Raw genomic sequence first — 56,656 nt, 5'->3', positions numbered from 1 at the left:
CCGTGCTTGCCGGTGAAGGCCTTGATGTCGGCCGAGGAGTTCATGTACGAGACGGGCACGACCTGCTCGGCTATGCCGGCCTCGGTCAGCACGTCCCAGCACTCGGCGACCTGCTCGGCGGTGGCCATGTCGGCCATCGAGCAGCCGGCCGCGAGGTCCGGCAGCACGACCTTCTGGTCGTCCGTGGTGAGGATGTCGGCCGACTCGGCCATGAAGTGCACACCGCAGAAGACGATGTACTCGGCCTCCGGGCGCGCCGCCGCGTCGCGGGCGAGCTTGAACGAGTCGCCCGTGACGTCGGCGAACTGGATGACCTCGTCGCGCTGGTAGTGGTGGCCGAGGACGAAGACCTTCTCCCCGAGCTTCTCCTTGGCGGCGCGGGCGCGCTCGACCAGGTCAGGGTCGGAGGGCGACGGAAGGTCGCCGGGACACTCCACTCCGCGCTCGCTCTTCGGGTCGGCCTCGCGGCCGAGCAGCAGCAGGGCGAGCGGCGTCGGCTGGACGTCCAGGGGCTGGGCGGTGGTCACGTCACGCACCCTTTCTTTCTACGGAAGACCTTTTCGTCTAAATGACGCTATCTATCATAACTGCTTCACGTCAGTTTGACGATGGCCATAGTGTCGATGTGACGAATTCGCGGTCCACGGATCGGCACTTGCCGGTTCCCGGCTCCGTGAGCGCTCGTTCCTGGTCCGCGAGCAGGTGTGCGAGCATGAAAGAGACAAAAGACGGAGCCGAGCCTCACCCGGAATGAATCCCGGGCCCCGCCGGTTGCAACCGTCGGCAAGCAGTCTCCGTACAACCCGGGAGAGAAGCAGATGTCCGTATCGGACGAGAAGACCACTGTCAGCGACGGCATCCTCCTGTCTGACGCCGCCGCGGCCAAGGTCAAGGCCCTGCTCGACCAGGAAGGCCGCGACGACCTCGCGCTGCGCGTCGCCGTACAGCCCGGCGGCTGCTCCGGCCTGCGCTACCAGCTCTTCTTCGACGAGCGTTCGCTCGACGGCGACGTCGTCAAGGACTTCGACGGCGTCAAGGTCGTCACCGACCGCATGAGCGCCCCGTACCTGGGCGGCGCCTCCATCGACTTCGTCGACACCATCGAGAAGCAGGGCTTCACGATCGACAACCCGAACGCCACGGGCTCCTGCGCCTGCGGCGACTCGTTCAGCTAAGCCGTCAGTCGAACGTACGAAGGCGGCCGCCCGGAGATCCGGGCGGCCGCCTTCGTACGTCCCCGCGTACGTTCCTGGAACGGGGTCACTTCCTCGGTACGGGCTCCCCGCTCGCCGTGTCCACGACCGTGCGGCTGCCGAGCGGCTGCTCCAGGGTCACCGTCCGCGTCACCTCCACGGCGATGAGGATGCACGCCTTGTCCGGGTCGATCGGCTTCTCCGTCACCCGCACACGCACCTTGTCGGCGCTCTCCTCGGCCGTCGCCGTGTACGTGCTGCACACCCCGCCCCAGAAGGTCACCGACAGCTTCGTGCCGGTGCCGTCGACGCGGTACGACTCGATCTGCCGCGCCGGCGCCGTGCCCTCGCCCGGATCCGGCGTGGGGGTCGGGGCCGGCTTCGTCGGGGGCGTCAGGTGCTCGGGTGCCACGGCCGTCCGTACGACCGTGTGGGGCTTCGCCCCGGGCTCCGCCTCCACCTGGAACAGCCACGAGGGTACGAGCGCCCGCTCGCCGTCCACGAACTGCGACGCGAGCCCGAAGACCGCGCCGGTGACGGCCAGCTCACGCGGCTCGTTCTTCGGCTCGCACGGGACGGTCGCCGCGCCCGGAGCCGGCGCGCCCGGAGCCGTCGCGTCCGGAGTCGGTGCGTCCGCCGCCGGAGGGGCCTCGGCCGGTGGGGCCGTCGCGCAGCCTCCGATGCCGATCGAGCCCGTGGCGGCCGACTTGTTCAGCTCCTCCAGGGCCTTCCCGGCGCCGATCACCGGATACTCGGCCCCCTTCGCAGGCTCCTTCAACTGCCCGCTGCCCCCGACCAGTTCACCGTCCGGGCCGACGTGGATCCCGGTCGACCAGCCGTACGTCGGCAGCCCGCCCACGACCGGGTCGGCGTTGACCACCCGTACCGACCCCATCAGCTGGCTCGCGTCGACCTTCGCGTCGTCCTGGCCGGCGGCCTTCAGGACCGGAGCGGCCGCCGCCCGCGCGGCTGCCTCGCTCACCGGGCCGCCGCTCGGCGGCTTCGCCTCACCCGGAGGCGGGCATGCCTTGCCCTTGAGGCAGGTGTCGCCGACCGGGCCCCCGTCGTACCGGGCGAACGTCCAGCTGCCCGGCGCCACGGCCGACACGTCGAGCCGCAGCCCCGAGCCGTCCTTCTCCGGCGCGATCTTCCAGACCTCGCCCTCCAGCCTCGGCGTGCCGGAGATGCCCAGCGCCTGCGCCAGCCGCGTCACCTCCGCCGACGTGACCCGGCCCTCAGGCCGGTGGACCGCGGCCGAGGAGGGCCCCTGGGGGAGCGGGCCCTTGGCCTTGTAGACGGCTCCGCCGCCGTTCGGGTCGGGCTCGCCCGGCGCGATCCCGGGACCGCCGTCCCGGTTCGCGCCGTCGCCCGCGGCGTCCAGGCTCAGTGGCGGGGGAGCGACGGCATCGCCGTCCGCCGAGGTGGCCAGGTAGACCCCGCCGCCCCCGGCGAGCAGGACGCCCGCCGCCACCGAGGCCACGAGCAGCGGCCGGTGCCGCATCCGTCGGTTCTCCGTACCGCTCACCGCATCGCTCCTTCGTCCCGAAGACATCAGTGGGACGGAATGGGCGAGCGGGTGGTTCCGTCCCTCAGGCGCCGTATTCGGAGGTGGCGTCGATCAGCCGCGCCGAGGCGGGCGGCACGACGACCCCGTGGATCGACGCGGGGGAGACCGGAGCGGGGGCGGCGTCCGACGGCACCACCCAGTGCGGAGCCATCCGCGCGCTGTCGCCGCGCAGCTGGGCCAGGCTGAACTCGGACTCCTGATGCTCACGAGGAGCGGGGTAGGTGGACATAAGCGCACCGTACGCACGGCGTGACTCCGGAGAAAAGACCTACTCTGGGGTAGTTTCCACTGTTCGGCAGGGCGCCCCCCAGCCGGTAGCGTGAACTGTCAACCGCTTTCCGTCCCGCAGGAGCGCCCAGCCGTGCGTATCGCAGTCACCGGCTCCATCGCCACCGACCACCTCATGACCTTCCCCGGCCGGTTCGCAGACCAGCTCGTCGCGGACCAGCTGCACACGGTCTCCCTCTCCTTCCTCGTCGACAACCTCGACATCCGGCGGGGAGGCGTGGGCCCGAACATCTGCTTCGGCATGGGCCAGCTCGGCGGCAACCCGATCCTCGTGGGTGCGGCCGGTTACGACTTCGACGAGTACCGCGCCTGGCTCGACCGGCACGGCGTCGACACCGGCTCCGTACGGATCTCCGAGGTCCTGCACACCGCCCGCTTCGTCTGCACCACGGACCAGGACCACAACCAGATCGGCTCCTTCTACACGGGTGCGATGAGCGAGGCCCGGCAGATCGAGCTGAAGGCCGTCGCCGACCGCGTGGGCGGCCTCGACCTCGTGCTGATCGGCGCCGACGACCCCGAGGCGATGCTGCGCCACACCGAGGAGTGCAAGACGCGGGGCATCCCCTTCGCGGCGGACTTCTCCCAGCAGATCGCGCGGATGGACGGCGAGGAGATCCGCACGCTCCTCGACGGCGCCACCTACCTCTTCTCCAACGAGTACGAGAAGGGCCTCATCGAGTCCAAGACCGGCTGGACCGACGAGGAGATCCTCGGCCGTGTCGGCCACCGGGTCACCACCCTCGGCTCGCGCGGCGTCCGCATCGAGCGCGCGGGCGAGGCGGGCATCGAGGTCGGCTGCCCGGAGGAGGAGGCCAAGGTCGACCCGACCGGCGTCGGCGACGCGTTCCGGGCCGGCTTCCTGACCGGCCTGTCGTGGGGCGTCAGCCTGGAGCGCGCGGCCCAGGTCGGCTGCATGCTGGCGACGCTGGTGATCGAGACGCTCGGCACCCAGGAGTACACGCTGCGCCGCGCCAACTTCATGGAGCGCTTCACCAAGACCTACGGCGACGAGGCCGCCGCCGAGGTCCAGTCGCACCTGGCCTGACCCGTCGGGGCTCCGCCGCCGCCCACCGGCGCCGGCGGAGCCCCTGCGCCAGGTGCCCCTACGCCACCCGGCGTACCACGTACGCCACCCCTCCCTTGGGGGACGGTTCCTCGCCCACGTACTCCTGGCCGCGCATCTCGCACCAGGCCGGGATGTCCAGGCGGGCCGCCTCGTCGTCGGCGAGGACCGTGACCGTGGAGCCCAGGGGCACGTCGCCGATCACCTTCGCGAGCTCGATCACCGGGATCGGGCACCGCCGGCCCAGGGCGTCCACCACGAGGGAGCCGGCCGGGCCCGGCTCCGGGGCCTGCGCCCCCGGGGCGCCGAGTCGCTCCCGTACCTGCGCGACCACCCCCGGCAGCACGGTCAGGAAGCGGTCCACGTCCTCCTCCGTCGTGCCCGTCGGCAGCGACACCCGTACGTTTCCCTCGCTCAGCACCCCCATGGCGCGCAGCACATGGCTGGGCGTCAGCGTCGAACTCGTACACGACGAACCGGATGAAACGGAGAATCCCTCCCGGTCCAGCTCGTGCAGCAAGGTCTCTCCGTCGACATAGAGACAGGAGAAGGTGACGAGATGGGGGAGCCGGCGTACCGGGTCGCCCACCACCTCCACGTCCGGCACCAGCTCCGCAACCCGCGCCCGGATCCGGTCCACCAGCGCCCGCAGCCGGGCCCCCTCGGCCTCCGCCTCCGCCCGCACCGCCCGCAGCGAGGCGGCCGCGGCCACGATCGCCGGCAGGTTCTCGAATCCGGCCGCCCGCCCCGACTCCCGCTCGTCCCCCGGACCTTGAGGGGCGAAACGGACACCCTTACGGACCGCGAGCAGCCCCACGCCCGCCGGACCGCCCCACTTGTGCGCGCTCGCCGCGAGCAGCGACCACGCCCCCTCCACCGGCCCCCACCCCAGCGACTGCGCCGCGTCCACGAGGAGCGGCACGCCCGCCGCCCCGCACGCCTCGGCGACCTCCGCCACCGGCTGCGCCGTCCCCACCTCGTGGTTGGCGGACTGCAGACAGGCCAGCGCCGTCCCCGGCTCACCGACCGCCACCGCGAAGGCCGCCGCCTCCACCGCCCCGGACCGCCCCACCGGCACCTCGGCCACCGAGCCGCCGGCCGCCGCGTGCGCCTCGCCCGCGTGCAGGACGGAGGAGTGCTCGACCGCCGAGACGACCAGCCGGGTCCCGACACGCCGACGCGCCGCGAGCGCCCCGGAAATTCCGGAATGCACCGCCCGTGTCCCCGAAGGAGTGAACACCAGCTCGTCGGGGCGACAGCCGACGGCCTCCGCCGCGGCCTCCCGGGCCGCGTCGAGCAGCATCCTGGCGCGCCGCCCCTCGCGGTAGAGCCGGGCGGGGTCGGCCCAGCCCTCGTCCAGGGAGGCAAGCAGCGCCTGGCGGGCGACCGGGTGGAGCGGGGCGGAGGAGGCGGCGTCGAAGTAGGGCACCCGTCCACGCTAGCCCCCGCCCGATGATCCCCCGTCAGACGGCCCGCCCGCGCGGCCGATCGCCCCACGTCCGGCGGGTCGCGACCGCCCCGCGGAGGCCCGGAGTCCACCCCTTCGGGGAGTCGGACGGCGCGTTGGGCACCCTCCCCGCGCGACCCCAAATAGCGTCCAGTAGGGTTTGGTCCGCATAAACATCCAAACCCCTGCCCGCGGCCGGGGCGGCGACCGACCAGAGAGACGGACGGCCGTGGCCGACCAGCGCGGGCCGAGACTCTCGGGAAGGCGCTACGTGAGTCCCAACGGCTCCGACCTCCCCCGCAGCCAAGGCGCGGGTGGTACCCCCACGTCTCGGCGCCCGATGCGGCGGAAGCTGCCGCAGGTGCTGACTGCGGGCCTGATCCTGGCGACAGCCACCGGCTGCTCGTACAACTGGGAAGACTTCCCCCGCCTTGGAATGCCCACCCCGGTCACGGAAGAGGCTCCTCGGATCCTCTCCCTGTGGCAGGGCTCGTGGGCGGCCGCGCTCGTCACGGGCGTGCTGGTCTGGGGGCTGATCCTGTGGTCGGTCATCTTCCACCGGCGCAGCCGCACCAAGGTCGAGGTACCCCCGCAGACGCGGTACAACATGCCCATCGAGGCGCTGTACACCGTCACCCCGCTCATCATCGTCTCCGTGCTCTTCTACTTCACGGCGCGCGACGAGTCCGAGCTCCTCAAGCTCACCAGCAAGCCGGCCCACACCGTGAACGTGGTCGGCTACCAGTGGAGCTGGGGCTTCAACTACGTCGAGAACGTGCCCGGAGTGAAGGGCGACGCCAAGACGGACAAGAACCTCGCCGCCATCCCGGACAAGTTCCTGAACGACTTCCCGGAGAACGCCGGCGGTGTCTACGACGCCGGTATCCCGGGTGACCGGAACCCGCAGAACGGCAACCCGGGTCCGACCCTGTGGCTGCCGAAGGGCGAGAAGGTCCGGTTCGTCCTGACCTCCCGTGACGTCATCCACTCCTTCTGGGTGGTCCCCTTCCTGATGAAGCAGGACGTCATCCCGGGTCACACCAACTCCTTCGAGGTGACTCCGACCCAGGAGGGCACCTTCATGGGCAAGTGCGCCGAGCTCTGCGGCGTCGACCACTCCCGGATGCTCTTCAACGTCAAGGTGGTCTCCCCGGAGCGCTACCAGCAGCACCTGAAGGAGCTGGCGGAGAAGGGGCAGACCGGCTACATCCCGTCGGGCATTGAGCAGACGGACCCGGCCAGGAATGCGGAGAAGAACCAACTGTGAGCATCCTCAACGAACCCCAGGGTGCGGCCGCGGCTGAGGACTCGTACGAGAACGAGCTCCCGGTACGCCGCAAGCAGCCCGGCAATGTCGTGGTCAAGTGGCTCACCACCACCGACCACAAGACGATCGGCACCCTCTACCTGGTGACGTCGTTCGTCTTCTTCTGCATCGGCGGACTCATGGCGCTCTTCATGCGCGCCGAGCTGGCCCGTCCGGGTACGCAGATCATGTCGAACGAGCAGTTCAACCAGGCGTTCACGATGCACGGCACGATCATGCTGCTGATGTTCGCGACGCCGCTCTTCGCCGGTTTCGCGAACTGGATCATGCCGCTGCAGATCGGCGCGCCCGACGTGGCGTTCCCGCGGCTGAACATGTTCGCCTACTGGCTGTACCTCTTCGGCTCGATCATCGCGGTGGCCGGCTTCCTCACCCCGCAGGGTGCGGCCGACTTCGGCTGGTTCGCCTACTCCCCGCTGTCGGACGCCGTCCGCTCGCCGGGTGTCGGCGCCGACATGTGGATCATGGGTCTGGCCTTCTCCGGCTTCGGCACGATCCTCGGTTCGGTCAACTTCATCACCACGATCATCTGCATGCGCGCTCCGGGCATGACGATGTTCCGTATGCCGATCTTCACCTGGAACGTGCTGCTGACCGGTGTCCTGGTCCTGCTCGCCTTCCCGGTCCTCGCCGCCGCGCTCTTCGCGCTGGAGGCCGACCGCAAGTTCGGCTCGCACATCTTCGACGCGGCCAACGGCGGTGCCCTGCTCTGGCAGCACCTCTTCTGGTTCTTCGGACACCCCGAGGTGTACATCATCGCGCTGCCGTTCTTCGGCATCGTCTCCGAAGTGATCCCGGTCTTCAGCCGCAAGCCGATGTTCGGTTACATCGGTCTGGTGGCCGCGACCATCGCGATCGCCGGCCTCTCCGTGACCGTGTGGGCCCACCACATGTACGTCACCGGTGGAGTGCTCCTACCGTTCTTCTCCTTCATGACGTTCCTCATCGCCGTACCGACCGGCGTGAAGTTCTTCAACTGGATCGGAACGATGTGGAAGGGCTCGTTGTCCTTCGAGACACCGATGCTCTGGACGATCGGCTTCCTGGTCACCTTCACCTTCGGTGGTCTGACCGGCGTCATCCTGGCCTCGCCGCCGATGGACTTCCACGTCTCCGACTCGTACTTCGTCGTCGCGCACTTCCACTACGTCGTCTTCGGCACCGTGGTCTTCGCGATGTTCGCCGGCTTCCACTTCTGGTGGCCGAAGTTCACCGGCAAGATGCTGGACGAGCGGCTCGGCAAGATCACCTTCTGGACGCTGTTCATCGGCTTCCACGGCACGTTCCTGGTGCAGCACTGGCTCGGTGCCGAGGGCATGCCGCGTCGTTACGCGGACTACCTCGACGCCGACGGCTTCACCGCGCTGAACACGATCTCGACGATCTCCTCGTTCCTGCTGGGCCTGTCGATCCTGCCGTTCCTCTACAACGTGTGGAAGACCGCCAAGTACGGCAAGAAGATCGAGGTCGACGACCCGTGGGGCTACGGCCGTTCGCTGGAGTGGGCCACCTCCTGCCCGCCCCCGCGGCACAACTTCCTCACCCTGCCGCGGATCCGCTCCGAATCCCCGGCGTTCGACCTGCACCACCCTGAGATCGCCGCTCTCGACCAGCTCGAGAACAAGCCGCACGAGGCCGAGGCTCTCGCCGGCAGCAGCAAGGAGGTCGGCAAGTGAAGATCCAGGGCAAGATGTTCATCTGGCTGAGCGTCTTCATCCTCGCCATGGCGGTCCTCTATGGCGTGTGGTCGAAGGAGCCGGTCGGCACCACGGCGCTCTTCCTGGCCTTCGGCCTCTCCATCATGATCGGCTACTACCTGGCCTTCACGGCCCGGCGGGTCGACGCGATGGCGCAGGACGACAAGGAGGCCGACGTCGCGGACGAGGCCGGCGAGGTGGGCTTCTTCGCCCCCCACAGCTGGCAGCCGCTCTCGCTGGCCATCGGTGGCGCGCTCGCCTTCCTCGCCGTCGCGATGGGCTGGTGGCTGCTGTACTTCTCCGCGCCGCTGATCCTGGTCGGTCTGTTCGGCTGGGTGTTCGAGTTCTACCGCGGTGAGAACCAGAACCAGTAGCAGTACCCCGCAACACCCCGAGGGGCCCGGACACTTCACCCCGAAGTGTCCGGGCCCCTCGTTTGCAGCACTCGGCGCGCTGGGCGCGAGGAATGTTCTTACGGTGATGTCATGAACGACACGCCGCGCATTCGGACTGTTCTGAGCTGCCTCCTGCTGGCCCTCACCGTCACCGCGGGCGCCGGCGCCTGCGCGGGCACCGACGGCCATCCGCTCTCGGTGAAGCCGTACGACGCGGCGCAGCAGGTCTCCTTCAGCGCCCCCGTGGACGGCAAGAAGGTCGACCCGGACAAGGCGCTGGAGATCACGGCCAAGGGCTCCGAGGGCCGTATCACCGACGTGACGGCCGTCGACGCGACCGGGCACCACCTGGCCGGCGAACTGACCGCCGACGGCCGCCTCTGGCGCTCCACGGGCTCCCTGACGGCCGGCGCCCGCTACACCGTCAAGGTGTCCGTGGAGGACGAGGACGGCGCCCCCGGCGCCCGTACGTTCACGTTCGAGACCGCCCCGGCCAAGCGGGCCCTGACGGTCGAGTTCGGCCCGGAGGCGGGCAAGTACGGCGTCGGACAGCCCATCACGGCCGCGCTCAGCCTTCCCGTCAAGGACCGCAAGGCCCGCGCGGTCGTGGAACGGGCCCTGAAGGTGCGCTCCACGCCGTCCGTCGAGGGCTCCTGGCACTGGGTGGACGACAAGAAGCTGCACTTCCGTCCGAAGGAGTACTGGCCCACGGGCGCGGCGATCACGGCCAGCGCCAACCTCGCGGGCGTCAAGGTCGGCGACAAGCTCTACGGCGGCGAGTCGAAGCCGCTCAAGCTGACCATCGGCGACCGCATCGAGGCGGTCGCGGACGCCGGCTCGCACTACATGACCGTGCGGCGCAACGGAGAAGTGATCAACACCATTCCGGTGACCACCGGCAAGCCGGGCTTCTCCACCCGAAACGGGATCAAGGTCGTGCTCGGCAAGGAGTACTTCGTACGGATGCGCGGTACCAGCATCGGCATCGCGGCGGGCAGCTCGGAGTCGTACGACCTGCCGGTCTACTACGCCACCCGGGTCACCTGGAGCGGTGAGTACGTCCACGCCGCGCCCTGGTCCGTCGGCTCGCAGGGCGTGGCGAACGTCAGCCACGGCTGTGTCGGCATGTCGACAGGGAACGCGGCCTGGTTCTACGAGACCGTCCGCCCCGGCGACATCGTGAAGACCGTCAACAGCTACGGCGACACGATGGACCCGTTCGGGAACGGCTTCGGCGACTGGAACCTGTCCTGGGACAAGTGGCGCCAGGGCAGCGCCCTGGTGGCCGACGCCAAGAGCGCCACCCACCAGCCGGACCCCAGCCGCCTGCGGCCCCTTGTCTAGCCCTTACGCGTCGATGGACAGGCGCGTGCGCAGCAGGCCCGCCAGGGACGCCGCGAACTCGACCGGTTCCACCGGAAGGGTGACGGCGGCGTCCGCCCGGCTCCAGGTCGCCAGCCAGGCGTCCTGCGGGCGGCCGATCAGCAGCAGCACCGGCGGGCAACGGAAGACCTCGTCCTTGATCTGCCGGCAGACGCCCATACCGCCCGCCGGCACGGCCTCGCCGTCCAGGACGCAGGCGTCGATGCCGCCCTCCTCCAGCCGCTTGAGCACGGCCGGGAGTGTCGCGCACTCGATGAACTCGACCGGCGGAACGTCGGCAGCGGGCCGGCGACCCGCAGCAAGCCGCACCTGTTCCCGCGTGTTCGCGTCGTCGCTGTAGACCAGGACCGTGGCGCTCGACTGCATCGTTCCTCCGTGAAGGTCATCAACCGATGCGCGGGATGCTACTCCGTCCCACACCCCGTCAACACCGGTACGACACCGGTCGGGAGGCTGCCGCGATGGGCCGTTCGGGCTGGACACACGCCCCTGACACTCCGAACGGCACCCCCCGGAGTGAGGGCGGGATAAGCGACCGACATAATGTCGGTCGTGGCGACAGTAACGACAGTAGAAACAGGGCACGCGCACCCGTCGGTCAATCGACCGAACCTCACCAGCGTCGGAACCATCATCTGGCTGAGTTCCGAGCTGATGTTCTTCGCGGCCCTCTTCGCGATGTACTTCACCCTGCGATCGGTGACCGGTCCAGAGTTCTGGGCGGAAAAGGCCGACGCCTTGAACTTCCCGTTCTCGGCGACCAACACCACGATCCTGGTGCTCTCCTCCCTCACCTGCCAGCTCGGCGTCTTCGCCGCCGAGCGGGGCGATGTGAAGAAGCTCCGGACGTGGTTCATCATCACGTTCGTGATGGGTGCGATCTTCATCGGCGGCCAGGTCTTCGAGTACACCGAGCTGGTCAAGCACGAGGGGCTCTCGCTCTCGTCGGACCCGTACGGCTCGGTGTTCTACCTGACCACCGGCTTCCACGGCCTGCACGTGACAGGCGGTCTCATCGCCTTCCTGCTGGTCCTGGGCCGGACGTACGCCGCCAAGAGGTTCACTCACGAGCAGGCAACCGCCGCCATCGTCGTGTCCTACTACTGGCACTTCGTCGATGTCGTCTGGATCGGCCTCTTCGCCACGATCTACATGATCAAGTAATCGGGTCCCGGGACCCGAGCACATCCAGCAAGCATCGACGCAGAAGATCCTGACACCGGGGTAATCCGTGAAAAAGCTCTCCGCACGACGACGCCATCCGCTGGCGGCGGTCGTCGTCCTACTCCTCGCGCTGGCGGCCACCGGGGGGCTGTACGCCGCGTTCGCGCCCGCGGGCACGGCGAAGGCCGATGAAACCGCCCAGTCCCTCGCCATCGAGGAGGGCAAGAAGCTCTACGCCGTCGGCTGCGCCAGCTGCCACGGAACCGGCGGTCAGGGCACCACTGACGGCCCGTCCCTGGTCGGCGTCGGTTCGGCGGCCGTGGACTTCCAGGTCGGCACGGGCCGGATGCCGGCCCAGCAGCCGGGCGCCCAGGTGCCGAAGAAGAAGGTCATCTACACGCAGGCTGAGATCGATCAGCTCGCGGCGTACATCGCCTCCCTCGGCGCCGGCCCGATCACGCCGACCGAGGGCCAGTACAGCCCCGACGGCGCCGACATCGCCCGTGGTGGCGACCTGTTCCGCTCCAACTGCGCCCAGTGCCACAACTTCACCGGTGAGGGCGGCGCGCTGACACACGGCAAGTACGCCCCCAGCCTCGAAGGCGTGAGCCCGAAGCACCTGTACGAGGCCATGCAGACCGGCCCGCAGAACATGCCCTCCTTCCCCGACACGACCATGCCGGAGAAGGAGAAGAAGGACATCATCGCGTACGTCCAGGCCGTCAACGGCGAAAAGGCCGACAGCCCCGGCGGGCTCTCGCTCGGCGGCCTCGGCCCGGTCAGCGAGGGTCTGTTCGCATGGATCTTCGGTCTGGGTGGACTGATCGCAGTTGCCGTCTGGGTCGCGGCCCACACCGCTAAGGCCAAGAAGTCATGAGTAGCCAAGAGATTCCAGAAGAGAACCTGCCCGCTGAGCAGGACACCGCGCACGGCGCGGTGAAGGTCCTCGACGACCCGTTCGCGGACCCGGGCCTCCCGCCCCACAAGCCCCGCATCCAGGACATCGACGAGCGGGCCGCCCGGCGGTCCGAGCGTGCGGTCGCCTTCATGTTCACGCTGTCGATGCTGGCCACCGTCGGCTTCATCGCCTCGTACGTGATCTTCCCGGTGGACAAGATCGTCTACATCTGGCCGTTCGGCCGGGTGAGCGCGCTCAACTTCGCCCTGGGATGGACCCTCGGTCTGGCGCTCTTCTTCATCGGCGCGGGCGCGGTCCACTGGGCCCGCACCCTGATGTCCGACGTGGAGATCGCCGACGAGCGTCACCCGATCGAGGCGTCGCCGGAGACCAAGGCGAAGGTCATGGCGGACTTCGCGGCCGGTGCCGCCGAGTCCGGCATGGGCCGCCGCAAGCTCATCCGCAACACGATGTTCGGGGCGCTGTCGCTCGTACCGCTCTCCGGCATCGTGCTGCTGCGTGACATGGGTCCGCTGCCCGAGAAGAAGCTCCGGTCCACCCTGTGGGCCAACGGCAAGCAGCTCATCAACATGAACACGCACGAGCCGCTGCGTCCCGAGGACGTCGCCGTCGGTTCGCTGACCTTCGCGATGCCCGAGGGCCTCTCGGAGCACGACCACAACTTCCAGGTCGAGATCGCCAAGGCCGCCCTGATGATCGTCCGGATCCAGCCGGAGGACATCAAGGACAAGCGCGAGCTGGAGTGGTCGCACGAGGGCATCGTCGCCTTCTCGAAGATCTGCACCCACGTCGGCTGCCCGATCTCGCTGTACGAGCAGCAGACCCACCACGTGCTCTGCCCGTGCCACCAGTCCACCTTCGACCTCGCCGACGGCGCGCGCGTCATCTTCGGCCCGGCCGGTCACGCCCTTCCGCAGCTGCGGATCGGTGTGAACGACAAGGGCAACCTGGAGGCGCTCGGCGACTTCGACGAGCCCGTCGGCCCTGCCTTCTGGGAGCGCGGATGAGCACTGTGACCGATACGAAGAAGAAGGCGCCCGCCGGTGAGCGGGTCGCCGACTGGGCCGACGGCCGTCTCGGGATCTACTCCCTGGCCAAGGCCAACATGCGGAAGATCTTCCCGGACCACTGGTCCTTCATGCTCGGTGAGATCTGCCTCTACAGCTTCCTCATCATCATCCTGACGGGCGTCTACCTGACGCTGTTCTTCCACCCGTCGATGAACGAGGTGGAGTACCACGGCAGCTACGTCCCGCTCCAGGGACAGCTGATGTCCGAGGCGTTCAACTCGACCATGCGCATCTCGTTCGATGTGCGCGGTGGTCTGCTCATCCGGCAGATCCACCACTGGGCGGCGCTGATCTTCCTCGCCGGCATGTTCGTGCACATGATGCGCGTGTTCTTCACCGGCGCGTTCCGCAAGCCGCGTGAGATCAACTGGCTGTTCGGCTTCCTGCTGTTCTTCCTGGGCATGTTCACCGGCTTCACCGGTTACTCGCTCCCGGACGACCTGCTCTCAGGCACCGGTGTCCGCTTCATGCAGGGCGCGATCCTGTCCGTGCCGGTCATCGGCACGTACCTGTCGATGTTCCTGTTCGGCGGGGAGTTCCCCGGCGGCGACTTCGTGGCCCGGTTCTACTCGGCGCACGTCCTGCTGCTGCCCGGCATCATGCTCGGCCTGGTGGTCGCCCACCTGATCCTGGTCTTCTACCACAAGCACACGCAGTTCGAGGGCCCCGGCCGTACGAACAAGAACGTCGTGGGCATGCCGCTGCTGCCGGTCTACATGGCCAAGGCCGGAGGCTTCTTCTTCCTGGTCTTCGGTGTCATCGCGATCATCGCGGCGATCGCCTCGATCAACCCGATCTGGGCCCTCGGCCCGTACCGACCGGACCAGGTGTCCACCGGCGCCCAGCCCGACTGGTACATGGGCTTCGCCGAAGGCCTGATCCGTGTCATGCCGGGCTGGGAGATCAACCTCTGGGGCCACACGCTCGTCCTGGGCGTGATGATCCCGCTGGCGATCTTCCCGCTGGTCCTCGCGGCCATCGCGGTCTACCCGTTCATCGAGTCCTGGATCACCGGCGACAAGCGCGAGCACCACATCGCGCAGCGCCCGCGCAACGCTCCGACGCGCACCGCCTTCGGTGTCGCCTGGATCACCGCGTACATGATCATGCTCGTCGGTGGTGGAAACGACCTCTGGGCCACCCACTTCCACCTGTCGATCAACTCGATCACCTGGTTCGTCCGGATCTTCTTCTTCGTCGGACCGGTCATCGCGTTCATCGTCACCAAGCGGATCTGCCTCGGCCTCCAGCGCCGGGACAAGGACAAGGTGCTGCACGGGCGCGAGTCCGGCATCATCAAGCGCCTGCCGCACGGTGAGTTCGTCGAGGTGCACCAGCCGCTCAGCCAGGGCGAGCTGTACAAGCTCACGGCGCACGAGCAGAACCAGCCGGCCGAGCTCGGCCCGCTGGTCGACGAGAACGGCGTCGAGCGCAAGGTCGGCCGCATGGAGAAGCTCCGCGTCAAGCTCAGCAAGAGCTACTACGGCGAGGACAACCAGATCGCCAAGCCGACCGTCGAGGAGTACAAGGAGATCACCAGCGGCCACGGCCACCACTGATCACCTGATCCACTCGACCTGACCAGTAGGTCGCCACAAGCGGGAGCCCCGTCCATTCGATGGACGGGGCTCTTTGCCGTCCCCGCGGCTCGATAGGGTGGTGTCGTATCCGTCACGGACCGACCAGGAGCTGCCATGAGCGCTGTGACCCCCGCTGGAGGACCTATGTCGGCGGGCCGCTCCTGGCCCGTCGTCCTGGACGGCCTGCTGACCGGCCGCGACCAGAGCGCCGAGGACACCGCCTGGGCGATGGACCGGATCCTGCGCGGCGAGGCCACCGACGCCCAGATCGCCGGATTCGTCGTGGCCCTGCGTGCCAAGGGCGAGACCGTCGAGGAGATCACCGGCCTCGTCCGCACCATGTACGAGCACGCCAACACGATCGAGGTGCCCGGCGACACCGTCGACATCGTGGGCACCGGCGGTGACGGTGCCAAGACCGTCAACATCTCCACGATGTCGGCGATCGTGGTCGCCGGCACCGGTGCCAAGGTCGTCAAGCACGGCAACCGGGCCGCGTCCTCCGCCTCCGGCGCCTCGGACGTCCTGGAGAAGCTCGGCGTCAACCTGGAACTGACCCCGCAACGGGTCGCCGACGTCGCCCAGGAGGCCGGGATCACGTTCTGCTTCGCCGTGAAGTTCCACCCGGCGCTGCGCCATGTGGCGATGGCCCGCAAGGAGCTGGGCATCCGCACGGTCTTCAACTTCCTCGGTCCGCTCACCAACCCCGCCCGGGTCAGGGCCCAGGCGACCGGTGTCGCGGATCCCCGGATGGCCCCGATCGTGGCGGGAGTGCTCGCCGAGCGCGGCTCCTCCGCACTGGTCTTCCGCGGCGACGACGGCCTCGACGAGCTGACGACCACGGCCACTTCGCGCGTCTGGGTGGTTCGGGGCGGTCAGGTGCGCGAGGAGACCTTCGACCCGAGGGACGTCGGCATCGACATCGTCCCGGTGGAGGCGCTGCGTGGCGCCGATGCCTCGTACAACGCGGATGTGGCGCGTCGGCTGCTCGCCGGCGAGACCGGTCCCGTACGGGACGCGGTGCTGCTGAACTCGGCGGCGGCCCTCGCGGCGCTGCACCCGGGGGAGGGCACCCTGGTGGAGCAGTTGCGCCACGGCATGGCGAAGGCGGCGGAGTCGATCGACTCGGGCTCGGCGCGGCGGGCGCTGGAGCGGTGGATCGCCGCGAGCAACGCGTAGCGGTGACGCGCAACCCCGTTCCGGAATACGGAACGGGGTTGCGCGCCGGCGATCAGCTGGCATACGTTCTGAACCAGGTCATGAGTGACAGCTACGAAGCCCCGGCTTGCTGTCCGGCAACCCTCCGTCCGTGGCGGGGTGCCCCGGGTGAAGACCAGGCCGTGGACAGCAAGGTCCACGGCAAGCGCGGACCCCTGCACATCCCTGGGGTCCTGGTCCTCAAGGGAGCAGTCTCGTGAGCAAGCGAATGCGCTAGGGCCTTCGGCCCCGTTTCCCCACCTCCACACGCATGCCGTGTGTCGAGGCAACACCCGTACGCGGCACCCCACTTCGCGCTGCCCTGCGGGTCCTTCGCTGCCCTCATCCCGCCAGGAGATACCGCCATGTCCGCGTACCCGAACGCCGTCGCCACCACCACCGCCACCACGGACGCCGACTCCGCCGACCCCTGCTGTGCCGCTCCGCTCCCGGTCCTCGGGCGGGACGTCACCGTGCCGCTCGTGACCGGGGGTGAGGTCACGTACGCCGCGCTCGACTACGCCGCCAGCGCGCCGGCCCTGCAGCGGGTGTGGGACGACGTCGCCGCGTACGCCCCCTACTACGGCAGCGTCCACCGGGGCGCCGGGTACCTCTCGCAGCTCTCCACCGACCTGTTCGAGAACAGCCGCGTCACCGTCGCCGAGTTCCTCGACTGCCGCCCCGGCGACCAGGTCGTCTTCACGCGCTCCACCACCGACTCGCTCAACCTGCTCGCCGCCGTGCTCCCCGCCGACTGCGAGGTCTTCGTCTTCGAGACCGAGCACCACGCCTCGCTCCTGCCGTGGCAGGACGCCCGGGTCACCTACCTCAACGCTCCCCGCACGCCCGCCCAGGCCGTCGCGACCCTGGAGCGCGCCCTCGCCGACCGCGACCCCTACGGCCCCGCCCTGGTCTGCGTCACCGGCGCCTCGAACGTGACCGGTGAGCTGTGGCCGGTCAAGGAGCTGGCCGCCGCCGCGCACGCCCACGGCGCGCGGATCGTCCTCGACGCCGCGCAGCTCGCGCCCCATCACCCCGTCTCGGTACGGGAGTTGGACGTGGACTGGGTCGCGTTCTCCGGTCACAAGCTGTATGCCCCGTTCGGGTCGGGCGTCCTCGCCGGCCGCGCCGACTGGCTCCAGGACGCCGAGCCGTACCTCGCCGGTGGCGGCGCGTCGAAGAAGGTCGCCCGCCGCGCCGACGGGGGAGTGGACGTCGAGTGGCACACCACCGCCGCCCGCCACGAGGCCGGTTCGCCGAACGTCATCGGCGTCTACTCCATCGCCTCCGCCTGCAAGGCCCTCACCGAGGCAGGTTTCGACCAGCTCGTCGCCCGTGAGCAGCACCTCGTCGCGACCGTCCGCGCGGGCCTCGCCGAGGTGCCCGAGGTCAAGGTGCTCTCGCTCTTCGGCGACGACTCCCCCTCGCCTTCGGCTGGGGGGACCCCCACGCGCGTCGGTGTCATCTCGTTCGTCGTCGAGGGCTGGAACAGCTCGCACTTCGCCGCCGCGCTCTCCGCCGAGTACGGCATCGGTGTCCGCGACGGCCTCTTCTGCGCCCACCCGCTGGTCCGCACCCTGCTCGGCAGCGACCCGCAGACCCAGGGCGAGTGCGGCGCGCCCGAGGCCGCGCCGGGTGAGAAGTCGCTCAACGCCATCCGGGTCAGCTTCGGCGCGGGTACGCCCGACGAGCACGTGGAGCGTTTCGTCCGCGCCGTGAAGGAGCTCGTCCGGGACGGCGCGCAGTGGAAGTACCGCACCGAGGACGGCCGTTGCGTCCCGGACCGCGGCTGAACACCCACTCGTACGGGTGAAGGGGGCCTCCTGTCGGGGCCCCCTTCCTCAGGACTCCAGGCCGATGGCGAAGGCCGCTTCCAGGTCGTGCTGCGAGTAGGTACGGAACGCGACGTGCGTGTCCGTCGCCTCGACACCCGGGATCTTGCTGATCCGGCCGGGGATGACGTCCGCCAGGTCGTCGTGCCGGGGCACGCGGACCATGGCGATCAGGTCGTACGTACCGGTCACCGAGAAGACCTCGCTGACGCTGTCGAGCGCGGCGATCGACTCCGCGATCTCGGGGATGCGGTCCACGCTGGTCTTGATGAGCACGATCGCGGTGATCACGGCTGGCTTTCTCCCTCGGTCGCCGCGGCTGGGGACTTCACTGTATCCCCACCCCGGTAGCGGCCCCAGGCGTAGAGGAAGCCGACGGCGAAGCCCACCACATGGGCCAGATACGCCACGCCAGGCCCCGCGCCGGCCGCGCGGGCCGCCAGCCACTGGAGCACGAACCAGAAGACCAGCACGATCCAGGCCGGAAACCGTAGCGGCAGGAAGAGCAGGAACGGAAAGAGGCTGGTCACCCGGGCGCGGGGGAAGAGATGGAGGAACGCCCCGAGGACCCCCGAGATCGCCCCCGAGGCGCCCACGAGCGTCTGCTCGCTGCTCGCGTGCGCCGCCGCGTAGCCGAGCAGCGCCAGATAGCCGCAGCCCAGGTAGAAGAGGCCGAAGGCGAACGGGCCCATGCGCTCCTCGGTCATCGCGCCGAAGACGTAGAGGAAGAGCATGTTCCCCAGCAGGTGCAGCCAGCTGCCGTGGACGAAGAGGGCGGTCAGCGGGGTGAGCAGGGTGCGCGGCGGGCCGCCGCCCACCAGCTCGGCCGGTACGACCCCCCAGCGGTGGAAGTACGCGCTCTGCGCCGCGAGGGCCGCGTCCCCGGTCCCGTACACGGGATTGAGGCCCGACACCGGGCTGATCACGAAGACCAGGCAGCAGGCGCCGATCAGGGCGTACGTCACCCTGGGCCCGGTACGGGCGCCCCGCCACGCCCCGAGGGCCGTCCGCCGCCAGTCGATCCGCCGCCCATCGATCATGGACAGATCATGGCGTAACGGGGCCGACCTGGACAGAGTGCCTCGCCGCGACACGGGGTACCTGCAAGGCCGTAGGGTTACGCGTTGTACCTCCGCAGTTCGACGGCGCACCGCGGCACCCGCACTCGCATCACGCACATGAAAGAGGACGGCACGATGACGACGGTTCCCCTGCCGACCGCCGAGACCCGCTGGCGCTGCACTCTCTGCGGCAACCTGACCCGGTTCGACGTGACCCGCTCCTCCAAGGTCGTCGAGTACGTCCATCTGGATCTGGCGGGTGAGCCGAAGGTCGAGGAGCGCGAGGTGGTCAGTGAGACCATCGAGTCGGTCCGCTGCCGCTGGTGCAACGCGGTGGACCAGATCGAACTGGTGGACAGGCCCGGCACCGCTTCCTGACGGAGGCAGCGCCCATGACGATGGGGTGACGCAACGTGGAGCAGCCCGCGCGCGGTGGAGAACCGGCCGGCGCGGCAGGTGACGCTGCCGAGGCGCTCGACCGCCCGCTGCCTGACGGCGTGCGGCGGAGGGTCGTCGCGCTGGTCTCGGACGCCTTCGGCGGGCTGACCGTCGCCGAGCTTCCGGCACCCCTGCGGCAGTACGCCCGCTTCACCGCGAGCCGGCGGGCCAAGTTCGCGGGCAACGCCATGGCCGCCGCCCTGGAGAGCGATCCGCTGTTCCGGCAGCGGATCGGCGAGCGCTTCAAGGAGGCGCAGCCCGAGCTGGCCGGGGCCGTCGAGACCGGCGCCCCGCCCGCTGCGGCCGACCCCGTCGACGTCGCCGCGGCCGCCTACGTCCTGCGCCCCGCCGGCTGGGTCAAGCTGGTCGCCGCCGCCGGTGAGGAGGCCCAGCGGGCGGACGCCGAGCGGGCCGACGAGGCCGGGCGGCGCGAGCTGGAGCGGCTGCGCGAGGAGGTCGCCGCCGCCAAGGAGCGCGGCCGCGCGGAGACCGAGCAGTTGCGCCACGATCTGGAGGCGGCCCGCAGGGAAGCCGAATCGCTTCACCGCAAGCTGCGCAGCGCCCAGAGCGATGTGAAGCGGGGCGAGGCGGCCCTCCGCAGGATCCACGCGGAGATCGACACGATCAGGGCGGAGGCGGCGGCCCAGGTGTCGTCCGCCGAGAGCGAGAGCCGGCGCCTCAAGGCCCGGCTCGGTGAGGTCGAGGCGGCCCTGGAGGCCAGCCGCCGGGCCGCCCGCGAGGGGCGCTCGGTGGAGGACATGCGGCTGCGGCTGCTGCTCGACACGGTGCTCGACGCCGCCCAGGGGCTCCGGCGCGAACTGGCCCTGCCGCCCGTCTCCGTCCATCCCGCCGACACCGTCGACGCGGTGGAGCCCGGCCGGATGTCCCCGAAGGACATCGCGGCCCGCGCGCTCTCCGAGACCGACCCGGCGCTCCTCGACCAGCTTCTCGCGCTGCCCCAGGCCCATCTGGTCGTGGACGGCTACAACGTCACCAAGACCGGCTACCCGACCATGCCGCTGGAGAAGCAGCGGCTGCGTCTGCTCGGCGGGCTCTCCGCGCTCGCGGCGCGCTCGGGCGCCGAGGTCACCTGTGTCTTCGACGGGGCGGAGCTGGCCGCCCCGGTGCTCCTCGCGCCGCCGCGCGGGGTGCGGGTGCTGTTCTCCAAGCCGGGCGTCACGGCCGACGAGTTGATCCGCCAGCTGGTCCGCGCCGAGCCGCCGGGCCGCCCGGTCGTGGTCGTCTCGACCGACCGCGAGGTGGCCGACGGGGTCGCCAAGGCCGGTGCGCGGCCCGTCGCGTCCGCCTTGTTGCTCAAGCGGCTTTCGCGCATGTCGTGACGGATCGTAAGTCCTGGGCTTAATGCCCGAATTCTGGAGGGCGTAGGGTCAAGTGGCCATTACTGCCCGTGTGAACCGTGGAAATAATGTGCCCCGTGAGCGAGATTTTGCTCATGAGGATTTGAACTGATCACAAGATGGTCACTAGGGTCAGGCCTCGAACCTTCGCGCGGTTGATCATCCATCGGGGATGTCAGCGGAGGAACCGCCTGACGCAGTTCGGTTGGGCGGCTCGAGGAAGAAGGAGCTCGCCTTCGTGGCGTCCCACCGTCGACCCAAGCAGCCGAGCCGCACCCGCGTGACCGTGCTCACCGTCACCGCCGCCGCTGCTGTTGCGCTCACCGCCCAGACCGGCGCCCAGGCGGCTCCGAAGCCGAAGATCGACGACGTCAAGTCGAAGGTCGACAAGCTCAACCACGAGGCCGAGGAGGCCACGGAGCAGTACAACCTGGCCGACGAGCGCCGGGGCAAGCTGCAGGAGGAGATCAGCACCCTCCAGGACAAGGTGGCGCGCGGACAGCAGGAGCTCAACACCCTGCGGAACAGCATCGGTTCGGTCGCGAGCGCGCAGTACCGCTCCGGTGGCATCGACCCGGCCCTCCAGCTCTTCCTCTCCTCCGACCCGGACACCTACCTCGACAAGGCGTCCGCGATCGACCAGCTCGGCGCCAAGCAGGCCGACGTGCTCCAGTCGATCCAGGCCAAGCAGCGGACCCTGGCCCAGCAGCGCGCCGAGGCGACGACGAAGCTCGGCGACCTCGAGGACGTCACCAAGACCCTCGGTGAGAAGAAGAAGAGCTACCAGGGCAAGCTGGCCGAGGCCCGCAAGCTGCTCAACACCCTCACCGCCGCCGAGCGCGCCAAGATCCAGCAGGACGAGCAGCGCGCCAGCCGCGCCGCCGGCGAGCGCGTCGACCTCGGCAACGAGGTCCCGGCCTCCGCGCGTGGCCAGGCCGCGCTCAGCGCCGCCGCCACCCAGATCGGCAAGCCGTACGTCTCCGGCGCCGAGGGCCCCAACTCGTACGACTGCTCGGGTCTGACCCAGTGGGCCTACCGCCAGGCCGGCGTCACGCTCACCCGCACCACGTACACCCAGCAGAACGACGGCGTGAAGATCGGCCGCAGCCAGCTCAAGCCGGGCGACCTGGTCTTCTTCAACGGCCTTTCGCACGTGGGTCTGTACGCGGGCAACAACACGATCCTGCACGCCCCCAAGCCGGGCGCCTCGGTCCGCTACGAGTCCATGAGCTACATGGGCACCTTCCAGTTCGGCGTGCGCATCTGACGCGCCCGACTCCCGCGGCCTGACGCCCAATCGGGTGGTTCGTCGCCTCCTTCGCTGACGTGACGCCCCGCCGGTGACCTTGTGGTCTCCGGCGGGGCGTCACTTTGCGTGCCCGGCAGGTTCGTTGGACGCAGAGTGATCACCGGCTACTGTCTGCCGCGCCAGTCTGGGTAACAGCCGAACGGAGCGCGATACGTGGCGTCCCACCGACGACCCGCCAGGGTCACCGTCCTGACCGCCGCCGCGGCCACCGCCGCCACGGCCTTCGGCGCCGTCCCCGCGAGCGCCGACCCGGTCGGCACCCCGGAGTCGACGCGTGCCACGGTCGACCGGCTCTTCGAGGAGGCCGAAAAGGCCACCGAGGGCTACAACAAGGCAGACGAGCGGGCGGACGTGCTGCGCAGGACGGTCGCCGAGGCGCGGGACAGCGTGGCGCGCGGCCAGGAGCGCATCAACCGCATGCGGGGCGCGCTCGGTTCGGTCGCCGGGGCCCAGTACCGCTCCGGCGGGATCGACCCGGCCCTGGCGCTGCTGCTCTCCTCCGACCCCGACTCCTACCTCGACCGGGCCTCCGTCCTCGACCGGGTGGCCGCCCGGCAGGGCGTGGCGCTCGGCCAACTCCAGCACGAGCAGCGCCGGCTGAACCAGGAACGGACCGAGGCGACCAAGCTCCTCGCCGAGCTGGAGCTCAGCCGCACCCAGGTCGCCCAGCACAAGCGCACCGTCGAGCGGAAGCTCGCCGAGGCCCGCCGGCTGCTGCAGTCGCTGACGGCCGAGGAGCGCGCCGACTTCGAGGGCGGCCGGGCCTCCCGCTCGGGCCGCGACGGACTCGCCGAGGAGCTGCCGCCGCTCGCCGACCTCGGCCCGGCCTCCTCGCGGGCCGCCGCCGCGGTGATCGCCGCCCGCAGCGCCATCGGCAGCCCCTACGTGTGGGGGGCGACCGGGCCGTCCGCCTTCGACTGCTCGGGCCTGATGGTCTGGTCGTACCGGCAGGCCGGGATCAGCCTCCCCCGGACCTCGTCCGCGCAGCGCGCCGCCGGCCGGCAGGTGCCGCTCTCGCAGGCGCAGCCCGGCGACCTGGTGACGTACCGCAGCGACGCCAGCCATGTCGGGATCTACGCGGGCAACGGCCAGGTCATCCACGCCCCCTATCCCGGGGCCCGGGTGCGCTACGACCCCGTGGGGATGATGTCCCACGTGACGGTGACGCGCGTCTGACCGGACGCTTGTCCGCTCGTCTGCCCGTACGATCGGGGGCGTGGCAGGTCAGGGGCGTGGAGCGGGGCGACGGGCGGCGGCCTGTCTGCTGACGACGTTGCTCGCCCTCGCCGGATGCGCCGCCCCGGAGCCGGCCGACCCCGCACCCCAGGAGATCCGCACGCTCCTCGACCAGCACGCGCGGGCGCTGCTCGACCGGGACGAGACGGCCTTCGCGGTGGCGCTCGACCCCGCGCTCGCACCCACCGCGATCGAGGAGTTCGACCGGCTCGCCGAGGTGCCGCTCGCCTCCTGGGGCTACCGCCTGAAGGACGTCGACCGGGCGGGACAGGACCGGGCGCGGGTCCGCGCCGAGCTGAGCTACCGGATCGCCGGGTACGACTCCGGCGCCGTCACCACCGAACGCGTCCTGGACCTGACCGAGCGGGACGGCCGCTGGTACGTGACCGCCGACCGGCCCGCCGAGGGCGCCACCCAGCAGCTGTGGCAGCAGGGCGAGGTGGACGCCGTACGGGGAGCGCGCAGCCTCGTCCTCGGCGTCGGGCAGTCGGAGGAGCGCCTGAAGGCGATCGCCGCACAGGCGGACCGGGCGGTGCCCGCGGTCTCCGCGGCCTGGCCCGAGGACTGGGCGGGCCGCGTGGTGGTCCTCGTCCCGGCCACGCTGGACGCCATGGGCGGACTCCTCGGGTCTCCGGCGTCCTCGTACCGGGGGATAGCGGCCGTCACGACCGGCGAGGTCGGCGGCGGCCCGGACGCGCCCGCGGACCGGGTGATCGTCAACCCCGAGGCGTACGGCGTGCTCGGCGCGTTCGGGCAGCAGGTCGTCCTCACCCACGAGACCACGCACGTGGCCACCCGCACCGCCACCTCCGCGTCCACCCCGGTGTGGCTGTCCGAGGGCCTCGCCGACTGGGTGGCGTACCGCGACACGGGCCGCACGGCCGCCCAGGCGGCCCCCGAACTGCGCCGGGCGGTCCGCGCGGGCGACCTCCCGTCGGCCCTCCCCGACGACAAGGCCTTCGCCTTCGCCGCCGACGCGGACGCCCTGGCCCGCGCGTACGAGGGCGGCTGGCTGGCGTGCGCGCTGATCGCGGAACGCTGGGGCGAGGGGCAGCTCAGGGCCTTCTACCGCGCGGTGGGCGCCCACCCGCAGCGCGAGGGCGCGGTGGAGAAGGCCCTGGCCGAGGTCCTCGGGACCACCCCGGCGGCCTTCACCGCCGCCTGGCGGGACCACCTGCGGCAGCGTCTGGGCTAGGTCGTGTCCGGAAAGTCTGGCCTGGCTGGCGGTGCCCGGCACGCGCGCTCGCCGCGTTGTCGTCAGTCGCCGACGCTCCGCGTCGACTCCCTCCTCCGCCTTGCGATCGCACGCACCGGACGCCGCCAGCCCCGCCCTGCGGGCGGACGACCATACTTTCCGGACACTCCCTAGGGCCTCTTAGGCGACCGGCAGCCTCGTCGCGGGCTCCCGGGTCGACTGGGCCGGGATCGTCGCGGGCCCCAGGCGCGGCTCGGTGACCGTCTGACGCCACAGGATGCGGCAGGCCGAGACCGACGCGGCGACCAGCAGACCGTTCCGCACGAGCAGCAGCGCGATGCCCAGCGGATCGCTGTCGGTCACGTGCGAGAACCAGACCGGGAACTCCAGCTGCGTCACCGCCGTCGCCCACAGCACCAGGTGCGCGGGCCGGCGCATCCGGCTCGCCCGGTACGCCATGCACACGGCCGCCAGGCCCACCAGCCAGATCATGTACTGCGGGCTTATCACCCGGCTCGTCGTGGTGAACAGCAGCACCGCCACGAACGCCGCGTCCGCCGGCGTCGACGTCGCGAACGACCGGGCCCGGATCCGCCACACCAGCAGCCAGCCGAACGCGGCGGCGGTCAGGGCCATGGCCGCGGTGGAGACGGTGGAGACGTACGGCCCGAGGAACTCGATCGAGCCGTAGTTCATCCGCACCTCGCCGTCCCAGCCGAGGTGCCGGGCGACGTGGAAGACCAGGGCACCCAGCGACTCGACCTCCGTGCCCCGGTCGCGCTGGAAGTTCAGGAACGCCAGCGCCCCGGGCGCCGCGAGCACGCACAGCAGGAGCAGCCCCGCCGCCGCGCCCGCCGCCGTGGGCCACGAGCGGAACGTCGCACGGCCGCGCGGCGTGCCCGCGAGCAGCAGCGCGGGCCAGACCTTCAGCATCGCCCCGAAGCCCGCCAGCGCGCCGAGCAGGCGCGGCCGCCCCACCCCGGCCAGCAGCGCGGCCACCGCGACGGCGGTGACCATCAGGTCGTACCGGGCGTACGCGGTCGGGCCGAGCAGCGGCACACCCGCGATCCAGATCCACGCCCCGCGCGGGCTGCGGCCGCGCCTGCGGCCCGTGTACCGCAGCAGCCCGTAGCCGAGCGCGTCGCACAGGAAGGCGAGGACGAAGAAGCCGGCGGCGTACGAGAGGAACGGCAGCAGCGCGGGGGAGAGGATCGCGACGGCGGCGAGCGGCGGGTACTGCCAGGTCACGTCGTGCAGCGGGTACGTGCCGCTCCTCAGGACCTCGTACCAGCCCTGGTAGATCTGCTCGACGTCACTGGTGACGTCGGGCCCGGGGACCGTCACGACCTTGAAGACGCACAGGAGCAGAACGATCCGGGTGAGCGCCCAGACCAGATCGGGGTTCCTTCTCGCGCGCTCGGCAGCCGTACCCGGTACGCCCGTCATTCCTACCTCGTCCCATCCGTCGGTCGGTCGGTTCGGTCCGCGCGGGCGCAGGGGTGGTGTTGCCGGGCGGGGGGTGCCGTCACGTACATTCGGCGACGATGCACAAGACCCTGATCGTAACCAACGACTTCCCGCCCCGACCCGGTGGAATCCAGGCCTTCCTGCACAACATGGCGCTGCGCCTCGATCCCGAGCGGGTCGTGGTCTACGCCTCCACGTGGAAGCGGAGCCGCGAGGGTAGCGAGGCGACCGCCGCGTTCGACGCGGAGCAGCCTTTCACGGTGGTGCGGGACCGCACCACCATGCTGCTGCCCACACCCCGGGTCACCGCCCGGGCCACCGCGCTGCTGCGCGAGCACGGCTGCGAGTCGGTCTGGTTCGGGGCGGCGGCCCCCCTCGGCCTGATGGGCCCCGCGCTGCGCCGGGCGGGCGCGCGCCGCCTCGTCGCCACGACGCACGGACACGAGGCGGGGTGGGCGCAGCTGCCCGCCGCACGGCAGCTCCTGCGCCGGATCGGCGAGGGCACGGACACGCTCACGTACCTCGGCGAGTACACGCGCTCGCGGATCGCCGGGGCGCTGACCCCGGCCGCCGCCGGGCGGATGGTCCAGCTCCCGCCGGGCGTGGACGAGAAGACGTTCCACCCGGGCTCGGGCGGCGACGCGGTACGGGAACGGCTCGGGCTCAGCGACCGCCCCGTGGTCGTGTGCGTCTCGCGGCTCGTCCCGCGCAAGGGCCAGGACACGCTGATCAGGGCCCTGCCGGAGATCCTGCGCCGGGTGCCGGACACGGTGCTGCTGATCGTCGGGGGCGGCCCGTACGAGAAGGAGCTGCGCGGCCTCGCCGCGACGACCGGCGTGGCCGATTCCGTACGTTTCACGGGAGCGGTGCCGTGGGAGGAGCTGCCGGCCCACTACGGCGCCGGTGACGTCTTCGCGATGCCCTGCCGCACGCGTCGGGGCGGCCTGGACGTCGAGGGCCTCGGCATCGTCTACCTGGAGGCCTCGGCCACCGGCCTCCCGGTCGTCGCGGGCGACTCCGGCGGCGCGCCGGACGCGGTCCTGGACGGCGAGACCGGCTGGGTGGTGCGGGGCGACGCCCCGGAGGAGTCGGCGGACCGCATCGCGACCCTCCTGCTGGACCCGGACCTGCGCCGGCGCATGGGCGACCGGGGTCGCGAGTGGGTCGAGGAGCGCTGGCGCTGGGACCTTCTGGCGGAGCGTCTGAAGGAACTGCTGTAGACGCCAGGAGGGCCCCTCGGTGCGTGTGCACCGAGGGGCCCTCCTCATGTCGCCCGGTTCCGCGTCACGCGCGGTAGATCGCCTCGATCTCGTCCGCGAAGTCCTTCGCCACCACGTTCCGCTTCAGCTTCAGCGACGGCGTGATGTGGCCCGCCTCCTCGGTGAACTGCGCCGACAGGACGCGGAACTTCCGGACCGACTCGGCCTTCGACACCGCCGCGTTGCCGTCGTCCACCGCCCGCTGGACCTCCGCGAGCAGCTCCGCGTCGTCGCGCAGCGAGGCCGCCGTGGAGCCCGCCGGCTTGCCGTGCTCGGAGGCCCAGCGGCCCAGGAACTCCTCGTCCAGGGTGACCAGCGCGCCCACGAACGGCCGGCCGTCGCCGACGACCATGCACTCCGCGACCAGCGCGTGCGCCCGGATCCGGTCCTCGATGACCGCCGGGGCGACGTTCTTGCCGCCCGCCGTCACCAGGATCTCCTTCTTCCGGCCGGTGATCGCGAGGTAGCCGTCCTCGTCGAGGGTGCCGATGTCGCCGGTGTGGAACCAGCCGTCCGCCAGCGCCTCGGCCGTAGCCGTCTCGTTCTTCCAGTAGCCGGAGAAGATGTGCTCGCCGTGCAGCAGCACCTCGCCGTCGTCGGCGATCCGCACCACCGAGCCCGGCAGCGGCTGCCCGACCGTGCCGATCTTCTGCCGGTCCCACGGGTTGAACGCGGTCGCCGCGCACGACTCCGTCAGGCCGTAACCCTCCAGGACCGTGAAGCCGACCCCGCGGAAGAAGTGGCCGAGCCGCTCACCCAGCGGCGCGCCGCCCGAGATCGCGTACTCGCCGCGTCCGCCGAGCACCGCCCGCAGCTTGGAGTAGACGAGCTTGTCGAAGACCATGTGCTTGAGCCGCAGGCCCAGCGAGGGGCCCTGCGGCGAGTCGATCGCCCGGCTGTACGCGATCGCCGTGTGCGCGGCCTTGTCGAAGATCTTGCCCTTGCCGTCCGCCTGGGCCTTGGCCCGCGCCGAGTTGTAGACCTTCTCGAAGACGCGCGGCACACCGAGGATCAGGGTCGGCCGGAACGAGGCGAGCTCGTCCGTGAGGTTCTTGATGTCCGGTACGCAGCCCAGCTTGATCGGCGCCATCACCGCGGCGATCTCGACCAGACGCCCGAAGACGTGGGCGGCGGGCAGGAAGAGCAGCACCGAGCACTCGCCGGTACGGAAGAGGGGCTTCAGGCGCTCCACCGCGTTGCCGCACTCGGCGAAGAACGCGCGGTGCGTCAGCACACAGCCCTTGGGGCGGCCGGTGGTGCCCGAGGTGTAGACGATCGTCGCCGGGTCGTCGGCGTGCGCGGCCGACATCCGCTCGTCGAGCAGCTCGTCGGAGACGTCCGCTCCGGTGGCGGTGAGCTGGGCGACGGCGTCCGCCTCGATCTGCCAGACACCCTTCAGGGCCGGGAGTTCGGCCCGTACCGACTCCACCGACTCCGCGTGGGCCGCGGACTCGACCAGGGCCAGCGAGGCGCCCGAGTCACCGAGGATCCACTGGATCTGCTCCGGCGAGCTGGTCTCGTACACCGGCACGGTCACCGCGCCGGCGCTCCAGATCGCGAAGTCGAGGAGCACCCACTCGTACCGCGTCCTGGACAGCAGGGCCACCCGGTCGCCCGGCTCCACGCCCGCCGCGATCAGCCCCTTCGCCGCCCCGCGCACCTCGGCGAGGAACTGCGCGGCGGTGACGTCGGTCCAGACTCCGGCGACCTTCCGTCCCATCACGGCGACATCTGGGTGCTGAGTGGCGTTGCGGCGGATGAGATCCGTCAGATTGCCGTCCGAGGGGACCTCGTACAGGGCCGGAAGGCTGAACTCGCGCAAGACTGCTGCTCCTCATCGGGCGCCGGCGCCACGGCTCTGTGTGATGCACCGGTGCGGTCCAAGATCGGGCAGGTGCTCAGTGGGGTGAGCACAAGTGGACTGCCCGGACGTTACCCATCAGTACTGGGTTCCCGATAGGGGGTCCTGGTCAGATGTTCCGTGCGTCACACAGCTGTGGCGGTGCTCCGCGCACAGTAGTCCACAGCTTTCACGACTCCCAAGTAACCGCAGGTCCGACGCCCTACGCTGACGGCATGAGGATCAACGTGGTCAGCGACGTGCACGGGAACAGCGGGGCCCTCGCGAAGGCGGGTCAGGGGGCGGACGCCCTCGTCTGCCTGGGCGACCTGGTGCTCTTCCTCGACTACGCCGACCACAGTCGGGGCATCTTCCCCGACCTCTTCGGCGTCGAGAACGCGGACAGAATCGTCGAACTGCGCACCGCCCGCCGCTTCGACGAGGCCCGTGACCTGGGGCGGCGCCTCTGGGCCGAGCTCGCCGTCGACCGCGACGCCGCCATCGAGGGCGCCGTGCGCCGCCAGTACGAAGAGCTCTTCGCGGCCTTCCCCACCCCCACGTACGCGACCTACGGGAACGTCGACATCCCGGGCCTGTGGAGCGAGTACGCCAACCCGGGAACCACGGTCCTGGACGGCGAGCGGATCGAGATAGGCGGCCTCGTCTTCGGCTTCGTGGGCGGCGGACTGCGCACACAGATGCGCACTCCGTACGAGATCTCCGACGAGGAGTACGCCGCGAAGGTCGAGGCGCTCGGCGAGGTCGACGTGCTGTGCAGCCACATCCCGCCGGACGTCCCGGACCTGACGTACGACACGGTCGCACGGCGCTTCGAGCGCGGCAGCCGGGCGCTGCTCGACGCCATCCGGCGCACTCGGCCCCGGTACGCGCTCTTCGGCCACGTCCACCAGCCGCTGGCCCGGCGGATGCGGGTCGCGGGCACGGAGTGCGTGAACGTGGGCCACTTCGCGTCGACGGGGCGGCCGTGGACGCTGGAGTGGTGACAGGCCCGCGGTGACGGCGCGATAGCCTTCGGTCGGCACGTTCGTGCCCCGAGAACATCCGCCGGACCGCACAGTGACCGCACAGTGGAGGAGCCACCGCGATGGCCGAACACACCAGCTCGAGCATCACCATCGAGGCGGCGCCGGCCGACGTCATGAGCGTCATCGCCGACTTCGCGCGCTACCCCGAGTGGACGGGCGAGGTGAAGGAGGCCGAGGTCCTGGAGAAGGACGCGGCCGGCCGCGCGGAGAAGGTCCGGCTGCTGCTCGACGCGGGCGCGATCAAGGACGACCACACGCTGGCGTACACCTGGACCGGCGACAACGAGGTCTCCTGGACGCTGGTCAAGTCCCAGATGCTCCGCGCCCTCGACGGCTCCTACCGGCTGGCCCCGGCGGGCGGCGGCACGCGCACCGAGGTGACGTACCAGCTCACGGTGGACGTCAAGATCCCGATGCTCGGCATGATCAAGCGCAAGGCGGAGAAGGTCATCATCGACCGCGCGCTGGCGGGCCTGAAGAAGCGCGTGGAATCGGGCGAGTAGCGGCCGGCCCGCGGTGGGCGACCACGGCGGTCGGGGCCCGCGGCCCCTGGAGGTAACGTTCCCCGCCATGGGGATCATGCTTGTCACCGGGGCCGGGGGAGCCGGTCGGACCACCGTCGCCGCCGCTGCCGCGCTCGCCGAGGCGCACGCCGGCCGTCGCGTCCTGCTCGTGTCCGGCGACGCCGACGAGGGGCTCGGGGTGGACGTTCTGCGTCCCACCCCCGGCGCCGACTTCAGGCGCGAGTTCCTCGCCCTGCAGGAACGCTCCGCCACCGCCTTCGACCTCCTCGGCGCCACCCCCTTCGAGGACGCCGAACTCACCGAGCTCCCCGGCAGCACTCCCTTCGCCCTGCTCCGTGCCCTGCGCGACGCCGCCGCGCAGCCGGACCGCGACCTCGTCGTGGTCGACCTGCCCCCGCTGCTCGACGCCCTCGCCCTCCTCGCCCTGCCCGAGCAGCTGCGCCGCTACCTCCGCCGCCTGCTGCCCCCCGAACGGCAGGCCGCCCGCGCCCTGCGCCCCATGCTCGCCCAGCTCGCCGGCGTCCCCATGCCCGCGCAGTGGCTGTACGAGACGACCGCCCGCTGGGAGGCCGAGCTCGCCGCCGTCCAGGCCGTCGTCGACGCCCCCACCACCACGGTCCGCCTCGTCGTCGAGCCCGGACCCGCCGCGACCGACACCCTGCGCACCGCCCGCCTCGGCCTGGCGCTCCACGGCCTCGCCCTCGACACCGTCGTCGCCAACAAGGTGCTCCCCGCCGACTCCGCGGACCCCTGGTTCGCCGCGCTCACCGCCCAGCAGCACGCGCACCTGGAGCGGCTCCGTTCCGGACACGACGGAGCCGTCCACGCCCTTCCGCACCTCGGCCGGGACCCGCGCGGCGCCGAGGACCTCGCCCTGCTCGCCGTCGACGCCAAGCCCGCGGCCGCCCCCGCGTGGACGGTCGAGGACCGCCGCGCCGAGGACGGCATCCTCGTCTGGCACATCCCCCTGCCCGGCGCCGTCAAGGACGAGCTCTCCCTCGTCCGGCGCGGTGACGAACTCCTCCTCGCCGTCGGACCGTTCCGTCGGGGCGTCCCCCTCCCCTCGGCCCTGCGCCGCTGCACGGTCGCCGGGGCGGGGCTCGTCGACGGCGACCTGCGGGTCAGGTTCGCCCCGGACGCGGGACTCTGGCCGAAGGCCCCCTGAGGACGTGTACCGTCGACGGTATAAGCCGTAAGGAGTACGCCATGAGCGATTCGGACGCCTGGGCCAAGGCCTGCGCCGAGGACCTGGAGGCCGAGAAGGCCCGCCGCCGCGCCGCCGCGGGCGCGGAGCCCGGTTCGGCGGCCGAGGAGTTCCGCAAGCTCTTCGACGCCGTCGCCGACAAGGTCTCCACCCTGCGCGGCCCGCTGAAGGGCATGGCAGCCGAGGGCGCCGTGCACCAGTTCGTCAACCAGGCGAAGGCCGCCGTCGAGCCGATCATCGAGCGGAACCCGCAGGTCTTCGACCATCTCGCGGCCGCCGGGAACGAGCTGCTCGCCGCGTACCGCTCGGCGGTCGAGAGCCACGAGACCCGCTGGACACGCGACGAGCCGAACGACCCGCGCCGTGACCGCACCTCGCAGAAGCCTTCGCAGGACCCCGCGCAGGACGCCAAGCCCGAGGACGAGGGGCCCGGACCCGGGCACCCCATCGACCTGGACTGATCAGTACGGTCGGCCCCCTCGGGTACGGTTGGCCCTAGCGGGGCTCGACCGAAAACTGAGGGACACATGGGACTCACCATCGGCGTCGACATCGGCGGCACGAAGATCGCGGCCGGCGTGGTCGACGAGGAGGGCAACATCCTCGACACGCACAAGGTGCCCACCCCGCCGACCCCCGAAGGCATCGTCGACGCGATCTGCGCCGCTGTCTCCGAGGCCGGCAAGGGCCATCAGATCGAGGCTGTCGGCATCGGTGCCGCGGGCTACGTCGACGACAAGCGCGCCACCGTCCTCTTCGCGCCGAACATCGACTGGCGGCACGAGCCGCTGAAGGACAAGGTCGAGCAGCGGGTCGGCCTGCCGGTCGTCGTCGAGAACGACGCGAACGCGGCGGCCTGGGGCGAGTACAAGTTCGGCGCGGGCAAGGGCCACGAGGACGTCATCTGCATCACCCTCGGCACCGGCCTCGGCGGCGGCATCATCATCGGCAACAAGCTGCGCCGCGGCCGCTTCGGCGTCGCGGCCGAGTTCGGCCACATCCGGGTCGTCCCGGACGGCCTGCTCTGCGGCTGCGGCAGCCAGGGCTGCTGGGAGCAGTACGCCTCCGGACGCGCCCTCGTCCGGTACGCCAAGCAGCGCGCCAACGCCACGCCCGAGCGCGCCGAGATCCTCCTCGGCCTCGGCGACGGCACGCCCGGGGGCATCGAGGGCAAGCACATCAGCGAGGCCGCCCGCGCCGGCGACCCGGTGGCCGTGGACTCCTTCCGCGAGCTGGCCCGTTGGGCGGGAGCCGGTCTCGCCGACCTGGCGTCGCTCTTCGACCCGTCGGCGTTCATCGTCGGCGGTGGGGTCTCGGACGAGGGCGAGCTGGTCCTCGACCCCATCCGGAAGTCCTTCCGCCGCTGGCTGATCGGCGGCCAGTGGCGTCCGCACGCCCAGGTCCTCGCCGCCCAGCTCGGCGGCAAGGCCGGTCTGGTCGGCGCGGCCGACCTGGCCCGCCAGGGCTAGCCCGCACACTCGACGTCCACCCGCCCGTCGCGTCCCCTGGGGAGCGGCGGGCGGGTGTCGTATGTTGCAGGGCATGGCGATCACCCCGCTGCCCAACTCCCGCACCGAGGCGGACGATTCGGCCGTCGTCCGGGTCCTCAGTTACAACGTCCGCTCGATGCGGGACGACGAGGACGCCCTCGCCCGGGTCATCCGGGCCTGCGCGCCCGACCTCGTCTTCGTCCAGGAGGCGCCCCGCTTCTTCCGCTGGCGCAAACACGCGGCCCGGCTCGCCGCGAAGAGCGAACTCGTCGTGCTCGGCGGCGGCGCGACGGCCGCCGGCCCGCTCCTGATGTGCTCGCTACGGGCCACCGTGGAACACACGGAGGACGTGCTGCTTCCGCTCACCCCCGGGCTGCACCGGCGCGGCTTCGCCACCGCCGTCGTACGGTTCGTCGGCGCCCGGGTCGGCCTGATCAGCTGCCATCTGAGCCTGCGCGGCGACGAGCGGTACGCCCAGGCCGGGATGCTCCTCGACCGGGTGGCCGGCCTCGACGCCCCGCACACGATCGTGGCCGGCGACCTCAACGAGCGCCCCGACGGCAGGAGTTTCACCCGCCTGACGAAGGAACTCCAGGACGGCTGGGCCGTCAGCCCCTGGGGCGGCGAGTACACCTCGACCCCCGCCGACCCGCACCAGCGCATCGACGCGATCCTGGCGACGCAGGGCGTCGAGTTCCTCGGCTGCGGCGTCCCCCAGGACCTCGACCCCGCGGACCTGCGCGCGGCGACGGACCACCTTCCGGTCCTGGCAGCCGTACGCATCCCGGCGTCCTGACCCCGGCCAGGGCGGCGGGTCTCCCCACCGCCCGGCCGGTGGCCGCGCCGGGCGGTCACACCACGGCGCCGCGGCCCGGGTCGTCGTAGCCGTCGTCATCGTCGTCGTGCTTCATCCGGGCGACCAGCGTCGCGAAGCCGCCCAGGAAGCCGCCCACGCACACGGTCGTGAGCCACCACGTCATGTCCCACTGGAGCAGCACGGCGAGGAGCAGCAGCACCGGGCCGCCCACCACGCCCAACCACGCGAACTTCGTCGCGGCGTCCGCCTCCGGCAGCGGCGGCGGCTCCGGCGGGACGAAGTGGCCCTCGCCGTCGTCGTCGTCCTTCTTCTCCGCCTTGCCCGTCCTCTTGCCGTCGGCCTCGGCGGACTCGGCGTCCGGGTCCGCCAGCGAGTAGTCCCGGGGGCCGCCACCGCCGACGCCCACGCCGACCCCGGGCGCGAAGACGATCGAGCTGCCGAGCGCGGGCTTCACGGGCCCGTCCCCGTCGTCCTCTTCCTCGTCGTCGACCTCGTCGCGCGCGTCGGCGTCGGCATCCGCGTCGCCCTCGTCCTCGGCGTCCACCGGCTCCGGAAGCGCCAGGTCCTCGACCGAGCGGAACGGCCTCGATCCCGGCGGGTCCGCCGGCTCGTCGCCGTACCCGGCGACGATCGCGGCCCAGGCCGCCTCCTCGTCGATGGGCTGCGGGTCGCGCTCCCCGTCCTGCTGCTCAGCCACCGCTCGTGCTCCCCTTCTCCCCGACGACGTCCGGAGCGAGCCGGCCCACGAACGCCCAGCTCTCCTCGAAGATCCGCTCCGCGTCGTGGTCCAACGTCGCCACGTGGTAGCTCTGTTCCAGCAGGATCTCCTTCACGTCCGTGGACGAGATCCGGCTGAGCACCCGCGCCGAGTCGGCCGGCGGGACGACGTGGTCCTGGGGGCTGTGCAGCAGCACCACCGGCTGCGTGACCTGCGGCAGCTCCGCGTCCACGGTCCGGAAGAACTGACGCAGGGAGTGCGCCGCGTGCAGGGGCACCCGGTCGTAGCCGATCTCGACCACGCCCTCCTTGGCGATGTCGCTCGCGATGCCGTTCGTCGTACGGACGAAGTGGCGGACGACCGGCAGCGCGTGCGCCGCGACGCCGTGCACCTTGTTGCCCGGGTTCACCAGGACCAGGCCCCGCACCGCGTCGCCGTGCTTGGCCGCGAGTCGCAGCGCCAGCGCCCCGCCCATGGAGAGGCCGAAGACGAAGACCTGCTCGCAGCGGGCCAGCAGGTCGCGGAGCTCCCGGTCCACCTCCGCGTACCAGTCGTGCCAGGTGGTGAGGGCCATGTCCTCCCAGCGCGTGCCGTGCCCGGGCAGCAGCGGAACCGACACCGTCAGCCCGCGCTCGGCCAGGTACTCGCCCCAGGGGCGCATCGACTGCGGGGAACCGGTGAATCCGTGACAGAGAAGGACGCCTGCCTTGCCGCCCTCGTGGCGGTACGGCTCGGCTCCAGGAAGGACCGGCACCGGGGTCTCCTGTTCGGGGGTTCGGCTTCGAGGAGGGCGGGGCTTCCGACGAAGCGCGGGCGAAAAAGGGGAAGGCCTTCACGGTACGCGACCGGACCGACACCCGACCAGGTCCGAATCCACGAACGTGCCCCGTCCTCGGCCGCACCGGCGCAGGTGGGCGGGAAAAGGCGGGATAAGGTCTGTCCGACGGCACACGGAAGGTACTCGAGTTGATCTACGGCGCAATGAAGTTCTCCATCGGAGGGTCACTGAAGCTCGCCTTCAGGCCGTGGGTGGAGGGCCTCGAGAACATTCCCGCCGAGGGGCCGGCGATCCTCGCGAGCAACCACCTGTCCTTCTCGGACTCCTTCTTCCTGCCCGCCGTCCTCGACCGCAAGGTCACCTTCATCGCCAAGGCCGAGTACTTCACCTCGCCCGGTGTGAAGGGCAAGCTCACCGCCGCCTTCTTCAAGGGCGTCGGCCAGCTCCCCGTGGACCGCTCCGGCGCCCGCGGCGCGGGCGAGGCGGCGATCAAGGCCGGCATCGAGGTCATCGAGAAGGGCGGGCTCTTCGGCATCTACCCCGAGGGCACCCGCTCGCCCGACGGCCGGCTCTACCGGGGCAAGCCCGGCGGCCTCGCGCGCGTGGCCCTGGCCACCGGCGCGCCCGTGATCCCGGTCGCCATGATCGACACGGAGAAGATCCAGCCGCCCGGCAAGGTCGTCCCGAAGCTGATGCGCCCGGGCATCCGGATCGGCAAGCCGCTGGACTTCACCCGCTACCAGGGCATGGAGGGGGACCGCTTCATCCTGCGCTCGGTGACCGACGAGGTCATGTACGAGATCATGAAGCTGTCCGGCCAGGAGTACGTCGACATCTACGCGACGGCCGCCAAGCGTCAGATCGCGGATGCCGAGAAGGCCGCCAAGGAGGCCGTGAAGGCCGAGATCGCGGCACGGGAAGAGTCCGGCGCCTGACCCCTTCGGGGAGAGCGCCCGGGGGTGGGGGAGATGGCCAAGCGCGAGCGTGTCGTGCGGATGTCGGTGGAGCAGCCGTTGTGGCGCGCGCTCACGGCGTACCGCGTCCTGACGATGATCTACGCCGTCCTGATCTTCGTCTTCGGCCGGGACCGCTACGAGCGCCCCTGGGTCGCCGTCGCCTTCCTCGCCTTCCTGTTCGTCTGGACGCTGGCGACTTTGCCGAAGGTGGCGAACGCGACCGGCTGCACCAAGCGCTTCCTCGTCGCCGACCTCACCATCGCCCTCACCGGCATCCTCCTGACCCCGCTCGCCGACGCGCACGCCCGCTCGGTGGACAGCCCCACGCTGCCGTCGATATGGACCGCGGGAGCCGTCCTCGCGTACGCGATCAAGGGCGGCTGGCGCTGGGCCGGCTTCGCCTCCTCACTGGTCGCCGTCGCCAACATCGTCGAGCGCGGCCACCCCACGCGGGACACCCTCCACAACGTGCTGCTGGTCTGGGTGGCGTCGATCGCCATCGGGTACGTCGTCGAGGTCGCCCGGGCCTCCGAGCGCACCCTCGCCCGCGCCCTGGAGATCGAGGCCGCGACCCGGGAGCGGGAACGGCTCGCCCGGGACATCCACGACAGCGTCCTCCAGGTCCTCGCCATGGTGCAGCGGCGCGGCACCGCCCTGGGCGGCGAGGCCGCCGAGCTGGGCCGGATGGCGGGGGAGCAGGAGGTCGCCCTGCGCACCCTGGTCGCCGGCGGACTGGCTCGGCCCTCGTTCGTCTCCGAGGACGAGTCGCAGGGGGCGGTGGTCCGGATCGTCGAGGAACCGGACGAGGACTCGCCGGTCGACCTGCGGGCGCTGCTCGCGCCGCGTGCCGGGGCGCGGATCACGCTCTCGGACCCGGGCGCCCCGGTCCTGCTGCCGCCGGCCGCCGCCCGCGAGCTGGCCTCCGCCGTCGGCGCGGCCCTGGACAACGTCCGGGTGCACGCGGGCGAGGAGGCCCAGGCGTGGATCCTGGTCGAGGACTGGCCGGACGAGGTGATCGTGACCGTACGGGACGACGGCCCGGGCATCCCCGACGGGCGGCTCGCGCAGGCCGAGGGCGAGGGGCGGATGGGAGTCGCCCTCTCCATTCGCGGCAGACTGCGGGACCTGGGCGGCACGGCCGAGCTGTTCTCGGTGCCGGGCCAGGGCACGGAAGTGGAACTTAAGGTCCCGAGGGACACACGGGGGAAGGCGGGAACGCGATGAGCGAGCAGCAGACCGAGCAGCGGATCAAGGTGATGGTCGTGGACGACCATCCGATGTGGCGGGACGCGGTCGCCCGCGACCTCGCCGAGGCCGGTTTCGACGTGGTGGCCACGGCGGGCGACGGCGAGCAGGCCGTGCGCCGCGCCGGGGCGGCGGGCCCGGACGTTCTCGTCCTGGACCTCAACCTGCCCGCCAAGCCGGGCGTCCAGGTCTGCAAGGAGCTGGTCGGCGCCAACCCCGCGCTGCGGGTCCTGGTGCTCTCCGCGAGCGGCGAGCACGCCGACGTCCTGGAGGCGGTCAAGTCCGGTGCCACCGGCTATCTGCTGAAGTCGGCCAGCACGGCCGAGCTGATCGACGCGGTGCGCCGCACGGCCGTCGGGGACCCCGTGTTCACGCCCGGCCTCGCGGGCCTGGTCCTCGGCGAGTACCGCCGGCTCGCCTCCGAGCCGTTCCCGTCCGCCGGCGCCGACGAGCCCAACGCGCCGCAGCTGACCGAGCGCGAGACCGAGGTGCTGCGGCTCGTGGCCAAGGGCCTGAGCTACAAGCAGATCGCCGAGCGGCTGGTCATCTCGCACCGGACGGTCCAGAACCATGTGCAGAACACCCTCGGCAAACTCCAGCTGCACAACCGGGTGGAGCTCGTCCGCTACGCCATAGAGCGGGGACTCGACGACGCCTGAGCCGTGACCGGCCCGCCGGGGCCGACGCGGACAATTCACTCTCCGTGCCGTGTCGAAGTGACCCACGTCACTACTAGCGTGGGCCGGACACCCCGTCCGCCACGGCGAAGGAGAGGCTCCATGCGCGTCGGCGTACTGACCGGAGGCGGCGACTGCCCCGGTCTCAACGCGGTCATCCGCGCCATCGTCCGCAAGGGCGTCCAGGAGTACGGCTACGAGTTCACCGGGTTCCGCGACGGATGGCGCGGCCCCCTGGAGGGCATCGCCGTACCGCTCGACATCCCCGCCGTCCGCGGCATCCTGCCGCGCGGCGGCACCATCCTCGGTTCCTCCCGCACCAACCCGCTCAAGGCCGAGAACGGCATCCGCCGGATCAAGGAGAACCTCGCCAAGTACGAGATCGACGCCCTGATCGCGATCGGCGGCGAGGACACCCTCGGAGTCGCCGCCCGACTGGTCGACGAGTACGGCGTGCCCTGCGTGGGCGTACCGAAGACCATCGACAACGACCTCTCCGCCACCGACTACACCTTCGGCTTCGACACCGCCGTCGGCATCGCCACCGAGGCCATCGACCGCCTCCACACCACCGCCGAGTCCCACATGCGGGTCCTGGTGGTGGAGGTGATGGGCCGTCACGCCGGGTGGATCGCCCTGCACTCGGGCCTCGCCGGCGGCGCCAACGTGATCCTCATTCCTGAGCAGCGCTTCGACCTCGACCAGGTCTGCGCCTGGGTCACCTCGCGCTTCCAGGCCACGTACGCCCCGATCGTGGTCGTCGCCGAGGGCGCGATGCCCAAGGACGGGGACATGGTCCTCAAGGACGGCACCCTCGACTCCTACGGACACGTCCGGCTCTCGGGCGTGGGCGAGTGGCTCGCCAAGGAGATCGAGCGCAGGACCGGCAAGGAGGCCCGCACCACGGTCCTCGGCCATGTGCAGCGCGGGGGCACGCCCAGCGCCTTCGACCGCTGGCTCGCCACCCGCTTCGGGCTGCACGCCATCGACGCGGTCCGCGACGGCGACTGGGGGCAGATGGTCGCGCTGCGCGGCACCGACATCGTCCGCGTCCCCATCGCCGAGGCCACGGCACGGCTGAAGACGGTCGATCCGGCGCTGTACGCGGAGGTCGGGGTGTTCTTCGGCTGAGCGGGCCGGCCGGGCGTTCCCGCCGGTCACGCGGACCGCTCCCGGGGCCCGTATATTCGCCGGTACCAGACAATTCCGGCAAACCCCCGGGAGGGGTCCGTGGACATCCTGGCATTCGGTGTACAGGCCGACGAGAAGCCGCTGATCGAGAAGGCCTTCGCGGGACACCACGACGTCCGCTGCCTGGACGTCTTCCTCACCGAGGACACGGCCCGCATCGCGTCCGGCTACGAGGCCGTCTCCACCAGTGTCAACGCCGACCTCGGCAGCCGTGTCCTGCGGACCCTCGCCGCCGGTGGGACCAGGTTCGTCGCCCAGCGCTCCACGGGCTTCAACAACATCGACCTCGACGTGGCCGCCCGGCTGGGCCTCACCATCGCCCGGGTCTCGTACTACTCCCCGTACTCCGTCGCCGAGTTCGCCTGGACCCTGGCGATGACCGTCAACCGGCGGATCGTCCGCGCGTCCAACCGGACCCGTGACTTCGACTTCCGGCTCGACGGGCTGATGGGCCGGGACCTGCACGGCCGTACGGTCGGCGTCCTCGGCACCGGGAAGATCGGCGAGGCGTTCACCCGGATCGCCCACGGCTTCGGCATGAACCTCCTCGGCTGGGACCTCGCCGAGAACCCCGCCTGCGTCGAACTCGGCATGAAGTACGTCGAGAAGGAGCAGCTCCTCGCCGAGGCCGACCTCGTCAGCCTGCACGTGCCGCTGCTCCCCGCGACCCGGCACCTCCTCGACGCCGCCGCCCTGCGGACGATGAAGGACGACGCCATCCTGGTGAACTCCAGCCGGGGCGGCCTCGTCGACACCGAGGCCCTGGTCTCCGAACTCCGCGCGGGCCGGTTCACCGGGGTGGGGCTCGACGTGTACGAGGCGGAGGCGGGGCTCTTCTTCCTCGACAGGTCCCTGGAGGTCGTCGAGGACGACACCCTGGCCCGCCTGGTGACCTTCCCGAACGTCGTGGTCACCTCCCACCAGGCGTACTACACCGTCGACGCGGTCGGCCAGATCATCGACACGACCCTCCAGAACGTCCTCGACTACACCGAGGGCCGGCGCAGCGAGAACGTCCTGGTCCCGGCCGCTTCCTAGACCAGTACGCCCGCGAGCAGGGAGGCCGTCAGCGCCGCCCCTTCCCTCGTCAGCACGGACTCGGGGTGGAACTGGACGCCGGCGAAGCCCGGCCCGCGCAGCGCGTGGACCTCGCCCGTCTCCTCGTCCCGGCTCACCTCGATCCGGTGCAGGGCCAGTTCGGTGGCGGTGCGCTCGTCGCAGCGGGCCGTGAAGCTGTTGTAGAAGCCGACGGTCTGCTCCTGCCCGAAGAGGTCGATCCGCACCTGCGCCCCCTGGAACGGGGTGCGCTTGCGGACGATCTCCAGGCCCAGTTCGGCCGCGATCAGCTCGTGGCCGAGGCAGACCCCGAGCAGGCCCTGCCGGTGGTTCCGTACCAGATCGGCGGTGAGGCCGCGCAGGAAGCGCATCTTGGGGTCGGCCGCGTCGCCCGGGTCGCCGGGCCCCGGGCCGAGCACCACCGGGCCGTCGTGGGCGAGCGCGAACTCCCGCAGCCCCGGCTCGTCGTACCGGACCACCGAGACCTCCAGACCCGAGGAGCGCAGCAGGTGCGCGAGCATCGCGGTGAAGGTGTCCTCGGCGTCGATCACCAGCGCGTGGCCCGTCAGCTCGGCCGACCTCACCTGCATCCGCAGCCAGAACGGAGCGAGGTCGGCCCGCCGGGCGTCCAGTGCGGCCCGCACCCGCGGAGCGTCGGCGAGCCGGGGCGTCACCGGCGACTCGTCGCGCGGACGCCCCTCCCGCACGCCGAGGGCCGCGAGGACCCCGGCCGCCTTCGCGTGCGTCTCGGCGACCTCGCCCGCCGGGTCGGAGTGCCGTACGAGCGTGGCGCCGACCGGCACCCGCAGCGCCCCGTCGCGGGAGATGTCCGCGGTCCGGATCAGAATGGGGGAGTCCAGGGTCTGCGCGCCGTTCTCGTCCGTGCCGAGCAGCGCCAGCGCCCCCGCGTAGTAGCCCCGGCCGGTGGGCTCGTGGCGTTCGATGACCCGGCAGGCGTTCTGCACCGGCGAGCCGGTGACCGTCGCCGCGAACATCGTCTCCCGCAGCACCTCCCGTACGTCGAGGGAGGAGCGGCCCCGCAGCTCGTACTCGGTGTGCGCCAGGTGCGCCATCTCCTTGAGCCGTGGTCCGATCACCACGCCGCCCATGTCGCCGACCGTGCACATCATCTTCAGCTCCTCGTCGACCACCATGGAGAGCTCCTCGGTCTCCTTGCGGTCGGCGAGGAAGGCGAGCAGATCCTCGGCGGTCGGCGCCGCGCCCGCCGGGTAGCGGAAGGTCCCGCTGATCGGGTTCATGACGACCGTTCCCCCGGCCATCCGCACGTGCACCTCGGGGCTCGCGCCGACCAGGGTCCGCTCCCCGGTGTGGACGACGAAGGTCCAGTACGCGCCCCGCTCGCCCGCGAGCAGCCGCCGGAACAGCGCGAGCGCGTCGGCGCGCCCGAAGCCCGGGATCTCGCCGGTGAACGTCCGCCGGATGACGAAGTTGGCGCCCTCGCCCGCGCCGATCTCCTCCTCGACGACCCGCCGCACGGTCGCGGCGTACGCCTCGTCCGACACGTCGAACCCGCCGCCCTCCACCCGTACGGCATGGTCCGGCAACTGGTCGAGCGCGGCGGCGAGCGGCAGTTCGTGCGTCTCCTCGGCGACGAGGACCGACAGCGGGGTGCCGTCGTCGCGGACGTCGAAGCCGCGCTCACGGATCTGCCGGAACGGCACCAGGGCGAGCGTGGGCAGGTCGCCGACGGGCAGGTCGGCGAGGCGTTCGGCCTCGTGGACCGAGCCGATCAGCACCTCGACGGTGTCGTGGTCACGGCCGGGGGTGCGCCTGCGGAGCAGGGAGAAGGGCGGGCAGGGGTCTTCGAGGAGACGGGAGAGGTCCATGGGCGTGCGTCGTTCCTTCCGATGAGGAGAGGAACGGCCCCGGGAAACGGAGAAGGCCGCCCTCTCGGGCGGCCTTCGCGTGTCTGGGGTACGCGCAGTCAGTGGGCCGCCGGAGGAGCGGTCCACCACCAGTTCTGGGTCGTCTGCGCGAACATGCGAGCACTGTAACCCAGCAGGGCATGCGGAAGGGGCCCGGTTCACACCGTGAACGGTGCGAGCCGGGCCCCTCGGGCGGTTCTACGGAGCCACTGCTCCCCGGATCAGAAGATCAGGTTGTAGATCTGCCAGCCGCTGCCGACCTTGACGCGCGGGGCGTACGGGGCGGTGGCGCTGCCGGTGCCCTTGTAGTACCAGAGCGCTCCGGTGGTGTCGCGGCCGATGAGGTCGACCTTGCCGTCGCCGTTCAGGTCGCTCGGCCCGACGAGCTGGTTGTACGTCTGCCAGCCGCCGCCGACCACGACCCGCGCGGCGAACGGCGTGGTGGAGCTGCCGGTGCCCTTGTAGAACCACAGGTTGCCGGCGGTGTCGCGGGCGATGAGATCGGCCTTGCCGTCGGCGTTCAGGTCGCCGGTGGAGACGAGCTGGTTGTACATCTGCCAGCCGCCGCCGACGCGGACGCGCTTGGCGAACGGCGTGGCGGGGGTACCGGTGCCCTTGTAGAACCACAGGACGCCGGACTTCTCGCGGCCGATCAGGTCGGGTATCTGGTCCCCGTCCAGGTCACGGGTGCCGAGGATCTTGTCGTAGATCTCCCAGCCGCCACCGGTGCGCAGCCTGGCCTTGAACGGCGCGGAGGGGTTGCCGGTGCCCTTGTAGTACCAGAGGACGCCGGCCGAGTCCCGGGCGACCATGTCGCCGGTGCCGTCCGCGTGCAGCGCGGTCATCGGCGTGACGGCGTTGTACATGTTCCAGCCGCCGCCGACGCGGTAGCGGGTGAGGAACGGCTGCGTGGCGTTGCCGGTGCCCTGGTACTGCCAGAGGACACCGGAGGCGTCACGGGCGAGCAGGTTGTAGCGGCCGGCGGCGGAGACGGGCGCGACCGCGGGGGCCTCGGTGACATCGGTCGCCTTCACCCACGCCATGCGGTGGTTGTACCTGATCGGGATGTACTCGTCGGTGCCCACGACGTTCTTCTGGGAGCTGCCGAACCAGTCGTCACCCTTCATCGCGGGGCCGGCCTTCACGTACGCCTGGCCCGCGGGGAGCGAGTACTTCGTGAAGTAGGCGCCCGGGTCCGACGGCGGGGCCTCGCCGGCCGCGGTGTAGGCGGCGGTCTCGGGGAAGGAGCGTCCGTAGATCCGGGCCGTGACGCCGGCCTTGGCCTTGATCACGGTCGGGGAGTCGGTGACCGGGGCCGTGTACTGGCCGCCGGGGTTGTAGAACCAGGCCTTCTGCCCGCCGTACCAGATCGCGGTCCAGTCGTTGCGGGCTTCGGCGACGACGTATGTGCCGCCGGCGCGGACCTTGTTCCCCCAGTTCGGTCCGTCACTCCACACCACGTTGGGGATGTACGGGTCCTTGATGGGCGTCGCGGTCGACGCGGTGGTGTACAGGTAGCCGAAGTTCGCGGGCCGGGCGGCGACGGTGCTGCCGCCGTACGTGATCTTGGGCTGGTTCGCCGTGGTGAACGGCGGTACGACACGGACCAGCTGACCGGCCTTGAGCAGGCCGCCGGCGCCGCCGGCGCCCGTCGGGGCACCCATCAGCGACATGTAGTGGTTCCAGTCCCAGAACGGGCCCGCGTCCCAGTGCATGCCGGCGATCTTGGCGTCGTTGTATCCCGCCACTTCGTCGTGGCCGATGATGTGCTCGCGGTCGAGCGGGATGCCGTACTTGGCCGCGAGGAACTTCACCAGCGCGGCGGAGGACTCGTACTGCGGCTCCGTGTACCAGCTGCCCGCCTTGATGGCGTAGCCCTCGTGCTCCACGCCGATGGCGTGCGAATTGGTGGTCCAGTTGCCCGCGTGCCACGCGATGTTCTTGTTCTCGACCATCTGGGTGACCAGACCGTCCGAGGCACGGATCAGGTAGTGCGCGCTGCCCTTGGCCGTCGCGCTCTGGAACGTGGCGATGGTGCCGGCGTAGCTGCCCTCGGTGTCGTGGACGACGATCTGCCGGATGTCGACACCGCCGGCCGGGCGAGGGGCGAGCGTGTAGTTGCGCTGTCCCGTGCTCGGGACCTCGGCCGGGATGTAGTTGCACTGCAGGCCGGACGGGCACTCGGGCGTCGGCGTCGCGGTCGTCGCCGCGAAGCTCGCGGCCAGCGGCACCTCCGACGGCTTGACCGGCTCGACCGACGGGTCGGCCGGCAGGACGACCTGCTCGCCGTCCGTGGTGAGCTCCCGCTCACCCGTCTTGATCGATTCGAAGACGCGCTTCGCGAAGAGGTCGGCGCCCTTCTTGTCCGGCGACTCGCTGTAACGCGCCACAGCGGCGTACCACTGACCCGGGTCGTCCGGCAGGTCACCGGTCGCCTGCTTCTGGTACTCCGCGAGCAGTGCCGCACCGGCGCGGATGCTCTCCCCGGTGTCGTTCTTCAGGGTCTCGGCGGAGCCGTCGATCAGCCCGGCGGCCTTGTCCAGCGTGTGCAGCCGCGGATCGTCGGTGTCGACGGTCTCCTTCGGCAGGCTGCGCAGCGCCTTGGCCTTGTCGAAGGTCTTCTCGATCTCCTCCTTGCCGCTGGCGTTGAGGTGCGCGAGGCGCTCGTCGTCGTCGTGGACCGCGACGTCCTCCGGGTCGACGTCCGTCAGACCCATGACGTTGTACGCGCCGCTGGTGCTCGGCTCGCCGTTGTGCGACTCCCACCGCGTCAGTCGGTACGACACGGCCATCAGCACGCTCTGCGGAACGTCGAACTCATCGGCGGCCGATGCGAACTGCGCCTGCAGTGACGATTCCCCGCCCGCCTTGCCGTCCGAGGAGCCCAGCACGCCCGGCGATGCCACGGCGATCGTGCCGATCGTCGCGGTGGCGACGACAGCGGCCGCCGCGCCGTACAGCAGCCTTCTCTTCTTGCGGTCCTTGCGGTGCCCTTGGCTCACGCCCACCCCTGTGAAGTATTTAGGCCTCAGATGTTTAAACGCGCGTGAGGGTAACACCACCCGAAGGCGTGGCGATCGCCGCCGGACATTCCGGGCGCGCGTCTCAGCCATTGGGCGGCGCGATGGACAGAGCGCCGGACACCGTAATGTGGTGGTGTGACCGTGAACGCTAAGACCACCGCAACCGGTGGCAACACCTGGCGAGACCTTCCCGCGGCGCAGCAGCCCGAGTACCCCGATGCCGAGGCTCTGCGCGATGTGATCGCGGACCTCGAGTCGTATCCGCCGCTCGTCTTCGCGGGCGAGTGCGATCAGCTGCGCGCCCGCATGGGAGCCGTCGCCCGGGGCGAGGCGTTCCTGCTCCAGGGCGGCGACTGCGCCGAGGCCTTCGACGCCGTGTCCGCCGACCACATCCGCGCGAAGCTCAAGACGCTGCTCCAGATGAGCGCCGTCCTCACGTACGCGGCCTCCGTGCCCGTCGTGAAGGTCGGCCGCATCGCCGGGCAGTACTCCAAGCCCCGCTCCAAGGGCACCGAGACCCGCGACGGGGTGACCCTGCCGACGTACCGCGGCGACTCCGTCAACGGCTTCGACTTCAACGAGAAGGCCCGTGTCCCGGACCCCGAGCGCCTGAAGCGGATGTACAACGCGTCCGCCTCCACGCTCAACCTGGTGCGCGCCTTCACCACCGGTGGATACGCCGACCTGCGCCAGGTCCACGCCTGGAACCAGGACTTCGTGAAGTCGTCCCCCTCGGGTCAGCGCTACGAGCAGCTGGCGCGCGAGATCGACAACGCGCTGAACTTCATGAAGGCCTGTGGCACCGACCCGGCGGAGTTCAAGGCCGTCGAGTTCTACGCCTCCCACGAGGCGCTGCTCCTCGACTACGAGGGCGCCCTCACGCGGACGGACTCGCGCACCGGCAAGCTGTACGACACCTCCGGCCACATGGTCTGGATCGGTGAGCGCACCCGTCAGATGGATCACGCCCACATCGAGTTCGCCTCGCAGATCGCGAACCCGATCGGCATCAAGCTGGGCCCGACGACCACCGTCGACGAGGCGCTGACGTACATCGACCGGCTCGACCCCGACCGCGAGCCCGGCCGGCTGACCTTCATCGTCCGCATGGGCGCCGACAAGGTCCGGGACAAGCTCCCGGAGCTGGTCGAGAAGGTCACCGCCTCCGGCGCGACCGTCGCCTGGGTCACCGACCCGATGCACGGCAACACCTTCGAGGCGGCCTCCGGCCACAAGACCCGGCGCTTCGACGACGTGCTCGACGAGGTCAAGGGCTTCTTCGAGGTGCACAAGAGCCTCGGCACGCACCCGGGCGGCATCCACGTCGAGCTCACCGGTGACGACGTCACCGAGTGCGTGGGCGGCGGCGACGAGATCTTCGTCGACGACCTGCACCAGCGCTACGAGACGGCCTGCGACCCGCGGCTCAACCGCAGCCAGTCCCTGGACCTGGCGTTCCTGGTCGCGGAGATGTACCGCGATCAGTAAGTAGCTTCGTACGACTGTGGGGCGCGGATCGCTGTGATCCGCGCCCCACGTCGTTCCCAGAGCTTTACACCTCGTGGGCGCCGGGTAAGGTTAGGTTAGCCTTATCGATCTCGGCGGGAGGTGAATCCGCGTGTACGTCTGCTCATGCTTCGGTGTCACCGAGAAGCAGGTCAAGGAACACGCGGATCAGGGTGCCTGCACGCCCCGCCAGATCGCGTCGGCCTGCAAGGCCGGAACCGACTGCGGATCCTGCGTACGGCGCATTCAGGCCATCCTCGGGCGCGGCAACTGCCCCCGACGCGAGCTCCTCGACCAGGGGATGCCCGCCCTGGCGGCGGACCTGCCCGAGCCGGAAGAGCTCTCCGAAGCCGCTTAGTGCCGCCTGGCTAGCTCGGCTGCTCGATCAGCGTCGAGATGTAGAGCGACTCACCCAGGTTCTCGATCAGCTCCAGCTGCGTGTCGAGGTAGTCGATGTGGTGCTCCTCGTCGGCCAAGATCTCCTCGAAGAGGTTGGCCGAGGTGATGTCGCCCTTGGCCCGCATGACCTCGATGCCCCGCTTGAGACGGTCGATCGCCTCGACCTCCACCTGGCGGTCCGCCTGGAACATCTCGGTCACCGTCTGGCCGACCCGTACGTGGAAGAGCCGCTGGTAGTTGGGCAGACCGTCCAGCATCAGGATGCGCTCGGTGAGCTTGTCCGCGTGCTTCATCTCATCGATGGACTCTTCGCGGGTGTACTTGGCGAGCTTGGTCCAACCCTTGTTGTCCTGGATGCGGTAGTGCAGCCAGTACTGGTTGATGGCCGTCAGCTCGCCGGTCAGCTGCTCGTTGAGGAACTCGAGGACCTCGGGGTCGCCCTGCATCGCAGAGGCTCCTTCCACGCATGTCTAAGTCGTGACTGGGCAGGATGGCCGCATCCTTGCACCACGGATGGGGGGCGTCCAGTAAGTACAGGCTTAGTGGGAGTTGCCCCAAACCGGCCCTGCTGGGGAGGTTGGCTGGTCATGACCACCCCTCGCGGTCTGTCACCATGGATGACATGGGTCAGCCGGAGAGCGGGGTACACCGGGAAGCAGGGCAGTCGGATCTTCCGCCGGGACAGCGGCTGCAGCGCGGCTGGCCGGTCACCCACTACGGCCCCGTCCCCAAGTTCAAGCCCGACCGCTGGGAGTTCCGCGTCTTCGGGGCGACGGCGGACGGCGACAAGCGGTGCTGGAACCACGAGGAGTTCTCGGCGCTGCCGTTCGCGACGGTCGTGGCCGATCTTCACTGCGTGACGAAATTCAGCATGCTCGGGGCCGAATGGGGTGGGGTGCCCGCCAGGACGATCCTGGAGCTGGCCCCGCCGGCCGAGCAGGTCACGCATGTGATGGTCTGGGCCGAGTACGGCTTCAGCGCCAATCTGCGGCTCTCCGACTTCGCCTCCGAGCAGACGATCTTCGCCACCCACAAGGACGGTGAGCTGCTCACCGCCGAGCACGGCTTCCCGCTGCGGCTCGTGGTGCCGCACCTGTACGCCTGGAAGGGGCCCAAGTGGGTCCGGGGCGTGGAGTACATGACCGCCGATCGCCGCGGCTTCTGGGAGGAGCGCGGCTATCACAACCTGGGCGATCCCTGGAAGGAACAGCGGTACTCCTACCAGGAGGAGCCGGGGGACGGGCCGGAGCTCTGACGGCTGGGCCCGTACCCCCCGGGGGGTGCTCAGTGGTGGTACTGGTGGACCACCGCGTGGCCCTTGCCGCGGCCGATCATCCACTTGTTGACGGGTGTGGTGACCAGGAAGGCGACGAGGAAGGCGAAGGCCAGGGCGCCCCAGAAGAGCGCGTCCGACAGGTGCGCGTCCATCGCGCCGGGGACCAGGAGCAGGACCCCGTTGTCGACGATCTCCATGACGGCGATCGAGATCGTGTCGGCGGCGAGCGCGACGCCGACGGCGGCCTTCAGGGTCAGTCCCGCGCGGACGACCGCCCACAGGGTGAGCGAGTAGCCGAAGAAGAAGGCCAGGACGATGGCCAGGATCATCGTCGGGGCGTTGCCCCAGCCGAGCGCGGTGCCGATGATCATGCCGAGGACCTCGCCGATGGCGCATCCGGTCAGGCAGTGCAGGGTGGCCTTCATCGCCATGGGCCAGCTGGCCTTGCCGGGGGTGTGGCCGTGGTCGCCGTGGTGCGTGTGATGGTGGTGGTGGTGCTCGGTGTGCGGTTCGTGCTGCATGGGTTCCCCCAATGACCGGTGACGGTTCCTGCTGCCTTCACAGGAACCGTATACCCCCTAGGGGTATTCCTCAACGGGAATCTCAGTCTCGGAGCTTCTTCAGCCGCTCCACGTCCGCCACGTGGCCTTCCTTCCCGCCCGGCGTCTCGATGATCAGCGGTACGCCCTCGGTCGCGTGGTGCCGCATCAGCGCGCGGAACGGCTCCTCGCCGATGTGACCGGCCCCGATGTTCGCGTGCCGGTCCTTGTGCGCGCCGACGACGTCCTTCGAGTCGTTGGCATGGATCAACTTCAGCCGGCCCTCGCCCACCGTCGCCACCAGCTGGTCGAGCGTCTGCGTCATGCCGTGCGGCCCGGTCAGATCGTGGCCCGCCGCGAAGATGTGGCAGGTGTCCAGGCAGATCCCGAGCTTCGGGTGACGGTCGAGGGCATCGAAGTACGGGCCGAAGTCCTCGGCGCGCGAGCAGAGCGAGAAGCCCTGCCCGGCCGTGGACTCCAGGAGCAGGAACGGGTCGTCCGGGTGCGTCAGCTCGTCGAGCAACGGCCGCATCCGCTCCCGTACCTGCGCCAGCGCCTCCGCGCGCGGGCGGCCTCCGGTCGCCGAACCGGTGTGCACCACCACGCCCTTCGCCCCGATCTCGCGTCCCCGGCGCAGCGAGTGCCGCAGCGAATCGACCGACTTCTCCACGGTCGCCTCGGTGTGGGAGCCGAAGTTGATCAGGTACGGGGCATGAACCCAGGCCGACAGGGACTCGGCCTCGCACGCGGCGCGGAACAGCTCGTCCTGCGCCGGGTTGCCTGCGGGCGTGGCCCAGCCGCGCGGGTTGGCGACGAAGACCTGCACGGTCTCGGCGCCCAGGTCGCGGGCGTAGCCGAGACCGACCGTGGCGAGGCCGCCGGCCACGGGGACATGGCCGCCGACGGGGTTGCGCATGAGTTCTTACAGTCCCTTGATCGTGATGGTGACGGTGGAGCCCTCGGGGGCGGTGGTGCCGCCCTCGACCGACTGGCCGGAGACCGTGTCGCCGAGGAAGGGGAAGGTCTTCTGGACCTTCACCTCGAAGCCCGCGCCCTCCAGCTTCGCGCGCGCGGAGTCGGTCGACTCGCCCGTCACGTCGGGGACCTCGATCATCCGCGGTCCCTTGGAGACCGTGAGGACGATCCGGTCGCCCTTCGCGGCCCGGCTGCTCTCGGCGAGGGACTGGGCGGCGACCGTGCCGGCCGGCTGGGCGGAGTGGATCTGCTCGCCCGCGATCTCGACCTTGAGCCCGGCGTCCTGGAGCGTGCGGGTGGCGTCGGCGACCGCGTCTCCCGCCACGTCGGGGACGTCGATCGGGCGGCCCTTGCTGACCACCAGCGCCACGGCGGAGTCGGGGCTGCGCTCCGTGCCGGCCTCCGGGTCGGAGCTGATCACGGCGCCCTGCGCGATGTGCTGGCTGAAAGCCGTCGTGATCAGCCCGGTGGCCAGGCCCTCGTCGGCGAGCAGCTTCTTGGCCTGGGCGAGCGGCTTCCCCTTGAGCCGGGGGACCTTCACGATCTCCGGGCCCCGGGAGATGGTGAGCGTGACCGTGCCGTTGCCCCGGATCCGCTCGCCGGAGGCGGGGTCGGTGGCCATGACCGTGCCGCGCTCGTACACGTCGCTGAACGCCCGCTTCGTCGCGCCGACGTCGAGCCCCGCGTCCGTGAGCCGTTCGGTCGCCTTCGCCTCGGTCTGCCCGAGGACGGCAGGGACGCGCGTGAACTGGCCGGAATTGATGTACCAGACGCCCCCGCCGATGCCGAGCGCGAGCAGGACGGCGGCGACGACGAGCAGCGGTCCGCGCGGCAGGCGCCCGGCCCGGTCCCGGCGCACCGCCCTGTCCCCGCGCCCGGACCGGCCCTCCGGCCGGGGCTCGGGCGGGGGCATGGTCAGCCGGCTGGTGTGCTGGACGCCGTGCTCGGCCTCCCGCCGGCCCTCCGGGGGCATGACCCGCGGGATCACGCTGGTCCGGTCCTCCTGGGGCCCGACCCGCGGGATCACGCTGGTCCGGTCCTCCGACCCCGTGCGGTCCTCGGCGTGCGCCTGCGGCGGTACGGCGTCCAGCTGCTCGTCCCCGAGGGCCGTGCGCGCCTCCCGGGTCTGCGCGAGGAGCGCGACGGCGTCGTGCGGGCGGACCTCGGGGTTGCGGGCGGTGGCGCTCGCCACCAGCTCGTCCAGTTCGAGAGCGAGGCCGGGCACGGCCGCCGAAGGGGCCGGGACGTCGGTGTTCAGGTGCTGGTAGAGGACCTGGGCGGGGGTGTCACCGCCGTGCGGCTTGCCGCCGGTGAGCATCTCGTACAGGACGACACCGCAGGCGTACACGTCGGCGCGGGTGTCCGCCGTGCCGTGTTCGATCTGCTCCGGCGCCAGGTACGAGACGGTGCCCAGGACCGACCCCGTGGTGTTCGTGGCCGAGCCGACCGCCCGTACGAGACCGAAGTCGGCGACCTTCACCCGGCCGTCGTCCCCTATCAGGACGTTCTCCGGCTTCATGTCGCGGTGCACGAACCCGGCGCGGTGCGCGGCGCCCAGCGCGGCGAGCACCGGCTCCAGGATGTCCAGCGCGGCCCTGGGGCGCAGCGCCCCGCGCTCGCGCAGCACGTCACGCAGGGTGCACCCGGCGACGTACTCCATCGCCAGGTAGACGTACGCGCCGTCCGCGCCCTGGTCGAAGACGCCCACCACGTTGGGGTGGGAGAGCCGGGCGACGGACTTGGCCTCGCGGATGAACCGCTCGACGAACGCGGCGTCGGTGGCGAGGGCCGGGTGCATCACCTTGAGCGCGAGCACCCGGTCGAGGCGGGTGTCGACGGCCCGGTAGACCGTGGCCATCCCGCCGACGGCGACGCGCGCGTCGACGCGGTAGCGGCCGTCGAGCAGCTGCCCGACGAGGGGGTCCTGAAGGGTCGTGTCCACGGCCCCGAGTTTACGAGCCGGTGAGGACACCCCGTCCCCACCGGCCCCGACCGCAGCACACCTGTGACGCGACGCACGGCGGCCCTGTGACGTCGGCACGGCCCGGAATCCGCCCGACTGCCCAGAACTGCGCCCGACTGCCTAGAACGCCGGGCGCTCCGGGTCCAGGGCCGCCCGGCCGTCCGTGGGGGAGGAGGCCTCGGCGAAGTGGCGGCGCGGGATCCGGCCCGCCCGGTGGGCGAGACGGCCGGCCTCCACCGCGTGCCGCATCCCCTCCGCCATCAGCACCGGATCCTGCGCACGGGTCACCGCGGAGGCGAGCATGACCGCCGAGCACCCCAGCTCCATCGCCAGCGCGACGTCCGAGGCCGTCCCGGCCCCCGCGTCCAGGATCACCGGCACGCCCGCGCTCTCCACGATCAGCTGGAAGTTGTGCGGGTTGCGGATCCCGAGTCCGGAGCCGATCGGGGAGCCGAGCGGCATGATCGCCGCGCACCCCACGTCCTCCAGCTTCCGCGCGAGGACCGGGTCGTCGTTGGTGTAGGGCAGGACGATGAAACCGTCGTCCACCAGCGTCTCCGCCGCGTCGAGCGTCTCGATCGGGTCCGGCAGCAGGGTCCGCTCGTCGGCGATGACCTCCAGCTTGACCCACTCGGTGCCGAGCGCCTCCCGGGCCAGGCGGGCGGTCAGGATCGCCTCGCCCGCCGTGTAGCAGCCCGCCGTGTTCGGCAGGACACGGATGGAGAGCCGCTCCAGGACGGAGAGGACCGAGCCGCGCACGGTCGGGTCGAGGCGCCGCATCGCGACGGTCGTCAGCTCCGTACCGCTGACGTCGAGCGAGCGTTCGAGGATGTCCAGGCTGGGAGCCCCGCCCGTGCCCAGGATGAGCCGGGAGGAGAACTCCGTACCGCCGAGGAGGAAGGTGTCGTCGGACATCGTGCTCAGCCCCCCTGCACGGCGGTGAGGACCTCGATCCGGTCGCCCTCGCCGAGGACGGTCGCGGACCACTGGCTGCGCGGGACGACGGTCTCGTTGACGGCCGCGGCCACGCCGGACGGCGCGGCGGTCAACGTCGTGACCAGGGCGTCGAGGGTCGTGGGTGCGGCGATGACCCGTGCCTCGCCGTTGACGGAGACGTTCATCGACAGGTCGGTGCTCATACGGGCTGCTCCTGACGTACGGGGGAGAAGCGGCGGGGAGTGAAGGGGCGGGCCTCGTCCGGAAGCACGCCGGTCGTGAGGAGTTCGGCCATGACGTCGCCGGTGACCGGCGTGAGCAGGACCCCGTTGCGGTAGTGACCGGTGGCCAGGCGGAGGCCGTCCAGGGTGGTCGGGCCGAGCAGCGGGGCGTTGTCCGGCGACCCGGGGCGCAGGCCCGCCAGCGTCTCGGTGAGCGGCAGCTCGGTGAGGCCGGGGACGAGCTCGTGGGCGTCACGGAGCAGCTCGTAGACCCCGCCCGCCGTCACCGTGGTGTCCCAGCCCAGCTCCTCGCTGGTCGCGCCGACCACCAGCTCGCCGTTCTCGCGGGGGACCAGATAGACGTGGCTGCCGCGCACGACCGCCCGGACGGTCCGGGACAGGAACGGCGCGAACGCGGGCGGCACGGTGAGCCGCAGCACCTGGCCCTTGACGGGGCGCACGGGAGGCAGGACCTCCTGCGGTACGCCCGCGAGCCGGCCGCTGAGGCTGCCGGCGGCCAGGACGACCTGGTCCGCCTCCAGCGCGGAGCCGTCGGCGAGGGTGACGCCCGTGGCCCGGTCCCGTACCACCGTCAGCCGCTCGGCGAGGCCCCGGTGGAAGACCACCCCGGCCCGCTCGCAGGCGGTGACGAGGGCGGCGGCGAGGCGGCGCGGGTCCACCTGGTGGTCCCCGTCGACCCGCAGTCCGCCACGCACGCCCGGCGCCAGCATCGGCTCCAGGCGGCGGCACTCGCGTCCGCTGAGCCACTCCGACTCCAGGCCGCAGCGGATCTGCAGGGCGTGCAGATCGCGCAGATGGGCCCGGTCGTCGGCGTCGAGCGCGACGGCGAGCGTGCCGCAGGCGCGGTAGCCGACGTCGTGGCCCGTGGCGTCCTGGAGTTCGGTGACGAAGGCGGGGTAGCGGCGCGCGGAGGCGAGGTTGAGGGCGAGCAGGGTCTCCTCGCCGTAGTGGAGTTCGGTGACGGCGGCCAGCATCCCGGCCGCCACCCGGGCGGCCCCGCCGCCCGGCTCGGGGTCCACCACCGCCGTGGTCAGCCCGCGCTGCGCGGACCGCCAGGCCGTGACCAGGCCGATGATTCCGCCCCCGATGACGAGAACGTCGGATGTGCTGCATGTACGCGACATGGGCGTCCAGCCCCTCCCTTCGCCGGCATGACCCGGATCAGGTTCGTACGGTCGGAGGCCGGCCAGCCTCCCTCTCAGCCCGGTGCGTCCGGGCTCCCGCGAGTGCTCTACGTTGACGGTCAGCCTAACCCCCGCCTCCGACACCCGGTAAGGGAGCCTCGCAGTGGCGCGATCTCTTGACGGCCTGACACTCGCCCCCGTCGCCGACCAGGCCCCTGGCCAGGTCGGCACGCGGACGCGGTTCACGTACCACGAGCAGGACGGCCGGATCTGGGCCGAGTACGCGGGCGGTGACGTGGTGCGGGGGTTTCTCGTCGGCACGCGCGCGGGGGACCGGCTCGACTTCCGCTACGTCCAGGCGAAGTGGGACGGAACGACATCTTCCGGGCATTGCGTCTCCATCGTGGTGGAGCTCACTGACGGGCGCGTTCGGCTGGAGGAGAGCTGGGCATGGGAGTCCCAGGAGGGTTCCGGGACCAGCGTCGTGGAAGAGCTGCCTTCCTGACGGTGCGTCAGATCGTTAAGGTGATCAGGTGAGCGAGCAGAAGCAGGCACAGCAGCGGGTCGTCGTCGTGGGCGCCGGGATGGCAGGCGTCCAGACCGCCGTCGCCCTGCGCGAACAGGGGTTCACCGGGCAGGTCACGCTCATCGGCGCCGAGCCCCACCAGCCCTACGACCGGCCGCCCCTGTCCAAGGCCGTCCTCCTCGGCAAGGCCGAGGACTCCGCCTTCGACGTCGACTTCGAGGCCCTCTCCATCGAGCTGCGCCTCGGCCTCGACGTGACCGGGCTGCGCCCCGACGCCCACGAGCTCGACACCGAGGCCGGACCCGTCCCGTACGACGTCCTCGTCGTCGCCACCGGCGCCGAACCCGTCACGCTGCCCGGCGCCGAGGGTGTCCAGGGCGTCCACCTGCTGCGCACCCTGGACGACGCCGCCCGCCTCAAGCCCGTCCTGGAGCAACGCCACGACATCGTCGTGGTCGGCGCCGGCTGGATCGGCGCCGAGTTCGCCACCGCCGCGCGCGAGGCGGGGTGCGCGGTCACCGTCGTGGAGGCCGCCGACCGCCCGCTCGCCGGCGCCCTGCCGGCCGAGGTCGCCGCCCCGATGGCGCGCTGGTACGAGGAGAGCGGCGCCGAACTCCTCACCCACGCGCGCGTGGACCAGGTCGAACCCGGCACCGTCGTGCTCGCCGACGGCCGGCGGCTGCCCGCCGACGCGGTCGTCGTCGGCATCGGTGCCCGGCCCGCCACCCGCTGGCTCACCGGCTCCGGCATCGCCCTGGAGGCGGACGGCTCCGTCACCGCCGACGACCGGCTCCGCACCTCCCTGCCCGACGTGTACGCCGTCGGCGACTGCGCCTCCTTCCCCTCCGCCCGCTACGGCGCCCGGCTCCTCGTCCACCACTGGGACAACGCGCTCCAGGGCCCCCGTACCGTCGCGTCCGACATCATCGGCGAGACCCCCCAGGTCTACGACCCGGTGCCGTACTTCTGGTCCGAGCAGTTCGGCCGGTTCGTGCAGTACGCCGGACACCATGCCGGAGCCGCCGAGCTGGTCCGCAGGGGCGACCCGGCCGACCCCTCCTGGTCCGTGCTCTGGCTGCGCGACGGTGCCCTCGTCGCCCTGCTCGCCGTCGGCCGCCCCCGCGACCTGGCCCAGGGCCGCAAACTGATCGAGTCCGGCGCCCCCCTCGACCCCGAGCGAGCCGCCGACCCGACCATCCCCCTGAAAGCGGCACTCCTGTAGGGGGTGTCTCGTCGGTCAGGCCGGGCTCCCTGCGTCCTGGGGCCCGGCC

The 56,656-nt window shown here is 71.1% G+C and carries 55 protein-coding genes and 2 riboswitches (1 of these 57 cut by a window edge); of the genes, 34 read left to right on the top strand and 21 right to left on the bottom strand.

Features of this window, described 5'->3' with window-relative positions:
• Window positions 1–536 carry the 5' end (the start) of a quinolinate synthase NadA gene (nadA, locus tag ACWF79_RS23650; RefSeq protein ID WP_453730125.1) on the bottom strand. Its footprint begins 646 nt before the window's first position, so 536 of the gene's 1,182 nt are visible here — the first part of the coding sequence; its start codon is at window positions 534–536; its stop codon lies beyond the left edge, outside the window.
• Window positions 537–818: 282 nt separating this feature from the next.
• Here nadA and ACWF79_RS23645 point away from each other — a divergent pair, with 282 nt between their 5' ends.
• Window positions 819–1,175, top strand: coding sequence for a HesB/IscA family protein (locus ACWF79_RS23645; RefSeq protein ID WP_018848827.1), 357 nt, complete (start codon window positions 819–821; stop codon window positions 1,173–1,175).
• Window positions 1,176–1,260: 85 nt separating this feature from the next.
• Here ACWF79_RS23645 and ACWF79_RS23640 read toward each other — a convergent pair whose 3' ends face one another.
• Both ACWF79_RS23640 and ACWF79_RS23635 read right to left on the bottom strand, forming a co-directional pair.
• Entirely contained in the window at window positions 1,261–2,745 is a 1,485-nt protein-coding gene (locus ACWF79_RS23640; RefSeq protein WP_453730124.1) for a hypothetical protein, read from the bottom strand.
• Window positions 2,746–2,782: 37 nt separating this feature from the next.
• Window positions 2,783–2,989, bottom strand: coding sequence for a hypothetical protein (locus ACWF79_RS23635; protein ID WP_453730123.1), 207 nt, complete (start codon window positions 2,987–2,989; stop codon window positions 2,783–2,785).
• A 132-nt stretch (window positions 2,990–3,121) separates the two neighbouring features.
• On the opposite strand from ACWF79_RS23635, the gene ACWF79_RS23630 reads away from it, so the two are divergent.
• On the top strand, window positions 3,122–4,096 hold the full coding sequence (locus ACWF79_RS23630; RefSeq protein WP_453730122.1) for a carbohydrate kinase family protein: 975 nt from the start codon (window positions 3,122–3,124) through the stop codon (window positions 4,094–4,096).
• A gap of 58 nt (window positions 4,097–4,154) precedes the next feature.
• On the opposite strand, the gene ACWF79_RS23625 is transcribed toward ACWF79_RS23630, so the two are convergent.
• Complete coding sequence (locus tag ACWF79_RS23625) at window positions 4,155–5,543, bottom strand: aminotransferase class V-fold PLP-dependent enzyme (RefSeq protein WP_453730121.1); 1,389 nt, start codon at window positions 5,541–5,543, stop codon at window positions 4,155–4,157.
• A gap of 289 nt (window positions 5,544–5,832) precedes the next feature.
• Here ACWF79_RS23625 and ctaC point away from each other — a divergent pair, with 289 nt between their 5' ends.
• From ctaC to ACWF79_RS23605, 4 genes are all read left to right on the top strand, one after another.
• Window positions 5,833–6,828, top strand: coding sequence for an aa3-type cytochrome oxidase subunit II (gene ctaC / locus ACWF79_RS23620; protein ID WP_453730120.1), 996 nt, complete (start codon window positions 5,833–5,835; stop codon window positions 6,826–6,828).
• The gene (ctaD, locus tag ACWF79_RS23615) at window positions 6,825–8,564 is read left to right on the top strand and encodes an aa3-type cytochrome oxidase subunit I (RefSeq protein ID WP_453730119.1); all 1,740 of its coding nucleotides are present in this window, start codon (window positions 6,825–6,827) and stop codon (window positions 8,562–8,564) included. Before ctaC ends, ctaD begins: the two co-directional genes overlap by 4 nt.
• On the top strand, window positions 8,561–8,959 hold the full coding sequence (locus ACWF79_RS23610; RefSeq protein WP_453730118.1) for a cytochrome c oxidase subunit 4: 399 nt from the start codon (window positions 8,561–8,563) through the stop codon (window positions 8,957–8,959). Before ctaD ends, ACWF79_RS23610 begins: the two co-directional genes overlap by 4 nt.
• A 111-nt stretch (window positions 8,960–9,070) precedes the next feature.
• Complete coding sequence (locus ACWF79_RS23605) at window positions 9,071–10,324, top strand: Ig-like domain-containing protein (RefSeq protein ID WP_453730117.1); 1,254 nt, start codon at window positions 9,071–9,073, stop codon at window positions 10,322–10,324.
• A 3-nt stretch (window positions 10,325–10,327) separates the two neighbouring features.
• On the opposite strand, the gene ACWF79_RS23600 is transcribed toward ACWF79_RS23605, so the two are convergent.
• On the bottom strand, window positions 10,328–10,729 hold the full coding sequence (locus ACWF79_RS23600; RefSeq protein ID WP_453730116.1) for a hypothetical protein: 402 nt from the start codon (window positions 10,727–10,729) through the stop codon (window positions 10,328–10,330).
• A 177-nt stretch (window positions 10,730–10,906) separates the two neighbouring features.
• Between ACWF79_RS23600 and ctaE the strand changes: the two genes are divergently transcribed.
• The 6 genes from ctaE to ACWF79_RS23570 all read left to right on the top strand — a co-directional run bounded on the left by ctaE (window position 10,907) and on the right by ACWF79_RS23570 (window position 18,086).
• The gene (gene ctaE / locus ACWF79_RS23595) at window positions 10,907–11,527 is read left to right on the top strand and encodes an aa3-type cytochrome oxidase subunit III (protein WP_360802119.1); all 621 of its coding nucleotides are present in this window, start codon (window positions 10,907–10,909) and stop codon (window positions 11,525–11,527) included.
• A gap of 67 nt (window positions 11,528–11,594) precedes the next feature.
• A complete protein-coding gene (gene qcrC / locus ACWF79_RS23590) occupies window positions 11,595–12,404 on the top strand; it encodes a cytochrome bc1 complex diheme cytochrome c subunit (RefSeq protein WP_453730115.1) in 810 nt (269 codons plus the stop codon).
• Window positions 12,401–13,453 carry a cytochrome bc1 complex Rieske iron-sulfur subunit gene (qcrA, locus tag ACWF79_RS23585; protein WP_453730114.1) on the top strand — a complete coding sequence of 351 codons (1,053 nt, stop codon included), beginning with the start codon at window positions 12,401–12,403 and terminating at the stop codon, window positions 13,451–13,453. Before qcrC ends, qcrA begins: the two co-directional genes overlap by 4 nt.
• Entirely contained in the window at window positions 13,450–15,075 is a 1,626-nt protein-coding gene (gene qcrB, locus ACWF79_RS23580; protein WP_453730113.1) for a cytochrome bc1 complex cytochrome b subunit, read from the top strand. Before qcrA ends, qcrB begins: the two co-directional genes overlap by 4 nt.
• A 135-nt stretch (window positions 15,076–15,210) precedes the next feature.
• Window positions 15,211–16,275 (top strand): anthranilate phosphoribosyltransferase, encoded by a 1,065-nt coding sequence (gene trpD, locus ACWF79_RS23575; protein ID WP_453730112.1) that lies wholly within the window; start codon window positions 15,211–15,213, stop codon window positions 16,273–16,275.
• A 76-nt stretch (window positions 16,276–16,351) separates the two neighbouring features.
• Window positions 16,352–16,468, top strand: a riboswitch (SAM riboswitch).
• Window positions 16,469–16,658: 190 nt separating this feature from the next.
• On the top strand, window positions 16,659–18,086 hold the full coding sequence (locus ACWF79_RS23570; protein WP_453730111.1) for an aminotransferase class V-fold PLP-dependent enzyme: 1,428 nt from the start codon (window positions 16,659–16,661) through the stop codon (window positions 18,084–18,086).
• A 48-nt stretch (window positions 18,087–18,134) separates the two neighbouring features.
• Here the strand turns inward: ACWF79_RS23570 and ACWF79_RS23565 are convergent, their stop codons facing one another.
• Both ACWF79_RS23565 and ACWF79_RS23560 read right to left on the bottom strand, forming a co-directional pair.
• A complete protein-coding gene (locus ACWF79_RS23565; protein ID WP_017238849.1) occupies window positions 18,135–18,416 on the bottom strand; it encodes an Lrp/AsnC family transcriptional regulator in 282 nt (93 codons plus the stop codon).
• Window positions 18,413–19,165 carry a rhomboid family intramembrane serine protease gene (locus ACWF79_RS23560; RefSeq protein WP_453730110.1) on the bottom strand — a complete coding sequence of 251 codons (753 nt, stop codon included), beginning with the start codon at window positions 19,163–19,165 and terminating at the stop codon, window positions 18,413–18,415. Before ACWF79_RS23560 ends, ACWF79_RS23565 begins: the two co-directional genes overlap by 4 nt.
• A 156-nt stretch (window positions 19,166–19,321) precedes the next feature.
• Between ACWF79_RS23560 and ACWF79_RS23555 the strand changes: the two genes are divergently transcribed.
• From ACWF79_RS23555 to ACWF79_RS23535, 5 genes are all read left to right on the top strand, one after another.
• On the top strand, window positions 19,322–19,564 hold the full coding sequence (locus tag ACWF79_RS23555; protein WP_260228851.1) for a hypothetical protein: 243 nt from the start codon (window positions 19,322–19,324) through the stop codon (window positions 19,562–19,564).
• A gap of 35 nt (window positions 19,565–19,599) precedes the next feature.
• A complete protein-coding gene (locus tag ACWF79_RS23550; protein WP_453730109.1) occupies window positions 19,600–20,964 on the top strand; it encodes an NYN domain-containing protein in 1,365 nt (454 codons plus the stop codon).
• A 256-nt stretch (window positions 20,965–21,220) separates the two neighbouring features.
• A complete protein-coding gene (locus ACWF79_RS23545) occupies window positions 21,221–22,249 on the top strand; it encodes an NlpC/P60 family protein (protein ID WP_453730108.1) in 1,029 nt (342 codons plus the stop codon).
• 195 nt (window positions 22,250–22,444) lie between these two features.
• A complete protein-coding gene (locus tag ACWF79_RS23540) occupies window positions 22,445–23,467 on the top strand; it encodes an NlpC/P60 family protein (RefSeq protein WP_453730107.1) in 1,023 nt (340 codons plus the stop codon).
• A 40-nt stretch (window positions 23,468–23,507) separates the two neighbouring features.
• On the top strand, window positions 23,508–24,722 hold the full coding sequence (locus ACWF79_RS23535; RefSeq protein WP_453730106.1) for a hypothetical protein: 1,215 nt from the start codon (window positions 23,508–23,510) through the stop codon (window positions 24,720–24,722).
• A gap of 180 nt (window positions 24,723–24,902) precedes the next feature.
• Here ACWF79_RS23535 and ACWF79_RS23530 read toward each other — a convergent pair whose 3' ends face one another.
• Entirely contained in the window at window positions 24,903–26,168 is a 1,266-nt protein-coding gene (locus tag ACWF79_RS23530) for a glycosyltransferase 87 family protein (RefSeq protein ID WP_453730105.1), read from the bottom strand.
• Between the two features lie 98 nt (window positions 26,169–26,266).
• Between ACWF79_RS23530 and ACWF79_RS23525 the strand changes: the two genes are divergently transcribed.
• Window positions 26,267–27,409: a glycosyltransferase family 4 protein gene (locus ACWF79_RS23525; protein WP_453730104.1), complete on the top strand. Its 1,143-nt coding sequence runs from the start codon at window positions 26,267–26,269 to the stop codon at window positions 27,407–27,409.
• Window positions 27,410–27,473: 64 nt separating this feature from the next.
• Here ACWF79_RS23525 and ACWF79_RS23520 read toward each other — a convergent pair whose 3' ends face one another.
• Window positions 27,474–29,270 carry an AMP-dependent synthetase/ligase gene (locus ACWF79_RS23520; protein ID WP_453730103.1) on the bottom strand — a complete coding sequence of 599 codons (1,797 nt, stop codon included), beginning with the start codon at window positions 29,268–29,270 and terminating at the stop codon, window positions 27,474–27,476.
• Window positions 29,271–29,524: 254 nt separating this feature from the next.
• Between ACWF79_RS23520 and ACWF79_RS23515 the strand changes: the two genes are divergently transcribed.
• The 6 genes from ACWF79_RS23515 to ACWF79_RS23490 all read left to right on the top strand — a co-directional run bounded on the left by ACWF79_RS23515 (window position 29,525) and on the right by ACWF79_RS23490 (window position 34,348).
• Window positions 29,525–30,292, top strand: coding sequence for a metallophosphoesterase family protein (locus ACWF79_RS23515; protein ID WP_453730102.1), 768 nt, complete (start codon window positions 29,525–29,527; stop codon window positions 30,290–30,292).
• A 101-nt stretch (window positions 30,293–30,393) separates the two neighbouring features.
• Entirely contained in the window at window positions 30,394–30,837 is a 444-nt protein-coding gene (locus ACWF79_RS23510; RefSeq protein ID WP_453730101.1) for an SRPBCC family protein, read from the top strand.
• Between the two features lie 67 nt (window positions 30,838–30,904).
• Entirely contained in the window at window positions 30,905–32,023 is a 1,119-nt protein-coding gene (locus tag ACWF79_RS23505) for an ArsA-related P-loop ATPase (protein ID WP_453730100.1), read from the top strand.
• A gap of 41 nt (window positions 32,024–32,064) precedes the next feature.
• Window positions 32,065–32,523, top strand: coding sequence for a DUF5304 domain-containing protein (locus tag ACWF79_RS23500; RefSeq protein WP_453730099.1), 459 nt, complete (start codon window positions 32,065–32,067; stop codon window positions 32,521–32,523).
• A 66-nt stretch (window positions 32,524–32,589) separates the two neighbouring features.
• Window positions 32,590–33,531, top strand: coding sequence for an ROK family glucokinase (locus tag ACWF79_RS23495; RefSeq protein WP_453730098.1), 942 nt, complete (start codon window positions 32,590–32,592; stop codon window positions 33,529–33,531).
• A 73-nt stretch (window positions 33,532–33,604) separates the two neighbouring features.
• On the top strand, window positions 33,605–34,348 hold the full coding sequence (locus ACWF79_RS23490; RefSeq protein ID WP_453730097.1) for an endonuclease/exonuclease/phosphatase family protein: 744 nt from the start codon (window positions 33,605–33,607) through the stop codon (window positions 34,346–34,348).
• A 55-nt stretch (window positions 34,349–34,403) separates the two neighbouring features.
• Here the strand turns inward: ACWF79_RS23490 and ACWF79_RS23485 are convergent, their stop codons facing one another.
• Window positions 34,404–35,066, bottom strand: coding sequence for a hypothetical protein (locus ACWF79_RS23485; protein WP_453730096.1), 663 nt, complete (start codon window positions 35,064–35,066; stop codon window positions 34,404–34,406).
• Window positions 35,059–35,841, bottom strand: coding sequence for an alpha/beta hydrolase (locus ACWF79_RS23480; protein ID WP_453730095.1), 783 nt, complete (start codon window positions 35,839–35,841; stop codon window positions 35,059–35,061). The genes ACWF79_RS23485 and ACWF79_RS23480 overlap by 8 nt, the downstream gene beginning before the upstream one ends.
• Window positions 35,842–36,068: 227 nt before the next feature.
• Between ACWF79_RS23480 and ACWF79_RS23475 the strand changes: the two genes are divergently transcribed.
• The 5 genes from ACWF79_RS23475 to ACWF79_RS23455 all read left to right on the top strand — a co-directional run bounded on the left by ACWF79_RS23475 (window position 36,069) and on the right by ACWF79_RS23455 (window position 40,972).
• A complete protein-coding gene (locus ACWF79_RS23475) occupies window positions 36,069–36,800 on the top strand; it encodes a lysophospholipid acyltransferase family protein (RefSeq protein WP_024755589.1) in 732 nt (243 codons plus the stop codon).
• A 33-nt stretch (window positions 36,801–36,833) separates the two neighbouring features.
• Entirely contained in the window at window positions 36,834–38,045 is a 1,212-nt protein-coding gene (macS, locus tag ACWF79_RS23470; RefSeq protein WP_453730094.1) for a MacS family sensor histidine kinase, read from the top strand.
• Window positions 38,042–38,725 (top strand): response regulator, encoded by a 684-nt coding sequence (locus tag ACWF79_RS23465; RefSeq protein WP_453730093.1) that lies wholly within the window; start codon window positions 38,042–38,044, stop codon window positions 38,723–38,725. Before macS ends, ACWF79_RS23465 begins: the two co-directional genes overlap by 4 nt.
• 120 nt (window positions 38,726–38,845) lie before the next feature.
• The gene (locus tag ACWF79_RS23460; RefSeq protein ID WP_453730092.1) at window positions 38,846–39,874 is read left to right on the top strand and encodes a 6-phosphofructokinase; all 1,029 of its coding nucleotides are present in this window, start codon (window positions 38,846–38,848) and stop codon (window positions 39,872–39,874) included.
• 99 nt (window positions 39,875–39,973) lie between these two features.
• A complete protein-coding gene (locus tag ACWF79_RS23455) occupies window positions 39,974–40,972 on the top strand; it encodes a 2-hydroxyacid dehydrogenase (RefSeq protein ID WP_453730091.1) in 999 nt (332 codons plus the stop codon).
• On the opposite strand, the gene ACWF79_RS23450 is transcribed toward ACWF79_RS23455, so the two are convergent.
• From ACWF79_RS23450 to ACWF79_RS23440, 3 genes are all read right to left on the bottom strand, one after another.
• A complete protein-coding gene (locus tag ACWF79_RS23450; RefSeq protein WP_453730090.1) occupies window positions 40,969–42,837 on the bottom strand; it encodes an anthranilate synthase family protein in 1,869 nt (622 codons plus the stop codon). The two genes, ACWF79_RS23455 and ACWF79_RS23450, sit on opposite strands and share 4 nt — an antisense overlap.
• Before the next feature lie 98 nt (window positions 42,838–42,935).
• Window positions 42,936–42,992, bottom strand: coding sequence for a trp operon leader peptide (locus ACWF79_RS23445; RefSeq protein ID WP_401433111.1), 57 nt, complete (start codon window positions 42,990–42,992; stop codon window positions 42,936–42,938).
• A gap of 105 nt (window positions 42,993–43,097) precedes the next feature.
• Entirely contained in the window at window positions 43,098–45,878 is a 2,781-nt protein-coding gene (locus ACWF79_RS23440) for an N-acetylmuramoyl-L-alanine amidase (protein WP_453730089.1), read from the bottom strand.
• A gap of 156 nt (window positions 45,879–46,034) precedes the next feature.
• Between ACWF79_RS23440 and ACWF79_RS23435 the strand changes: the two genes are divergently transcribed.
• Together ACWF79_RS23435 and ACWF79_RS23430 are read left to right on the top strand one after the other, a co-directional pair.
• A complete protein-coding gene (locus ACWF79_RS23435) occupies window positions 46,035–47,387 on the top strand; it encodes a class II 3-deoxy-7-phosphoheptulonate synthase (RefSeq protein ID WP_453730088.1) in 1,353 nt (450 codons plus the stop codon).
• A 130-nt stretch (window positions 47,388–47,517) separates the two neighbouring features.
• Window positions 47,518–47,763, top strand: a complete 246-nt coding sequence (locus ACWF79_RS23430) for a (2Fe-2S)-binding protein (protein ID WP_453730087.1) — start codon at window positions 47,518–47,520, stop codon at window positions 47,761–47,763.
• A 10-nt stretch (window positions 47,764–47,773) separates the two neighbouring features.
• Here the strand turns inward: ACWF79_RS23430 and bfr are convergent, their stop codons facing one another.
• Window positions 47,774–48,250, bottom strand: a complete 477-nt coding sequence (bfr, locus tag ACWF79_RS23425) for a bacterioferritin (protein ID WP_453730086.1) — start codon at window positions 48,248–48,250, stop codon at window positions 47,774–47,776.
• A 176-nt stretch (window positions 48,251–48,426) separates the two neighbouring features.
• Here bfr and ACWF79_RS23420 point away from each other — a divergent pair, with 176 nt between their 5' ends.
• A complete protein-coding gene (locus tag ACWF79_RS23420; protein WP_453730085.1) occupies window positions 48,427–49,059 on the top strand; it encodes a sulfite oxidase-like oxidoreductase in 633 nt (210 codons plus the stop codon).
• 29 nt (window positions 49,060–49,088) lie between these two features.
• Here ACWF79_RS23420 and ACWF79_RS23415 read toward each other — a convergent pair whose 3' ends face one another.
• The 6 genes from ACWF79_RS23415 to thiO form a co-directional block, all read right to left on the bottom strand.
• The gene (locus ACWF79_RS23415) at window positions 49,089–49,601 is read right to left on the bottom strand and encodes a DUF4396 domain-containing protein (RefSeq protein ID WP_453730084.1); all 513 of its coding nucleotides are present in this window, start codon (window positions 49,599–49,601) and stop codon (window positions 49,089–49,091) included.
• A gap of 82 nt (window positions 49,602–49,683) precedes the next feature.
• Window positions 49,684–50,535, bottom strand: coding sequence for a deoxyribonuclease IV (locus ACWF79_RS23410; RefSeq protein ID WP_453730083.1), 852 nt, complete (start codon window positions 50,533–50,535; stop codon window positions 49,684–49,686).
• A gap of 6 nt (window positions 50,536–50,541) precedes the next feature.
• Window positions 50,542–52,536, bottom strand: coding sequence for a Stk1 family PASTA domain-containing Ser/Thr kinase (pknB, locus tag ACWF79_RS23405; protein WP_453730082.1), 1,995 nt, complete (start codon window positions 52,534–52,536; stop codon window positions 50,542–50,544).
• Between the two features lie 141 nt (window positions 52,537–52,677).
• Window positions 52,678–53,472, bottom strand: a complete 795-nt coding sequence (locus ACWF79_RS23400; protein WP_453730081.1) for a thiazole synthase — start codon at window positions 53,470–53,472, stop codon at window positions 52,678–52,680.
• Between the two features lie 5 nt (window positions 53,473–53,477).
• Entirely contained in the window at window positions 53,478–53,678 is a 201-nt protein-coding gene (gene thiS, locus ACWF79_RS23395; protein ID WP_453730145.1) for a sulfur carrier protein ThiS, read from the bottom strand.
• 14 nt (window positions 53,679–53,692) lie between these two features.
• A complete protein-coding gene (gene thiO / locus ACWF79_RS23390) occupies window positions 53,693–54,859 on the bottom strand; it encodes a glycine oxidase ThiO (protein ID WP_453730080.1) in 1,167 nt (388 codons plus the stop codon).
• Window positions 54,857–54,969: riboswitch (TPP riboswitch) on the bottom strand. Its footprint overlaps the gene before it by 3 nt.
• Window positions 54,970–55,022: 53 nt before the next feature.
• On the opposite strand from thiO, the gene ACWF79_RS23385 reads away from it, so the two are divergent.
• Window positions 55,023–55,364, top strand: coding sequence for a hypothetical protein (locus ACWF79_RS23385; protein ID WP_453730079.1), 342 nt, complete (start codon window positions 55,023–55,025; stop codon window positions 55,362–55,364).
• A 28-nt stretch (window positions 55,365–55,392) separates the two neighbouring features.
• Window positions 55,393–56,607 (top strand): NAD(P)/FAD-dependent oxidoreductase, encoded by a 1,215-nt coding sequence (locus ACWF79_RS23380; protein ID WP_453730078.1) that lies wholly within the window; start codon window positions 55,393–55,395, stop codon window positions 56,605–56,607.
• Window positions 56,608–56,656: the final 49 nt, after the last annotated feature.

It is taken from the genome of Streptomyces sp. NPDC054975, assembly GCF_053609105.1.
The sequence above is the reverse complement of the archived record's forward strand: the minus strand, read 5'-3'. Positions and strand labels throughout refer to the sequence as shown.

Coding starts and splice junctions, on each gene's coding strand:
- ACWF79_RS23645 (WP_018848827.1), top strand. CDS start 819: ATGTCCGTATCGGACGAGAAGACCACTGTCAGCGACGGCATCCTCCTG.
- ACWF79_RS23640 (WP_453730124.1), bottom strand. CDS start 2,745: ATGTCTTCGGGACGAAGGAGCGATGCGGTGAGCGGTACGGAGAACCGA.
- ACWF79_RS23635 (WP_453730123.1), bottom strand. CDS start 2,989: ATGTCCACCTACCCCGCTCCTCGTGAGCATCAGGAGTCCGAGTTCAGC.
- ACWF79_RS23605 (WP_453730117.1), top strand. CDS start 9,071: ATGAACGACACGCCGCGCATTCGGACTGTTCTGAGCTGCCTCCTGCTG.
- ACWF79_RS23600 (WP_453730116.1), bottom strand. CDS start 10,729: ATGCAGTCGAGCGCCACGGTCCTGGTCTACAGCGACGACGCGAACACG.
- ctaE (WP_360802119.1), top strand. CDS start 10,907: ATGTCGGTCGTGGCGACAGTAACGACAGTAGAAACAGGGCACGCGCAC.
- qcrA (WP_453730114.1), top strand. CDS start 12,401: ATGAGTAGCCAAGAGATTCCAGAAGAGAACCTGCCCGCTGAGCAGGAC.
- qcrB (WP_453730113.1), top strand. CDS start 13,450: ATGAGCACTGTGACCGATACGAAGAAGAAGGCGCCCGCCGGTGAGCGG.
- trpD (WP_453730112.1), top strand. CDS start 15,211: ATGAGCGCTGTGACCCCCGCTGGAGGACCTATGTCGGCGGGCCGCTCC.
- ACWF79_RS23570 (WP_453730111.1), top strand. CDS start 16,659: ATGTCCGCGTACCCGAACGCCGTCGCCACCACCACCGCCACCACGGAC.
- ACWF79_RS23560 (WP_453730110.1), bottom strand. CDS start 19,165: ATGATCGATGGGCGGCGGATCGACTGGCGGCGGACGGCCCTCGGGGCG.
- ACWF79_RS23555 (WP_260228851.1), top strand. CDS start 19,322: ATGACGACGGTTCCCCTGCCGACCGCCGAGACCCGCTGGCGCTGCACT.
- ACWF79_RS23530 (WP_453730105.1), bottom strand. CDS start 26,168: ATGACGGGCGTACCGGGTACGGCTGCCGAGCGCGCGAGAAGGAACCCC.
- ACWF79_RS23525 (WP_453730104.1), top strand. CDS start 26,267: ATGCACAAGACCCTGATCGTAACCAACGACTTCCCGCCCCGACCCGGT.
- ACWF79_RS23515 (WP_453730102.1), top strand. CDS start 29,525: ATGAGGATCAACGTGGTCAGCGACGTGCACGGGAACAGCGGGGCCCTC.
- ACWF79_RS23510 (WP_453730101.1), top strand. CDS start 30,394: ATGGCCGAACACACCAGCTCGAGCATCACCATCGAGGCGGCGCCGGCC.
- ACWF79_RS23505 (WP_453730100.1), top strand. CDS start 30,905: ATGGGGATCATGCTTGTCACCGGGGCCGGGGGAGCCGGTCGGACCACC.
- ACWF79_RS23500 (WP_453730099.1), top strand. CDS start 32,065: ATGAGCGATTCGGACGCCTGGGCCAAGGCCTGCGCCGAGGACCTGGAG.
- ACWF79_RS23495 (WP_453730098.1), top strand. CDS start 32,590: ATGGGACTCACCATCGGCGTCGACATCGGCGGCACGAAGATCGCGGCC.
- ACWF79_RS23490 (WP_453730097.1), top strand. CDS start 33,605: ATGGCGATCACCCCGCTGCCCAACTCCCGCACCGAGGCGGACGATTCG.
- ACWF79_RS23475 (WP_024755589.1), top strand. CDS start 36,069: ATGAAGTTCTCCATCGGAGGGTCACTGAAGCTCGCCTTCAGGCCGTGG.
- macS (WP_453730094.1), top strand. CDS start 36,834: ATGGCCAAGCGCGAGCGTGTCGTGCGGATGTCGGTGGAGCAGCCGTTG.
- ACWF79_RS23465 (WP_453730093.1), top strand. CDS start 38,042: ATGAGCGAGCAGCAGACCGAGCAGCGGATCAAGGTGATGGTCGTGGAC.
- ACWF79_RS23460 (WP_453730092.1), top strand. CDS start 38,846: ATGCGCGTCGGCGTACTGACCGGAGGCGGCGACTGCCCCGGTCTCAAC.
- ACWF79_RS23450 (WP_453730090.1), bottom strand. CDS start 42,837: ATGGACCTCTCCCGTCTCCTCGAAGACCCCTGCCCGCCCTTCTCCCTG.
- bfr (WP_453730086.1), bottom strand. CDS start 48,250: ATGCAGGGCGACCCCGAGGTCCTCGAGTTCCTCAACGAGCAGCTGACC.
- ACWF79_RS23420 (WP_453730085.1), top strand. CDS start 48,427: ATGGGTCAGCCGGAGAGCGGGGTACACCGGGAAGCAGGGCAGTCGGAT.
- ACWF79_RS23415 (WP_453730084.1), bottom strand. CDS start 49,601: ATGCAGCACGAACCGCACACCGAGCACCACCACCACCATCACACGCAC.
- ACWF79_RS23410 (WP_453730083.1), bottom strand. CDS start 50,535: ATGCGCAACCCCGTCGGCGGCCATGTCCCCGTGGCCGGCGGCCTCGCC.
- ACWF79_RS23400 (WP_453730081.1), bottom strand. CDS start 53,472: ATGTCCGACGACACCTTCCTCCTCGGCGGTACGGAGTTCTCCTCCCGG.
- thiS (WP_453730145.1), bottom strand. CDS start 53,678: ATGAACGTCTCCGTCAACGGCGAGGCACGGGTCATCGCCGCACCCACG.
- thiO (WP_453730080.1), bottom strand. CDS start 54,859: ATGTCGCGTACATGCAGCACATCCGACGTTCTCGTCATCGGGGGCGGA.